51 protein-coding genes (2 of these 51 running past the window's edge) are annotated in these 57,671 nt (G+C 48.9%); 37 read left to right on the forward strand and 14 right to left on the reverse strand.

The genetic code is table 11. The features are described from left to right. Positions 1-337, forward strand: partial view of an MBL fold metallo-hydrolase gene (locus tag T500_RS0107285; protein WP_028907566.1) — the 3' end only. The gene continues 425 nt to the left of window position 1, outside the view; 337 of the gene's 762 nt are visible here — the last part of the coding sequence; its start codon lies beyond the left edge, outside the window; the stop codon is at positions 335-337. Between the two features lie 166 nt (positions 338-503). Here the strand turns inward: T500_RS0107285 and T500_RS15430 are convergent, their stop codons facing one another. From T500_RS15430 to T500_RS0107300, 3 genes are read right to left on the reverse strand one after another with little or no spacing between them, the layout of a single operon-like run. Further along, positions 504-788 (reverse strand): hypothetical protein, encoded by a 285-nt coding sequence (locus tag T500_RS15430; RefSeq protein WP_051611943.1) that lies wholly within the window; start codon positions 786-788, stop codon positions 504-506. A gap of 5 nt (positions 789-793) precedes the next feature. After that, on the reverse strand, positions 794-1,144 hold the full coding sequence (locus T500_RS0107295; protein WP_028907567.1) for a phage holin family protein: 351 nt from the start codon (positions 1,142-1,144) through the stop codon (positions 794-796). Between the two features lie 3 nt (positions 1,145-1,147). Then, entirely contained in the window at positions 1,148-1,363 is a 216-nt protein-coding gene (locus tag T500_RS0107300) for a YtxH domain-containing protein (RefSeq protein WP_028907568.1), read from the reverse strand. A gap of 231 nt (positions 1,364-1,594) precedes the next feature. Here T500_RS0107300 and T500_RS0107305 point away from each other — a divergent pair, with 231 nt between their 5' ends. The 8 genes from T500_RS0107305 to rplT all read left to right on the forward strand — a co-directional run bounded on the left by T500_RS0107305 (position 1,595) and on the right by rplT (position 8,540). After that, positions 1,595-2,089 (forward strand): SPOR domain-containing protein, encoded by a 495-nt coding sequence (locus T500_RS0107305; RefSeq protein WP_028907569.1) that lies wholly within the window; start codon positions 1,595-1,597, stop codon positions 2,087-2,089. A 9-nt stretch (positions 2,090-2,098) separates the two neighbouring features. Further along, positions 2,099-2,512 carry a Holliday junction resolvase RuvX gene (ruvX, locus tag T500_RS0107310; RefSeq protein ID WP_028907570.1) on the forward strand — a complete coding sequence of 138 codons (414 nt, stop codon included), beginning with the start codon at positions 2,099-2,101 and terminating at the stop codon, positions 2,510-2,512. 26 nt (positions 2,513-2,538) lie between these two features. Beyond that, positions 2,539-3,099, forward strand: a complete 561-nt coding sequence (def, locus tag T500_RS0107315; RefSeq protein WP_028907571.1) for a peptide deformylase — start codon at positions 2,539-2,541, stop codon at positions 3,097-3,099. Position 3,100: 1 nt separating this feature from the next. Continuing rightward, positions 3,101-5,050 (forward strand): tetratricopeptide repeat protein, encoded by a 1,950-nt coding sequence (locus T500_RS0107320; protein WP_028907572.1) that lies wholly within the window; start codon positions 3,101-3,103, stop codon positions 5,048-5,050. Between the two features lie 85 nt (positions 5,051-5,135). Beyond that, the gene (gene thrS / locus T500_RS0107325) at positions 5,136-7,079 is read left to right on the forward strand and encodes a threonine--tRNA ligase (RefSeq protein WP_028907573.1); all 1,944 of its coding nucleotides are present in this window, start codon (positions 5,136-5,138) and stop codon (positions 7,077-7,079) included. A 99-nt stretch (positions 7,080-7,178) separates the two neighbouring features. After that, complete coding sequence (gene infC, locus T500_RS0107330; protein ID WP_028907574.1) at positions 7,179-7,886, forward strand: translation initiation factor IF-3; 708 nt, start codon at positions 7,179-7,181, stop codon at positions 7,884-7,886. 77 nt (positions 7,887-7,963) lie between these two features. Beyond that, complete coding sequence (rpmI, locus tag T500_RS0107335; protein WP_013064185.1) at positions 7,964-8,161, forward strand: 50S ribosomal protein L35; 198 nt, start codon at positions 7,964-7,966, stop codon at positions 8,159-8,161. 34 nt (positions 8,162-8,195) lie between these two features. After that, complete coding sequence (gene rplT, locus T500_RS0107340) at positions 8,196-8,540, forward strand: 50S ribosomal protein L20 (protein ID WP_013064385.1); 345 nt, start codon at positions 8,196-8,198, stop codon at positions 8,538-8,540. A 61-nt stretch (positions 8,541-8,601) separates the two neighbouring features. Here rplT and T500_RS16375 read toward each other — a convergent pair whose 3' ends face one another. The 3 genes from T500_RS16375 to T500_RS0107355 form a co-directional block, all read right to left on the reverse strand. Then, positions 8,602-8,910 (reverse strand): STAS domain-containing protein, encoded by a 309-nt coding sequence (locus T500_RS16375; RefSeq protein ID WP_051611944.1) that lies wholly within the window; start codon positions 8,908-8,910, stop codon positions 8,602-8,604. 20 nt (positions 8,911-8,930) lie between these two features. Beyond that, positions 8,931-11,108: a SpoIIE family protein phosphatase gene (locus T500_RS0107350; RefSeq protein ID WP_196243483.1), complete on the reverse strand. Its 2,178-nt coding sequence runs from the start codon at positions 11,106-11,108 to the stop codon at positions 8,931-8,933. Between the two features lie 178 nt (positions 11,109-11,286). Continuing rightward, on the reverse strand, positions 11,287-13,482 hold the full coding sequence (locus tag T500_RS0107355) for a Tex family protein (protein ID WP_028907576.1): 2,196 nt from the start codon (positions 13,480-13,482) through the stop codon (positions 11,287-11,289). A gap of 92 nt (positions 13,483-13,574) precedes the next feature. On the opposite strand from T500_RS0107355, the gene T500_RS0107360 reads away from it, so the two are divergent. From T500_RS0107360 to T500_RS15455, 11 genes are all read left to right on the forward strand, one after another. Continuing rightward, the gene (locus tag T500_RS0107360) at positions 13,575-14,192 is read left to right on the forward strand and encodes a LolA-like putative outer membrane lipoprotein chaperone (protein WP_196243484.1); all 618 of its coding nucleotides are present in this window, start codon (positions 13,575-13,577) and stop codon (positions 14,190-14,192) included. Beyond that, positions 14,189-16,180, forward strand: coding sequence for a ribosomal protection-like ABC-F family protein (gene abc-f, locus T500_RS0107365; protein WP_028907578.1), 1,992 nt, complete (start codon positions 14,189-14,191; stop codon positions 16,178-16,180). Before T500_RS0107360 ends, abc-f begins: the two co-directional genes overlap by 4 nt. A gap of 13 nt (positions 16,181-16,193) precedes the next feature. After that, positions 16,194-18,227: a M13 family metallopeptidase gene (locus T500_RS0107370; RefSeq protein ID WP_028907579.1), complete on the forward strand. Its 2,034-nt coding sequence runs from the start codon at positions 16,194-16,196 to the stop codon at positions 18,225-18,227. Between the two features lie 117 nt (positions 18,228-18,344). Further along, positions 18,345-19,268 (forward strand): zinc ribbon domain-containing protein, encoded by a 924-nt coding sequence (locus T500_RS15440; RefSeq protein WP_036908760.1) that lies wholly within the window; start codon positions 18,345-18,347, stop codon positions 19,266-19,268. Further along, on the forward strand, positions 19,268-22,684 hold the full coding sequence (locus T500_RS0107380) for a serine/threonine protein kinase (protein WP_028907580.1): 3,417 nt from the start codon (positions 19,268-19,270) through the stop codon (positions 22,682-22,684). Before T500_RS15440 ends, T500_RS0107380 begins: the two co-directional genes overlap by 1 nt. Positions 22,685-22,690: 6 nt before the next feature. Continuing rightward, positions 22,691-25,996: an AAA family ATPase gene (locus T500_RS0107385; protein WP_028907581.1), complete on the forward strand. Its 3,306-nt coding sequence runs from the start codon at positions 22,691-22,693 to the stop codon at positions 25,994-25,996. Positions 25,997-26,002: 6 nt separating this feature from the next. Beyond that, a complete protein-coding gene (locus T500_RS16380) occupies positions 26,003-26,740 on the forward strand; it encodes an FHA domain-containing protein (protein ID WP_080694822.1) in 738 nt (245 codons plus the stop codon). A 16-nt stretch (positions 26,741-26,756) separates the two neighbouring features. Further along, complete coding sequence (locus tag T500_RS0107395) at positions 26,757-27,500, forward strand: PP2C family protein-serine/threonine phosphatase (protein ID WP_028907583.1); 744 nt, start codon at positions 26,757-26,759, stop codon at positions 27,498-27,500. Positions 27,501-27,522: 22 nt separating this feature from the next. After that, entirely contained in the window at positions 27,523-28,440 is a 918-nt protein-coding gene (gene metA, locus T500_RS0107400) for a homoserine O-succinyltransferase (protein ID WP_028907584.1), read from the forward strand. A 5-nt stretch (positions 28,441-28,445) separates the two neighbouring features. Continuing rightward, complete coding sequence (locus T500_RS0107405) at positions 28,446-30,230, forward strand: peptidase U32 family protein (RefSeq protein WP_028907585.1); 1,785 nt, start codon at positions 28,446-28,448, stop codon at positions 30,228-30,230. Further along, on the forward strand, positions 30,214-31,146 hold the full coding sequence (locus T500_RS15455) for a hypothetical protein (RefSeq protein ID WP_051611946.1): 933 nt from the start codon (positions 30,214-30,216) through the stop codon (positions 31,144-31,146). Before T500_RS0107405 ends, T500_RS15455 begins: the two co-directional genes overlap by 17 nt. Here the strand turns inward: T500_RS15455 and hemW are convergent. Then, the gene (gene hemW / locus T500_RS0107415) at positions 31,143-32,255 is read right to left on the reverse strand and encodes a radical SAM family heme chaperone HemW (protein ID WP_028907586.1); all 1,113 of its coding nucleotides are present in this window, start codon (positions 32,253-32,255) and stop codon (positions 31,143-31,145) included. The genes T500_RS15455 and hemW overlap by 4 nt on opposite strands. Positions 32,256-32,380: 125 nt before the next feature. Here hemW and T500_RS0107420 point away from each other — a divergent pair, with 125 nt between their 5' ends. The 12 genes from T500_RS0107420 to T500_RS15465 all read left to right on the forward strand — a co-directional run bounded on the left by T500_RS0107420 (position 32,381) and on the right by T500_RS15465 (position 44,686). Beyond that, on the forward strand, positions 32,381-34,540 hold the full coding sequence (locus tag T500_RS0107420; protein ID WP_028907587.1) for an elongation factor G: 2,160 nt from the start codon (positions 32,381-32,383) through the stop codon (positions 34,538-34,540). Positions 34,541-34,725: 185 nt separating this feature from the next. Then, positions 34,726-36,288, forward strand: coding sequence for a sensor histidine kinase (locus T500_RS0107425; RefSeq protein ID WP_028907588.1), 1,563 nt, complete (start codon positions 34,726-34,728; stop codon positions 36,286-36,288). 51 nt (positions 36,289-36,339) lie between these two features. Further along, positions 36,340-37,044 (forward strand): response regulator transcription factor, encoded by a 705-nt coding sequence (locus tag T500_RS0107430; RefSeq protein WP_013063842.1) that lies wholly within the window; start codon positions 36,340-36,342, stop codon positions 37,042-37,044. Positions 37,045-37,353: 309 nt separating this feature from the next. Beyond that, positions 37,354-37,698, forward strand: a complete 345-nt coding sequence (rpsF, locus tag T500_RS0107440; protein WP_013063574.1) for a 30S ribosomal protein S6 — start codon at positions 37,354-37,356, stop codon at positions 37,696-37,698. 3 nt (positions 37,699-37,701) lie between these two features. Continuing rightward, positions 37,702-37,968 (forward strand): 30S ribosomal protein S18, encoded by a 267-nt coding sequence (rpsR, locus tag T500_RS0107445; RefSeq protein ID WP_013064765.1) that lies wholly within the window; start codon positions 37,702-37,704, stop codon positions 37,966-37,968. Positions 37,969-37,990: 22 nt separating this feature from the next. After that, the gene (gene rplI, locus T500_RS0107450) at positions 37,991-38,581 is read left to right on the forward strand and encodes a 50S ribosomal protein L9 (RefSeq protein WP_028907590.1); all 591 of its coding nucleotides are present in this window, start codon (positions 37,991-37,993) and stop codon (positions 38,579-38,581) included. A gap of 175 nt (positions 38,582-38,756) precedes the next feature. Then, positions 38,757-39,425, forward strand: a complete 669-nt coding sequence (locus tag T500_RS0107455) for a helix-turn-helix domain-containing protein (RefSeq protein WP_028907591.1) — start codon at positions 38,757-38,759, stop codon at positions 39,423-39,425. A 120-nt stretch (positions 39,426-39,545) separates the two neighbouring features. Further along, a complete protein-coding gene (locus T500_RS0107460) occupies positions 39,546-40,040 on the forward strand; it encodes an RNA polymerase sigma factor (protein WP_028907592.1) in 495 nt (164 codons plus the stop codon). Continuing rightward, a complete protein-coding gene (locus T500_RS0107465) occupies positions 40,037-40,705 on the forward strand; it encodes a hypothetical protein (RefSeq protein WP_028907593.1) in 669 nt (222 codons plus the stop codon). Before T500_RS0107460 ends, T500_RS0107465 begins: the two co-directional genes overlap by 4 nt. Beyond that, complete coding sequence (locus T500_RS0107470; protein ID WP_028907594.1) at positions 40,695-41,657, forward strand: hypothetical protein; 963 nt, start codon at positions 40,695-40,697, stop codon at positions 41,655-41,657. Before T500_RS0107465 ends, T500_RS0107470 begins: the two co-directional genes overlap by 11 nt. Positions 41,658-41,780: 123 nt before the next feature. Continuing rightward, positions 41,781-42,323, forward strand: coding sequence for a hypothetical protein (locus tag T500_RS15460; RefSeq protein WP_036908809.1), 543 nt, complete (start codon positions 41,781-41,783; stop codon positions 42,321-42,323). Positions 42,324-42,469: 146 nt separating this feature from the next. Then, positions 42,470-44,686, forward strand: coding sequence for a TonB-dependent receptor domain-containing protein (locus T500_RS15465; protein WP_410543882.1), 2,217 nt, complete (start codon positions 42,470-42,472; stop codon positions 44,684-44,686). 17 nt (positions 44,687-44,703) lie between these two features. Here the strand turns inward: T500_RS15465 and T500_RS0107485 are convergent, their stop codons facing one another. Further along, the gene (locus T500_RS0107485; RefSeq protein WP_036908770.1) at positions 44,704-45,204 is read right to left on the reverse strand and encodes an STM3941 family protein; all 501 of its coding nucleotides are present in this window, start codon (positions 45,202-45,204) and stop codon (positions 44,704-44,706) included. Between the two features lie 79 nt (positions 45,205-45,283). Then, a complete protein-coding gene (locus T500_RS17145) occupies positions 45,284-45,454 on the reverse strand; it encodes a hypothetical protein (RefSeq protein WP_013064048.1) in 171 nt (56 codons plus the stop codon). A 267-nt stretch (positions 45,455-45,721) separates the two neighbouring features. Between T500_RS17145 and mtaB the strand changes: the two genes are divergently transcribed. Further along, positions 45,722-47,086: a tRNA (N(6)-L-threonylcarbamoyladenosine(37)-C(2))-methylthiotransferase MtaB gene (gene mtaB, locus T500_RS0107495; protein ID WP_028907596.1), complete on the forward strand. Its 1,365-nt coding sequence runs from the start codon at positions 45,722-45,724 to the stop codon at positions 47,084-47,086. Between the two features lie 16 nt (positions 47,087-47,102). Continuing rightward, the gene (locus tag T500_RS0107500) at positions 47,103-48,125 is read left to right on the forward strand and encodes a glycosyltransferase family 2 protein (protein ID WP_028907597.1); all 1,023 of its coding nucleotides are present in this window, start codon (positions 47,103-47,105) and stop codon (positions 48,123-48,125) included. On the opposite strand, the gene T500_RS0107505 is transcribed toward T500_RS0107500, so the two are convergent. Then, positions 48,126-49,367, reverse strand: coding sequence for a DUF4861 domain-containing protein (locus T500_RS0107505; protein WP_028907598.1), 1,242 nt, complete (start codon positions 49,365-49,367; stop codon positions 48,126-48,128). Between the two features lie 203 nt (positions 49,368-49,570). Between T500_RS0107505 and T500_RS0107510 the strand changes: the two genes are divergently transcribed. Beyond that, complete coding sequence (locus tag T500_RS0107510; protein WP_028907599.1) at positions 49,571-50,374, forward strand: hypothetical protein; 804 nt, start codon at positions 49,571-49,573, stop codon at positions 50,372-50,374. Here the strand turns inward: T500_RS0107510 and T500_RS0107515 are convergent. Continuing rightward, on the reverse strand, positions 50,347-51,288 hold the full coding sequence (locus tag T500_RS0107515; protein WP_028907600.1) for a TIGR01212 family radical SAM protein: 942 nt from the start codon (positions 51,286-51,288) through the stop codon (positions 50,347-50,349). The two genes, T500_RS0107510 and T500_RS0107515, sit on opposite strands and share 28 nt — an antisense overlap. A gap of 65 nt (positions 51,289-51,353) precedes the next feature. On the opposite strand from T500_RS0107515, the gene T500_RS0107520 reads away from it, so the two are divergent. Then, positions 51,354-53,564: a S9 family peptidase gene (locus T500_RS0107520; RefSeq protein ID WP_036908772.1), complete on the forward strand. Its 2,211-nt coding sequence runs from the start codon at positions 51,354-51,356 to the stop codon at positions 53,562-53,564. 42 nt (positions 53,565-53,606) lie between these two features. On the opposite strand, the gene glyA is transcribed toward T500_RS0107520, so the two are convergent. The 3 genes from glyA to pyrB are packed head-to-tail and all read right to left on the reverse strand — an operon-like array spanning position 53,607 to position 56,310. After that, complete coding sequence (gene glyA, locus T500_RS0107525; protein WP_028907602.1) at positions 53,607-54,887, reverse strand: serine hydroxymethyltransferase; 1,281 nt, start codon at positions 54,885-54,887, stop codon at positions 53,607-53,609. Positions 54,888-54,919: 32 nt separating this feature from the next. After that, positions 54,920-55,366, reverse strand: coding sequence for an aspartate carbamoyltransferase regulatory subunit (locus T500_RS0107530; protein ID WP_013065436.1), 447 nt, complete (start codon positions 55,364-55,366; stop codon positions 54,920-54,922). Continuing rightward, a complete protein-coding gene (gene pyrB, locus T500_RS0107535; RefSeq protein WP_028907603.1) occupies positions 55,363-56,310 on the reverse strand; it encodes an aspartate carbamoyltransferase in 948 nt (315 codons plus the stop codon). Before pyrB ends, T500_RS0107530 begins: the two co-directional genes overlap by 4 nt. Positions 56,311-56,417: 107 nt before the next feature. On the opposite strand from pyrB, the gene T500_RS0107540 reads away from it, so the two are divergent. Beyond that, positions 56,418-57,671, forward strand: partial view of a transglycosylase domain-containing protein gene (locus tag T500_RS0107540; protein ID WP_028907604.1) — the 5' portion only. 1,071 nt of this gene lie beyond the right edge of the window; the window shows 1,254 of its 2,325 coding nt (coding positions 1-1,254); it begins with the start codon at positions 56,418-56,420; the stop codon falls past the right edge of the window.

Below are 57,671 nucleotides of genomic sequence, written 5' to 3' on the forward strand. Positions count from 1 at the left end.
GGAGGTGATGCCCATCCAAGTGATGCATGGCAAACTGCCTATTCTGGGATATAGAATTGGAAAGCTGACATATATCACCGACATGAAGACCATCGATGATGGTGAATTGTCTTATCTAGAAGGTACCGAGTTGTTGGTGGTCAATGCTTTGCGATTTGATAAGCCGCACCACTCGCATCAACTCATGGACGATGCCATAGCCTTTGCGCGTAGGGTGGGGGCCAAGCAAACGCTGATTATCCATGTGTGTCATGATGTGGGATTGCATGACGAGGTGAACAGACTATTGCCTGAAGGCATAAATCTAGCCTACGACGGACAAGAAATATATCTGTAATTATGTAAAATACGTTGTTTGTTTCTTTAAAATTAGTTAATTATCGACGATATTTTAAGGGAATTTTTTGCAGGTGTCGAAAATAGTCGTATCTTTGCACCGTGTGTTTTTCATAGTATTAGATTTAAGGTTAACAAAGGTTTGGGTCACAGCGGTGACCCTTTTTTTATATCCATCTTCTGCGTTTGCCCTTATCTTTGCCAAACAGCGAACTGTAGCCTTTCATAAGTTTACGTACCAGCAGAATAGCATCTACAGCCATAAAACCATTGCTTACCAGGCTGGCAATATAGTCGCCCTTCGATACTTCGTCGCGCTTCAGGAATGTCTGGTTCCAAAGCGATGAAACCTTGTCCTTATCTTTCTGGATCTCGTCAAGCAAAGCATCCTTGCGCTCGCGAATCTCTTCGAGCGTGCAGAAATCGTTGGTTGTTTTTTTATTGTACGGCATAGTGCTTATTTACTGAGTAGCAAACCTGCCAAGAACCTAACCAGAGGTTTCTCGATCCAAGGTTTGCGGAAGATGATAAATAGAATAAACAGCAGCAGATAGAGTAGCGATATGATGAGGAAAGCCAGAGCCGTACCAGTAAACGTTGCCAACCAGAAGGCTAAGGCAAACGACAAGTAGGTAAGGCATGCTGCAATCACCAAGATGAACACGATAGCCAAGGCGGCAGCCGTTACCAGGCGTACCACCTTGTCTATCATATCGAGCTTAACGTACTCCGTTTGTAGCCCGAGATAGTGTTTCAGCACCTCTATCAGCTGTGCTATATTCTCAACGTTCTTATCGCTCGACAGCATGGGTTACTCCTCCTCGGTTGCTGCGTCCTGAATGTCGTCAACGAGATCAACTACCTCTTTACGGCTCAGTTTGATGTTGTGCTTCTTCAGGAAGTCCTCTACAGCATCAGTGATACGAACGCGAGTGTCCTGTCCCTTTTCGGGGGCTACCAGAATACCAAGAGCTGCGCCAGCAATGGCACCGCCAAGAAATGCGCTAATGTAACCTAAACTTTTCATAATCTTACTGCTTTTAAAATTAATACTTAATACTTAGACTATTTGTCTGCAAATATACGAAAGTTTTCGGTTGTTATGCAAAAATCAGCCAATTTTTTAATAAAAAAGTTGTGTTTTGCCCGATTTAACAAACTTTATGTGGTGTTTTGGCTCGCTTTTGCGCAATAATTAGTAATTTCGCACACAAAATTAAGAATCAAATAAGTAATTAAAAAATAAAAATTAGGAAAAATGAAGAAGTACACTGTATTATGCGCAGGTTTGTGCATGGCATTGGCAATGACAAGTTGTAAGACTAACGAGAGTGCCTATAAGAAGGCTTACGAGAAGGCTAAGCAGTACGATACAGCTCAGCAGCAGGCTGCTCCTGTTGTTGAAACAGCCCCCGTTGTAGCTCCTGTAGAGGCTAAGCCAGCTACTGAGACTCAGGTAGTAGACAATCTCGACAACGTATCAGTACGCCAGGAGAGTGTATCGCTGGTTAGTGGTAGTGGTTTGAAGGCATTCAGCGTAGTTGTTGGCTCGTTTGGTGTTCGCGCCAATGCCGAGGGCTTGATGCAGCGCCTGAAGAATGCTGGTTACGATGCCCAGATTGTTAAGAACGACGATAAGAATATGTATCGCGTCATCGCCTCTACCTTCTCTGACAAGGCTGCAGCAGCTGCAAGCCGCGATCAGATTCGTGCGTCATATCCCGATGCTTGGTTGCTGTATAACGCTCGTTAATTAGCAACATTGGCTCGTATTTTATCAATAGATTACGGTAAGAAACGTACCGGACTGGCAGTCACCGATCCCCTGCAGATTATAGCTGGAGGATTGGCGACTGTTGCTACGTCAGAACTCTTCGACTACCTGAAGGCTTATATTGCCCGTGAACAGGTTGAGATGATAGTGATTGGCGAACCACGCCAGCCTAATGGCGAACCCAGTGAGAACCTGGCACGTGTGCAGCAGTTTGTGAACCGTTGGCGCAAGGCTGTGCCCGAAGTTCCTATCCAGTATTACGACGAGCGTTTTACCTCGGTACTGGCCCATCAGGCCATGCTGGATGGTGGATTGAAGAAGAAGGCTCGACAGAACAAAGGATTGGTAGATGAAATCTCGGCTACCATCATTCTCGAAGATTTTATGCGTTCAAAAAAATAATTATCAATTATTAATTTTCAATTAGAATGGTATTACCTATTTATATATTTGGTCAGCCTGTGCTTCGTAAGGTGGCCGAAGATATTACACCCGATTATCCTCAGTTGAAGGATTTGATTGGTGATATGTGGGAGACACTCGCTGAGTCGGAAGGTATCGGACTGGCTGCTCCTCAGATTGGTAAGCCCATCCGCTTGGTTGTGATCGACCTGGATGTGCTTTCGGATGATCTGCCTGAGTACAAAGGCTTTAAGCAGGTGTTTATCAATGCTCATATCGTAGAGTACGATGAGAGTAATACCGATGTGTCGGAAGAGGGGTGTTTGTCAATCCCTGCTATCCATGAGAAGGTTACACGTCCTACCCGTATCCACGTAGAGTGGGATGACGAGAACTTTGAGCACCACGACGAGTGGGTTGAGGGTTATCTGGCTCGTGTTATGCAGCATGAGTTCGACCACCTCGACGGTAAGATGTTTGTCGACCGTATCTCGCCACTCCGCAAGCAGCTCATCAAGAGCAAGTTGCGCGCTTTGACACAGGGCCGTTTCCGTTGTGGTTACAAGACCAAAGTGGCCAGAAAATAAAATGCGTCGCATTTTCCTGTTTCTGGCATTCCTGCCGTTATTGGTCCAAGCTCAGTTTAATACCGATCGCTTGGTGATGATAGGGCGCTCGGCACTCTATTACGAAGATTATGTGCTGTCGATCCAGTATTTTAATCAGGCCATCAGCATGAAACCTTGGCTCTATGAGCCTTGGTTTTTTCGTGGGGTGGCCAAATTTTATTTGGACGACTATCGTGGAGCCGAGAGCGACTGTACCGAGGCAATCGAGCGCAACCCTTATGTGGTAAGCGCTTACGAGCTGCGCGGGTTGTGTCGCATTAACCAGAAGAAATATAGCGCAGCGGTGAGCGATTACGATCGTGCCCTGCGTTACGATCCTGACAATCAGGGACTTTGGCATAATCGTGTGCTCTGTTTGATTCAGGATAAGAAATACGATTTAGCTTTGGCGCAGATTGATACGATTTCGGCCCGCTGGTCGAAATATGCTCGTGCCTACTCGATGCAGGCTGAGATTTATCTGCTGCAGCAGGATACTACCAAGGCTGTGAAATCGCTTGATAAGAGTTTGGAACTTGATCCTTACGATGGTGGCATCTGGGCTGAGAGAGCCGTGATTAGTCTGGCTCGCCAGAAGTGGAAGGAGGGTGAGGAGTTCCTGACCAAGAGTATCCACTTGTTGCCCAAACACTCGGGCAACTATATTAACCGTGCATTGGCCCGATTTAATCAGAATAACCTGCGTGGTGCAATGGCCGATTATGATACAGCGCTCGATTTAGATCCAAACAACTTCTTAGGTCACTATAACCGCGGACTGTTGCGTGCCCAGGTGGGCGACGATAACCGTGGTATTGAGGACTTTGACTTTGTGCTGAAGTTGGAACCCGACAACCTGATGGCGCTATTTAACCGTGCTCTATTGTTGGAGCAGACGGGAAACCTGCGTGCGGCTATTCGCGACTATTCGAAGGTAATCGAGGAGTATCCTAACTTCTGGTTCGGATTGCAGCATCGCGCTTCGTGTTATCGCCGATTGGGTAATACCAAACAGGCCGAGCTTGATGAGTTCCGTATTCTGAAAGCCCAGATGGATAAACGATATGGTAAGCAGCCACGACTCTCGAAAAAGCAGATGCGTAAGCGTAGCGATATCGATCCTGATAAGTATAACCAGCTGGTTGTAGCTGACGAGCAGGAAGTGGAACACGAATACAAGAGCGACTACCGCGGACGTGTACAGAACCGTAAGACTGCGATAAGCTTACAGCCCATGTACGGACTTACTTTTGTGCAGCCACAGAACGACGTGAAGGTTGAGAATGCATACGAAAACAGTGTGGATGCCTTTAACCAGACATCGGGTTCGCATACTGTTTATCTCTCGTGCGAGCAGCGTAACCTGAGCGAAGACCATATGAAGCGTACCTTTGCGTATATCGATTCGTTAAGCAATGTCATCGATCAGGCGAAAGTTACGTCGAAGGTGGCACCGTTGCTGTTGCTGCGTGCCATCGCATACGCTACCATCCAGAACTTTGATAATGCAATCGACGACCTGAGTATCTGCTTGCAGATCGACTCTACCTCATCGTTGGCCTATTGGCAGCGCGCCGTTTGCCAGGCTAAGATTAATGAGTTTAATGCCTCTGAGGGTACCAATGTGGATCTTAAGTCGGCTAATGTGCTTGGCGATTTGTCGGATGCCATCGCTTTGGCTCCCCATAACGCGTACCTATATTATAATAGAGGTAACCTTTACGCTATGCGTCGCGACTATCAGCGTGCTATCGCCGATTACTCACAGGCACTCAAGCTGAATCAGGATCTGGCCGAGGCTTGGTTCAATCGCGGACTGGCAAAAATCTACGCCAAACACGTGGATGAAGGTATCGAGGATCTTTCGAAAGCTGGCGAATTAGGACTCTATCAGGCATATAGTGTCATCAAAAAGTATCGCGAAAAGTAAATTTTTCGATTAATTTGCATTAATTTGGAATAAAAGCACTATCTTTGCACGCAATTTCAAAATTCAAACATATATTGTAGATATGATGATTAACATTACATTCCCAGACGGATCTGTTCGCTCGTATGAGCAGGGCGTAACTGGTATCCAGATTGCAGAGAGCATCTCTCCGGCTCTCGCACGCAGCGTTGTAAGCTGTGGAGTAAACGGTGAGACAGTAGAGCTGAACCGTCCTATCAATGAGGACGCTACCATCGAGCTCTACAAGTTCGACGATGAGCAGGGTAAGCATACCTTCTGGCACACATCGGCCCACTTGCTGGCCGAGGCACTGCAGGAGTTGTATCCTGGCATACAGTTCGGTTTCGGACCTGCTGTCGAGAATGGTTTCTTCTATGATGTACTGCTGAAAGACGGCGAGAGCATCAAGGAGAGCGATTTCCCAAAGATTGAGGCTAAGATGAAGGAACTGGCTGGTAAGAAAGAGCCTGTAGTTCGTCGTGAGGTACCTAAGGCCGAGGCCCTGAAGCAGTTTGCTGAGTGGGGACAGACCTATAAGTGCGAGCACATCGAGCAGGATCTTGAAGACGGTTCAATCACCACCTATACCCAGGGTAATTTCACCGATCTGTGCCGTGGTCCACACCTCGTGGATACTGGCGAGATCAAGGCCGTTAAGCTCACCTCAGTAGCAGGTGCTTTCTGGCGTGGCGATGCTAACCGCGAGCAGATGCAGCGCTTGTACGGTATCTCATTCCCAAAGAAGAAGATGCTCGACGAGTATCTTGAGATGCTGGAGGAGGCTAAGAAGCGTGACCACCGTAAGATTGGTAAGGAGATGGAACTCTTTATGTTCTCAGAGAAGGTAGGTAAGGGTCTGCCTATCTGGTTGCCAAAGGGTACTGAGCTCCGTCTGCGTCTGCAGGATCACCTGCGTAAGGTGCAGAAGCGTTTCGGCTATCAGGAGGTTATCACTCCACATATTGGTTCTAAGAACCTTTACGTTACCTCTGGTCACTATGCACACTATGGCAAGGATTCGTTCCAGCCAATCCATACCCCTGAGGAGGACGAGGAGTACATGCTGAAGCCAATGAACTGTCCTCACCACTGCGAAATCTTCGCTTGGAAGCCACGTTCATACCGCGATCTGCCTCTGCGTATCGCTGAGTTCGGTACTGTATACCGCTATGAGCAGAGTGGTGAGCTGCACGGACTGACTCGTGTACGTTCGTTCACACAGGACGATGCCCACCTGTTCTGTCGTCCCGACCAGGTTAAGCAGGAGTTCCTGAATGTTATGGATATTATCGGTATCGTGCTTACAGCTTTCGGATTCAACTTCGAGGCTCAGATTTCTCTGCGCGATCCTAACGACCACGAGAAGTATGTAGGTACTGACGAGGACTGGGCTCTGGCCGAGAAGGCTATTGTTGAGGCTTGTCAGGAGAAGGGGCTGCCCGCTAAGGTTGAATATGGCGAGGCTGCTTTCTATGGTCCTAAGCTCGACTTTATGATTAAGGACGCTATCGGTCGTCGTTGGCAGCTGGGTACTATCCAGGTTGACTATAACTTGCCTAAGCGTTTCAACCTTGAGTATACCGATGAGGACAACCAGAAGAAGACTCCTGTTATGATTCACCGTGCACCATTCGGATCAATGGAGCGTTTCTGCGCTGTGCTGATTGAGCACACCAGCGGTCACTTCCCCTTGTGGTTGACTCCTGACCAGGTTGCTATCCTGCCTCTGTCGGAGAAGTATAACGACTATGCACAGGAGGTTGCCAAGAAGTTTGACATGGGTGGTGTTCGTGCTACCGTTGATATGCGTAACGAGAAACTGGGTCGTAAGATTCGTGACAACGAGTTGAAGCGTATTCCTTACATGGTTATCGTAGGTGAGAAGGAGGCTGCTGAGGGTACTGTAGCTGTACGTCCACAGGGTGGTGGCGAGCAGAGCGTTAAGACCATTCAGGAGTTCATTGACGAGGTAAATGCCCGCGTTGCTGAGATGACCAAAGACTTCTAAAGTTAAATATTTATAAAATTATTCAGATAATTAATATTCCAGAGCTCAAAGTTCAAAGAAAATTAGTAATTTTGCAGCCGATTTCTTAAAAAGTAGTTAATGAAGAATGACAAATTGAAGAATCAGTACCGTATCAACGAACAGATCCGAGTACGTGAAGTCCGCATCGTAGGCGACGAGGGATCGTCGGTTATGTCTACGCGTGATGCACTCAACCAGGCCCGTGACATGGGAGTAGACCTCGTGGAGATTTCTCCTAATGCCAACCCGCCAGTATGTCGTCTCATCGACTACTCTAAGTTCCTCTACCAGCAGAAGAAGCGCCAGAAGGAAATGAAGGCCAAGCAGGTAAAGGTGGAGGTGAAGGAAATCCGATTCGGACCTCAGACTGATGAGCACGACTATCAGTTTAAACTGAAGCATGCTCGTGAGTTCCTCGAAGAGGGCAACAAGGTACGTGCATACGTATTCTTCCGTGGCCGCTCTATCCTGTTCAAAGAGCAGGGCGAGGTATTGTTGCTCCGTTTTGCTAACGACCTTGAAGAGGTTGGAAAGGTTGAGGGCATGCCATCACTCGAAGGCAAGAAGATGTTCCTCTACCTGGCTCCTAAGAAGGCTGGATCAGCCAAGAAGAGTCAGCAGGCTCGCGACCGTGAGGCCGCTCAGCTCGAAGCTAAGGAGGCTGCAAAACAGCAGAAAGAGGCTCAGGCTGAAGAAACAGCAGAGATTCCAGCAAATGGTGGACTCTTAGGTAATGCTAAGATTAGTGCCGATGCGCTGAAGAAGCTGACTGAGAGTGAGGATTAATTTGAGAAAAAAGAAGGTGGCGCGCCCGGTATATGCGTGGCCGCTGGATATTAATAACAATTTAAATTTTTAAAACAATGCCAAAAGTAAAGACAAACTCTGGTGCAAAGAAGAGATTCTCTTTCACTGGAACAGGTAAGGTAAAGAGACGTCATGCCTTCCACAGTCACATTCTGACAAAGAAGACCAAGAAGCAGAAGCGCAACTTGGTAGGTACAACTATCGTTGATCCTAGCAACATGAAGCAGGTTCGTGATCTGTTGTGTCTCCGTTAAACCTATTGTCTAACATTTAAAAGAAGTAAGAATTATGCCAAGATCAGTAAATCACGTTGCATCAAGAGCAAAGCGTAAGAGAATTTTGAAGCTTACCCGCGGTTACTTCGGTGCCCGCAAGAATGTTTGGACAGTAGCAAAGAACACATGGGAGAAGGGTTTGACCTACGCCTATCGTGATCGTCGCAACAAGAAGCGCAACTTCCGCAGCCTGTGGATTCAGCGTATCAACGCTGCCGCTCGCCAGGAGGGTATGAGCTACTCAGTTCTGATGGGTAACCTCGCTAAGGCAGGTATCGAGATTAACCGTAAGGTTCTCGCTGACCTCGCTATGAACAATCCCGAGGCTTTCAAGGCCATCGTAGAGAAGGTAAAGTAAATTAAACGACTTACCAAGTCTTAAAATAAAACCCCTGCCAATCGGCGGGGGTTTTACTTTGTTAATCCTTAAACTTAAACAGGTGTACAAAGCCGGTGGTTTTGAACACGTCGTACACATTAGGCTGCAGGCCTTGGATGTAGATTTCGCAGTGGTTGATCCAGCCCTGCTGGGCGATGTGCATCAGTATACGCAGACCGCTCGACGAAATGTATTCGAGCTGGGTGCAGTCAATTACAATTTCTTGCTCAAAGTAATCGTACAGCGGTCTAACTTCTCTTTCGGCGGCTGTTGATACCGATGTGTCCAAGCGTCCTATCAGTATCAGTGTTACCTGGCGCTCGCCTGTTTTCTCGATTTTAATTTCCATCTCTATCTCTTCTCTTTATTTTATTTCTCAATTATTTTCTGCATGGTGAGTATATTCTCATCATTCTTTCGCTCGTAGCTGATGTGATCCATATAATGGCGCATCAGATGTATGCCCAAGCCGCCCTCAATGCGTTGCTCGGCCTGATGCTCAACATCCACTTCTGCTGCCTTGGTAGCATCAAAGGGCATACCTTTGTCGTGGAGTATAAATGTAAGCATCAAGTCGTTAGCCTCGGCCTCCAGAATAATATGACTTGGTTCACGGTCGGGGTAGGCGTATTTCATCACGTTCACCACTGCCTCTTCAACAGCCAGGGTTGTGTAGGTTGTTGCCGTCTCGTTCATCTGGAGGTCTTGGCAGATGCTATTCACGAATGCTGTCAGCTCAACTACCTCTTCTACATCGTTGCCTAATGTGAGACAGCGGTGATAGAGACTGCCGTAGGTAGGTTGGGGGAGATATCTGATAGCCATCAGCGAGATGTCGTCGTTTTGTGGGGTGTCGCCCACAAAGCTCTGAGCTGTTTCAAAGTGCTGATGTGCGTATTGACGTGCGTCCAAATGCAGATCGGCCAGTCGGTTGGCTCTGTTGCTGATACGGTCGCGACCAAACTGCTCGTGGTTGGCTGTCTCGGCCTCGGTATAACCGTCGGTATACAGGAACAGTATCTCGTTGCGATCCATAAGTATGGTCTGATTGGTGTACTCCCATTCGGGTCGCAAACCCAATGGGATGTTATTATCTACATAAATAAAGCGTGCCAGCGTGCCTACCAGCATAGGGGGCTCATGACCTGCATTGCTGTAGTTCAGTTGGCCTGTCTTTAAGTCGAGTACACCTAAGAAGAGGGTTACGAACATGTATGAGTCGTTGGTGTCGCATAAAGTCTTGTTCATGCGACTGATAATGTTACTGGGATCTGTATCCAGCATGGCCTCGCAACGGAACAGCGATATGGTCTCGGCCATCATCAATGCTGCTGGCACGCCCTTACCGCTTACGTCGCCAATGCAGAAGAACAGCTTGTCGTCGTGCATCAGGTAGTCGTATAGGTCGCCGCCCACCTCCTTGGCCGTTACTATCTCGCCGTAGATGTCAACATCGGGACGTTCGGGGTAGGGAGGATATTTTTTGGGTAGCATCGACTGCTGAATGTGGCTGGCAATCTTCAGTTCCTGCTCTATACCTGCTTTCTGAGCAGTGGTTTTTCTTAGTTGGTCGATATTGCGTATCAGAGCGCGACTCAGGAAGAAGATAACTATCAGACCAAAGAGCATAACAGCCAGAATGATGGCACCAAGCACGTTGCCCTGATGGTTAATGATGGCCTCGGGCACTACAATCACTACTGTCCACTCAGCGTATTTTACAAACGAGTAGAATAATACTGAGCTCACCCCATCTTTGGTAATCTTGCAACTACCGCTCTCATGGTTTCTCATGTGGTTGGCCACTTCGTCATCTGCAGTGTCGGCTGTCTGGGATGCAACCTCCTGGAAAGTGGTTTTTAGAATAAGATCCTCGTTGGGATGAATGAGATAGGTACCATCGTTATCGAGTACAAAACTATACGACTTTTCCTTAAATCCCTTTTCAAAACGTTCGTGATTTTGGGCATCTATGCGTTTGTGGCGCAGTCGGAGCCACTCCAGCGATACATCGGCACCCAGCATGGCTACCTTATTACCATTCTTATCGCGAATGTGCGTCATATAAGTGGTGGTAAGCTGTTGAGATGCAGCCTGATCGAAGTAAGGCGGTGTCCAATCGCCTTCATCGCGTTTATAAGCCGTTTGGTACCAGGGGTGCGTCAGGAAATCGGGATGGTCCTCGTTCATCTGCTTACCCTTGATAACGCCATCTGAATCGCGCCAGGCGTATATCTCGAAGTAGTGTCCACGTTGTGGATAAAAGTCGGGCTCGAATATCAGACGGCAACTCGACATGTAGTTGTTTAGCTTTACCATTTGTTCCAAATGTGCCTGCAACTTGTCGGGGTTGTCGAGATTGTTCTCAATTACACTGGTGTTGTTGATGGCTGCCACATACACGTCGGACAGCACACCACGAATTTTCTCGTTGGCGTGCAGCATAATACCCTCGTAACGCGATTCAACCTCGCGTGCGGTAGAGTTGCGTGTAATGACAAACACAAAGCTCATAATGGTGGCCCACATGATCAAAAGAACCGCCATAATGATTAAGCTTAGTTTGTATGCTGATGCTTTATTCATTATTGTTACTCTTCCCCTTTTAGTTCAAATTTTGTTTTAGGATCAATGTTGGCAACAAAGGTACGGTTTTTCGGTAAAATAACCAAACTTTTTTGTTTATTTCTTGATTATGTTACCGAAAAACTTGTATATTTGCTGATCAAAGATTCTTCATTGATAGCGAGATTCGCTGACGGCGATGGTCAACCTCGGTTACACGTACTTGTACGTGCTGGTGAAGTTTGACTACGTCGAGTGGGTGAGCAATACGGCGGTTGGCCATTTGTGAGATGTGTACCAAACCGTCGTGATGCACACCAATATCCACAAATGCTCCAAAGTTGGTGATGTTGGTAACGATGCCGGGTAGCACCATGCCCTCAACCAAATCGTCGATGGTACTTACGTTCTTATCAAATTCGAAGGCTTCAAGCTGTTGACGTGGGTCGCGGCCGGGCTTTTCTAGTTCGGCCATAATATCAGTAAGGGTAGGCATACCCACATCGGCTGTTACATAGCGGGGCAGCTCCAGAGCTTCACGTTTTTCTTTGTTTTGAATAAGGTCGGCTACGGTGCAGCCCTGGTCTTTGGCCATCTGCTGTACGATAGGATAACTCTCAGGGTGTACAGCAGTGCCATCAAGTGGGTTCTTAGCATTGTGAATGCGCAGGAATCCGGCACACTGCTGATATGCCGATGGGCCCAATCTAGGAACCTTAAGAAGCTGGGCACGTGAGGTAAAGGCGCCATGTTCGCGACGATAGTCTATAATATTTTTGGCCAGCGTAGCACCCAGTCCACTCACGTACATCAGCAGGTGTTGCGAAGCGGTGTTCAAATCTACACCTACCAGGTTTACGCAACTTTCTACGGTTTGGTCGAGTGAATGCTTCAGTTTGGTCTGGTCTACATCGTGCTGGTACTGGCCCACACCAATGCTTTTAGGGTCGATTTTTACCAGTTCGGCCAAAGGGTCCATCAGGCGGCGACCAATTGAAACAGCACCACGTACGGTTACATCCTCATCGGGGAATTCGTCACGTGCCACTTTCGAAGCAGAATAAACTGAGGCACCAGCTTCGGAAACAACAAAGACCTGTGGGGTGAAAGTCTTTTTGTCATCAGATTTCGCCTTGGAAGATTTTGAATCTGCTACAACGTTGTATTTGCCAGCGAGTACATCTTTTACAAAACTATCAGTTTCGCGACTGGCGGTACCATTACCGATAGAGATGGCCTCTATTTGAAATTTCTGTATAAGGCGCTGCAGGGTGATGGCGGCCTCAGTTCGCTTGTTTACAGGTGGGTGGGGCATAATTACATCGTGGTGTACCAGGTTGCCTTGGGCATCTAGGCATACCACCTTGCAACCTGTACGAAAACCTGGGTCGATACCAAGCACGCGTTTCTGACCTAATGGGGCACCCAATAGTAGTTGACGTAGGTTTTCGGCAAATACGCGGATAGCTTCTTCGTCAGCCTTATTCTTGCTTTGTGCGGCAAATTCAGTCTCGATGGCGGGTTTGAGCAGTCGCTTGTAACCATCATCGATGGCCTCGGCTACCAAGCGGCCACATGGGGTGTTGCCATATACGTAATGGTGCTTCAGTCGCTCAAGGGCTTCATCATCGTTGGGTGAAATGCTGATGCGTAAGATACCTTCTGATTCGCCTCGGCGCATGGCCAGCAGACGGTGGGATGAACAACGTTTTAGTGGCTCGCTCCAGTCAAAATAGTCACTATATTTGGCTGCTTCGTCAGTATCGGCCTTGACTTTTATCACTTTTGAGGTGATAACAGCCTGACGGGTAAAGGCGTTACGCAGCTGTTGGCGTGATTTCTCGTTTTCACTAACAACTTCGGCAATGATGTCCTGAGCCCCTTTGATAGCACTTTCTACACTATCCACATCGCCTTTTGCATACTTAGCTGCAGCTGCTTCTGGATCGCGCTCGCGTTGTTTCATCAGCAGCAGAGCCAGTGGCTCCAGTCCTTGTTCACGGGCCACTTGTGCGCGGGTGCGCCGTTTAGGTTTGTAAGGTAAGTATATGTCCTCGAGTTCGGTAGCATCCCAGCATTGGTTTATGCGCTCTTGGAGTTCGGGTGTCATCTTATCAAGGTCGGTGATGGTTTTGATAACCGTTTCCTTGCGTTTCTGTATATCGAGCAGTTTATCGTAGCGGTCGCTAATAGCTGCTATCTGTACCTCGTCCAGTCCGCCTGTACGCTCCTTGCGGTATCGGGCAATAAAGGGTATGGTGCAGCCCTCGTCGAGCAAAGCTAACGTGGCTTCAACGAACTTCTGACTGATGCCTAATTGTGTAGCAATTTGACAGGAAAAAACGTTCTTTTGCATAAATATAAGTAGTAATTACGTTAATTTGTGTGCAAATATAGTGATAAATCGTGAGAAATGTGTATTTTTGCAGTTCGAAAATGAAAAGATTAATGAGAAAAGGGATAATTTTAGCGGTAATCATGCTGATTGGTACCGTTTGCAGTGTGCAAGCACAAGATAACGCCAACAGCCGACAGGCACGCCGCATTTTTAACAATGCCTACCAGCAGGTATTTGGCGAACAGGGTGCTACGTTGCACTACGACGTGAATATTACTGGCATATATAAGACTCGAGGCACCATTTGGTACAAAGGCAAGAAGAGTAAGTTCGATGAAGCGAGGATGACCTCGTGGAATGATGGCAAATACGTGTACACCTTTAAGAAAAAAAAACGCGAGGTGGAGCTGCACACAGCCAAGAACAATAAGAGTGATAAGTACTCGCAGAAGTTTAAGTTTGAGCCCGAAAACTATAACTACAGTATAGCTGAGGCCGACGATGGACTGCTGGTTACACTAAAGCTTATAAAGGGACGCAAAGGTATGAAGGAGATACACGCCTTGCTAGAGCGTAAAACCTATCACCCGATAAGCGTACGCATTAAAATCGCTTTCATATGGACTACCATTAAGATTAGCGACTTTCAGAGTGGAGGCATTACCGACGAGATGCTGCGTTTCCCCAAAGAGCAGTTTAAGGATTATAAAATTGTAGACAAGCGATGATATCAGTAGAAGGACTGAAAGTTGAATTTGGCATAAAACCCTTGTTTGATGGTGCTAGTTTCGTCATTAACGACAAGGACCGCATAGCCCTTGTGGGTAAAAATGGAGCTGGTAAATCTACCATGCTCAAGATATTGTGTGGACAGCAGAAACCTACCGCAGGCACTGTTAGTGTACCTAATGATACAAAGGTGGGCTACCTGCCACAGGTAATGATTCTGCAGGATGATACCACCGTTCGCGAAGAAGCACAGAAAGCTTTTGCTGATAATACTCGCATGAAGGAGCGTCTGGATAAGATGAATCAGGAGCTTGCTGAGCGTACCGATTACGAGAGCGAGAGCTACATGCAACTGATTGAGAAATATACTACAGAGCACGAGCGCTATATGATGATGGGGGCCGAGAACTACGAAGCCGAGATTGAGCGTACGCTTACTGGTCTTGGCTTTGAGCGTAGTGATTTTGAACGCCCCACATCAGAGTTCTCTGGTGGTTGGCGTATGCGTATCGAGTTGGCTAAGATTCTCTTGCAGAAACCCGATGTGCTGCTCCTTGACGAGCCTACTAACCATCTGGATATTGAATCAATCCAGTGGCTGGAGCAGTTCTTGGCGCAGAGCCCAAGTGCTGTAGTGCTGGTAAGTCACGACCGTGCCTTTATTAATAATGTGTCGAACCGTACGCTCGAGATATCGTGTGGTAAGGTAATCGACTATAAAGTAAAGTATGACGAGTACGTGGTGTTGCGTAAGGAACGTCGCGAACAGCAGTTAAGGGCTTACGAGAATCAGCAGAAGGAAGTGGCTGAGATGAAGGCGTTTATAGAGCGTTTCCGTTATCAGGCTACTAAGGCAGTACAGGTGCAGCAAAAGGTAAAACAGCTGGAGAAGATTGTGCCCATCGAGATTGATGAGGTAGATAATTCAGCCATGCATCTGAAGTTCCCTCCTTGTTTGCGCAGTGGCGATTATCCTGTGATTTGCGACGAGGTTCGCAAGGATTACGGTGCTCATACAGTGTTCGATCATGTGTCGCTTACTATCAAACGCGGCGAGAAAGTGGCTTTTGTAGGTAAGAACGGTGAGGGTAAATCAACACTTGTGAAATGTATTATGGGCGAAATTCCCTTTGCAGGTAACCTGAAGGTTGGTCATAATATCCAGATAGGCTATTTTGCTCAGAATCAGGCGCAATTGCTTGATGAGAACTTGACTGTATTCCAGACCATCGACTATGTGGCCAAGGGCGAGGTACGTTTGAAGATTAACGATATCTTAGGGGCCTTTATGTTTGGCGGCGAGGAGAGTGATAAGAAAGTGAAGGTGCTGAGTGGTGGTGAGCGTAGCCGATTGGCGATGATCCGCTTGCTGCTGGAGCCTGTAAACCTGTTGATTCTCGACGAGCCAACCAACCACTTGGATATGCCTTCGAAGGATGTACTGAAAGAGGCCATCAAAGCTTTCGACGGTACTGCGATCATTGTGAGTCACGACCGTGAGTTCCTGGATGGACTGGTAACCAAGGTATATGAGTTTGGAGGCGGAAAGGTACGCGAACATTTGGGTGGTATCTATGACTTCCTCAGAACCAAAAAAATTAACGACCTGAATCAGTTGGGTTCGCAGTCGTCGATGATGGATGCTCCTAAAACTGCTGCTAAAGTCGCTGTTACAACTACAACATCGAGTGCATCACCATCAGCCGCACCCGAGGGTGAAGCTGTACTTCAGAAAACTCTGAGCTATGCCGAGCATAAGGAGCTTCAGAAGCGTAAGAACCGTTTGGAAAAAGCCGTCAAACAGCACGAAGCCAAGATTGAACAGCTGGAACAGCGCCTGAAGGAACTGGACGAGCTGCTGATGCAGCCCGAAAACGCTTCGGATATGACGATGGTAACCGAGTACACCGACATTAAGCGTGACTTGGATGAAGAGGTGGAGCGTTGGGAGAAAGCAAGCGAAGAATTAGAATCATTAACACAATAAACTCTAAAAAACAATGAAAAGATTTTTAACAATGATGACAATGGCATCTGTCTCAATGATGATGATGGCTCAGACTGAGCTGGGATCAGGCTTGAACGAGGCCGACTTTAACAAGAATGTGCGTCCGGGTGACGACTTCTATGAGTATGCCTGTGGTGGTTGGATGAAGAACAACCCACTGCCAGCAGCTTATTCGCGCTATGGTAGTTTCGACCGTTTGCAGGAAGACAACGACAAGCGCATTAACGGTATCCTGAAGGAGCTGCAGAGCAACACTTATGCTAAGGGTACTATCGAGCAGAAGCTGAGCGATCTTTATAAGTTGGCTATGGACTCTACACGTCGTAATAAGGAAGGTGTGGCTCCTGTTATGCCACTTATTAAGAAACTTGAGGCTGCCAAAACCGTTAAGCAGTTGCTGGCTATCCAGCTTGAGCTGGCTCCTTACGGCGAGCAGGAGTTCTTCTATGCAGGCTTCGGTGCCGACGAGAAGAACGCTACACAGAACATTCTGAGCATTTATCAGAGTGGACTTACACTCGGTCAGAAGGAGTATTACCTGGATAACGATAAGGCTACAGCCGGCATTCGCGAGGCTTTCAAGAAGCACGTGGTAAAAATGTTCCAGCTGTTTGGTTTTAGCAAGAGTGCTGCTACCAAGAAGATGCAGAACGTTATGAAGGTTGAGACTGCACTTGCTAAGGTTAGTAAGAGTCGTACAGAACTGCGCGATCCTGAGGCCAACTACAACAAGATGACTCTGAAGGAGTTCGAGGCTAAGTATCCAAATCTGCCTCTGGTTAAGGTGATGAACGCCAAGGGTATCGACACTAAATACCTGCAGGAGATGGTTGTTGGTCAGCCCGACTTCCTGGAAGGTGCTAACAAGGTGGTAGGCGCCTTGAAGCCTGCTGAGTATCGCGATGTTTTGGAGTGGAGTCTTGTTGAGGGTTCGGCTAACTATCTGAACGATGCAGCCGCAGCCGAGAGCTTCGATTTTTATGGTAAGATTAAGGCTGGTCGCAAGGAGAATCACCCTTTGTGGAAGCGTAGTACTGGTCAGGTAGAGCGCGTGATGGGCGAGGCTCTTGGTAAGATTTATGCTGAGAAGTACTTCCCCGAGGCTGCTAAGCAGCGCATGCTTACCCTGATTAAGAATTTGCAGATTGCCCTTGGAGAGCGTATCGCAGCTCAGGACTGGATGGACGATAGTACTAAGGTTAACGCCCTGTTGAAGTTGAATACCTTCTATGTAAAGGTTGGATATCCTGATAAGTGGACCGACCTCTCTAAGTTGGAGATTGATCCTGCTAAATCTTTTTACGATAACATGCAGGCTTGTGCTAAGTTCTGGAACGCTCATAACATCGAGCATACAGTTGGTAAGCCCGTGGATCGCGACGATTGGCATATGACACCACAGACTGTGAATGCCTACTATAATCCAACTACCAACGAGATCTGTTTCCCTGCAGGTATCCTGCAGTATCCTTTCTTTGATATGACTGCTGATGATGCCTTTAACTATGGTGCTATCGGTGTGGTTATCGGTCATGAGATGACTCATGGATTTGATGATCAGGGTCGTCAGTTTGATAAGGATGGAAATATGCACGATTGGTGGAAAGAAGCTGACGGAAAGAACTTTACAGAGCGTACTGATAAGTATGCCGATTTCTTCAGCGCTATCAAGGTGCTGCCTGACTTGAATGGTAATGGTCGTCTGACACTTGGCGAGAACCTTGCCGATCACGGTGGTCTGCAGGTTGCATGGGCTGCCTATAAGAACGCTACCAAGCGCAATCCTCTTGGCGAGAAGAACGGACTGACAGCCGATCAGCGTTTCTTCCACGCTTATGCAGGTGTATGGGCTGGTAACATTACTGAGGCCGAAATCCGCAACCGTACTAAGAGCGATCCTCACTCACTGGGTCGTTGGCGCGTAAACGGCGCTCTGCCTCACATTGATGCTTGGTACGAGGCATTTGGCGTGAAAGAGGGCGACAAGATGTTTATTCCCAAGCAGGAACGCCTCGAATTGTGGTAAAATACATCAAAAAAATAGATTTTTGCCGTCGTAAATGTAAATTTACGGCGGTTTTTTTTGTTTGATTCATTTTTTTATTTAACTTTGCACCTAACTTAAGTTAAAATTCCAACAACGATGAACGATATTACACAAAACCCAGATCGAATAAGCCGAGGTGCCGAGCCGCTTTATCGCGAGCACTCAGCACAGCAACCTCAGTATCAGCAAGCCATGCAAGCCAATACGGCCAATGGTGTCCAATGTCCTCATTGTGGCGCATTAAACGAGCCCGAAGCACTCTTCTGTGCCTCGTGCGGCGAACCTATCGGTATGGCCACCTGTCCCTATTGCGGAGCAGCTGTCGATGCCGACGCCGATTTCTGTGAGAGTTGTCGCCATTATATCCGTAAGGACGTGTGCTCATTCTGCGGCGCCTATCTGCATGGTGCCGAGGCCTACTGCCCTGAGTGTGGTAATCCGGTGGGTGGTATCGATTGTCCTGTTTGTGGAACCCACAATGATTTTTCGTTCTGCAAGCAGTGCGGTACAGCCCTTACCGAAGAGGCCCATCTGATGAAGGAAAAGGTGATGGAAATGCCCGAGTACCAGCAGATGCAGAAACTGGCCGAAGAGCTGCAGAAGTTGGATTTGCAGATGCCTTATGTAACCGAGCAGGATAAGGAACGCGACCGTAAAAGTCAGGAGTTACGCCAGCGTGTACTCATGCTGTTGGCTCAGGATCGTGGTCTGGATCGTGTAGATGCCAACCTGACCGACCATAAGGTGATGAGTAAAGACGAATACGACAAGAAAAAGCAGGAACGTATGGATATGCTGTCGCGATTGTTAGATCAGATGGCTCAGTTACCTCAGGAAAAACCTGCTCAGGTGCGTAACTATGCTATGGCCTGCAAACCTCAGGGTGTACGTCTGGCTTGGCAGTGCAACTTTAAGCATGCCCTCCACTCAAGTCCATGCGGATGTGCCAAGCCGCAGATGGGCGGAAAATGGATTATACTTGGTAAGGGAACAAGAAAAGAAATTAAAGACGATATCTAATGAGTACGGATCGAACTCCACAAAATAAAGTTAACGGGAACGAAGAGGTGAACGTAGATAAGACCGTACGTGCAACCAACTTTGATTTCCCACGGAAAACTCCTTCAAAAGGTGAGGAGCCGGATAAGCCTCTTGATGGCACCATCCGCATTGATATGCCGAAGATGGAAGCCCCTAAACCAGCAGCTCCCAAGCCTCTTGATGGTACTGTACGTGCACCTGGTCTCAATCAGCCGATTGCCCCCCGACCTGCAGCTCCCCGTTCTGCTGCCCCTAAAGCATTGGATGGTACGGTGCGTGCACCTGGTATCAACCAGCCGATTACACCACGCTCCACAGCTCCACGTCCTGCAGCCCCTAAAGCGTTGGACGGTACCGTGCGTGCCCCTGGTGTCAACCAGCCGATTGCGCCAAAGCAAACTGCACCTAAACCAGCAGAACCGTCTATGGGAAGTACCGTACGCGGTGCCCAGCCTAAGCCTCAAGTGCAGGCTCAGGTTCGTCCCAATGTCAATATCTCAATTATCTCATCGGCCAGCAATACCGACCGAGCCAAGAAACAACGCCTGCAGCGTAGTCAGGTTGATGAGAATATCTATACGTTGAAAGGACAGGAGTATCGACGTGTATCGGTACTGAGCGAGAATACGGGCGAGGCCGAGGTGTTCCTGGTTGAGAAAGACAACAAGGAGTATGTACTGAAAGTGTATTATCCCAATTTCGACGTTAACCGTAAGATTCTGCAGACGGTACTGAACTTCGATTTTGAGATGGTAGTAAAGGTGTACGACTTTGGTAAGACTTATGTGGATGGTAAACACCGCTACTACGAGTTGATGGAGTACCTGCAGGGTGGCTCGATGGCCGAATATAATCTGGGGGGGGATATGAACAAGTTCCGTCGTATAGCTCTTCAGAGTGCCGCAGCCTTGGCTTATTGTCATCAGCTCCGAATCCTGCATAAAGATATCAAACCTGGAAACTTCTTCTTCCGTGATAAGGACCACAATGAACTGGTTCTGGGCGACTTCGGTATTTCGAGTATGCTGGAGGAAGATGGTAAGTCGCATAAAACCACACAGGCCCGCACACCAATCTATGCGGCACCCGAAATGTATGCCGACGTAATTGATGGTGTGGTAGAGATTTCGCCAAAGGCCGATTACTACTCTTTGGGTATCAGTTTGATGACGCTGTGGTTAGGCGAGAGTCCAATGAGTACCAACGAGCGTGTGATGATGCGTCAGAAGAACGAGGGCCGCATACCACGCATGAACGAGTTGCCAGAGCGAATCAAGCTGCTGGTTATGGGGCTTACGGTTGTAAACCCCATCAACCGTTGGGGCTATGAGCAGGTAGAGCAGTGGTTCTTAGGCGAGAGTCCTAAGGTCGACCTGTCGTCACCATTCCTGAAGTATCAGAGTTTCGTCGTCGATCCTGAGCGTAACCTGGTGGCCGAGAACGTGCAGGAGCTGGTGCCCATGCTGCTTGCCAACGAGCGCTTGGCTATCGGCTATCTGTATAACGGACGTATCACCCAATGGTTGGATGCTTGTGGAAACAACAAACTGAGTACCATTGTCAAAGATATCATTTCTAAGAAATATCCTATCGACCAGCGTGCCGGACTGATGGCATCGCTGTACGCTATGGACCCAGCCTATCCTTATAAGGATGTGCGTGGTACTAACTGTGAGGATATCCATGCGGTATGTATCTCGCTGCTGAGTAATCAGGACGAGTATGCCATATCGTTGGCTGCACCGAACGATAACTTCTACCTTTATGTTGAAACACACACCAGTTGTGATGTCGACCGTTTGCGTTCTTACTTTAAGGATGTAGACCATAATAATAAGGAACAGGTACGTGTAGCTATCATGAAGATAGTGCTCGAGGTGGATCCTGAGATTCCATTTATGGTAAAGCATCCATCGGCTGGCATTAATGATATTGTGACTGCTTTCGGTCATGATGATATTACCGAAGACGAGTGGCATAGTCTGACTGACGGACGACTCCTGGCTTGGATGTACAGTCATGAGGACCAGATGGCGTGCGAGAGTCTGCGTATTATGACACTGGATCAGTCATACTCGCGGAACTTAGCTTATAAGGTTCTTTATAATTTGAATCGCGATTCTGCCTATGATTTGGCCGGTGCATTTACTCCCATTCAGGTGGGTGAACTGCTTAACGAGCGTTTGCATAAGGCTCAGAACCTGCCTGAGAAGGAGTTCGAGGAGGAAATGAAGGACTTTGTAGAGCTTGACGGGCGCTTTGCTTACTATGCCCAGCTGCATGGTTGGACCGAGATGTACAACGAACATAAGCGCTGTTTTGACTTTAAGAGCGATGAGAATACCGAACGTATGGGCGCCTACGATGTGAAAACAGCTGTTTACCGCTTCTGTCGTATCTTGGGCGTTACACCTACCTATATGATGGGTGACGGTATTGAGTATGCCGACGGACGTAACCTGCAGGCAAAGAAGATGCAGGTGTTCCGCAATGAAATCCGCAATGGCTCAATGGGGCAGTGGATGTCGGTGTTCTATCACGAAGACCCCAATGCCGACTTTACGGTAGAGTACTCGTACGAGCACGCTGTAGAGGACTGGCTGATGGCGATGGGAAAAATCGATTCCTCGCAGCGTTACTACAAGCGTTTTATCGATGCCCGCGACGAAACCCAGCGCCGTGTGGCATTTGTGAAGGACAGTTGGAAGCGCGCCAAGACCAAGGAGAAAATATGGCGTACGGCCTTCTATACCCTGAGCGGTATCTGGTTGGTATTCGTACTGATATTCGGCGTTACCAATCCTGAGTATATTCTTACGCATACCTTTATCAGCATAGGTCTGCCTTTGGGCGGTATGACAGGTATGATTGTGGCCACCCGCTCGTTCTTCAAGGGCTACGACTTTATGTTCTCTTTCTTGTGGGGACTAGTGGGCGCGTTTACGTGCTTTATACCTATTATTATATTAAAGTATATAGGTGCATCGCATCCCATGCTGTTTAATATCGCCATTATTGTTATTACGCTTATCTACATGCTGGTTTGTCACCTCACAGATTTCCGTGGTAATGAGAAGGCCGACAGTCGATTGATATCCGAAGTGCTCGAAAACGATATGAAATCGAACTTGATAGAACCGTTGTACTACACCTTTAAGGCCCGTTCGTATAAGTTTAAGGGCTCTAAGTTCGGTTTGCTTAACGATGTAACCGATCAGGTTCGTTCTATCACCGGCGAGAGTGTGCTGCACTACGTGCTGTGGAGCTTGCTGATGCTGGTATTCGTGGTATCGTTTGTGGTATTCAGCCCATCGATGCTGAACATTGCCAATCCTAACAGTCACATGAAGGAGGCCCCTAAAAGTATTATTAAGAAAATAGATAGAGACGCATAATATAAAATGGTTTGTCAGAATTGTCATAAAGAAAACAGAAGCAAAGCAAAGTTCTGCAAGTGGTGCGGACAGCAGCTTGTTACTACTGACTTGCTTGATAAGCTGGTTGGCCTCGACGAGGTGAAGAACCAGCTGAAAACCATTGTCGATACCTATACGTTTCTGCGCTCTCGCAAGGATATCTCTAAAGCCCGCATTTCGCTTAACGCCATCGTGATTGGTGATACAGGTACGGGTAAAACGGCGCTGGCTGAGATTCTGCGCGATTACTTCTATCAGCACAAAATCATCGAAAAACCCCAGCTGATGATGGTAGATGCCGTAGATTACCAGCGATTCGTCGACAAATGGGATGAAAATATCAAGAAAGCTAAGAATGGTATATTGTTCTTCGACAATGTGCAGAAGCTGTTGCCCGATAAATACTCTAACCAGGTGAACCCGCTCGACAAGCTGTTTGTAGAGATGGACAAATGGGAGGATAACCCCATTGTGATTATTTCCGGACTCTCGAAGGGTTTGGAGGATTTCTTGGAGAGCAACCCAGCCGTAGCCAACCGTTTTAAGTATACCTTCCGTATGACCACTCCTAACTTCCAGGAGCTTACAGAGATATGTAAGCTGAACCTGCAGCTCAAATATGGCATACAGGAGTTCTCGCCCGAAGCTGATAAACAGTTATTGCGTTTCTTTAAATATCGGGTTAAGATTAAGGACGAGACCTTTGGTAACGGACACTTGGCTAACAAAACAGCCGAGAATATTTTTACCCAGTACATCAGTCGTGGCGCCAATGCTACAAGGGTAGAGTTGAGTGACATCACGGGTTATGTACCCGAGGAGCGCTCGATGGAGGATATCCTGCGCGATCTGGACAGCTACATTGGTATGGACGAGGTAAAGGCCGCTGTAAAAGAGATGGCCTACTCGGTACAGAATGCCATGCAGCGCGCCGAGCGAGGATTGGGCGAGCAGGAGAAAATGTCGATGCACATTATTCTTACTGGTAACCCAGGTACAGGTAAAACCACCATTGCCCGTAAGTTGGGCGAAATTCTGGCTGCCATCGGCTATCTGGATAGCGGCCACGTAGTAGAGGTGGATCGTGCCAAGATGGTAAGTCAGTATCAGGGCGAAACACCTAAGGTGGTTGATGCCCTTTGCGATAAGGCCAAGGGCGGTATCCTGTTTGTGGATGAGGCCTACACCTTGGCTCCTGTGAGTGCGTCGGGTGATCGTGATGCCCAGGGCGCACAGGCATTGGAGAAACTGATGAAACGTATGGAGGACGATCGCGGACAGTTTATCGTGATTGCCGCTGGTTATCGCACGGAGATGGAGAACCTGTTCCGTGTGAACCCAGGTTTCCGCAGCCGTTTCAATTACTTCCTTGATATCAAGGACTACTCGCCAGCCGAGCTGTTCGAGATTATGCAGGTATTTGCCAAGCAGAAGAAGTACATCTTCTCGCCGGATGCACAGGCACTTACTCAGAAGATGATCAAGGAGATGTACGACTCGCGCGACAAGGACTTTGCCAACGGTCGTACCATGCGTACGCTCTTCGACCAGATTTGCAAGAAACAGGCCCAGCGCCTGCAGGGTGCAAACATATCGATGATGAGCAACGAGGAGCTCATGACCATCGTACGCGACGATATCCCATACGATGCACCACAGACCGTAAGCGTCGACGACTGTCTGAAGAAACTCGACGGTCTGGTTGGACTTTCGGGTGTGAAGAAGGAAATTGCCAACCTGGCAGCTTTCCTGAACCTGCAGATTGCACGTGGCGAAACCAACACCTTCCAAGGCAAACACTATGTGTTTACCGGTAATCCAGGTACGGGTAAAACCACAGTAGCCCGTATCATGGCCGATATCTTTAAGACGCTGGGCGTTGTGGCTCGCGGACAACTGGTTGAGGCTGACCGCTCTAAACTGGTGGCTGGTTTCTCGGGTCAGACGGCCATCAAGACCAACCAACTGGTTGATCAGGCTATGGGTGGTGTACTGTTTATCGACGAGGCTTACACGCTGAAGTCGAACGATGCTGACAGCTTTGGCGCTGAGGCTATCGACACGCTGCTGAAACGCTTGGAAGATGATCGTGGCAAGTTTATTTGTATCGTGGCTGGTTATACCGACCAGATGCACGACTTTATCGATACAAACCCAGGCTTGAAGAGTCGCTTTACACAAACCATCCACTTCGACGACTATACGCCCGACGAGCTTACGGAGATTTTCCTGCATCTCGCATCTGGCAAGAATTTCACCGTCGACGAGGAGACCAAGGCTGCTATTCACCGTATGTTCGAGCAGCTCTATTTGCGTCGCGATAAAAACTTTGGTAATGCCCGCGAGGCACGCCGCATCTTCAACGAGGCTGTAGAGCGCCAGAGTCAGCGTCTGGTAAAACAGATGACCAGTCCCGACTTCAAGGAGAGCGACATGTTCGCGCTCACCACCGCCGATCTTCCCCTGTCTCAGGGCGAGACCGCACGTCCGCTCGACGTGGTGCTCAACGAGCTCGAAGAGTTTATTGGTATGCGCTCTGTCAAGGATTCTATCCGTCGTCTGGCCGTACAGAGCATGTTCATGAAGCAGCGTGCTGCTATGGGTGCTGGCAGCGTTCAGCAGATGTCGATGAACTTTGTGCTTACGGGTAATCCGGGTACAGGTAAAACATCGATTGCCCGTAAAATGGGTGAGATACTCCAGGCGATGGACATCCTGCCTACATCGCGTGTTATCGAGGCCAGTCGTGCTACGTTGGTTGGTAAGTACATGGGCGAAACGCCTAAGATAGTAAACAGTATGTGCGATAAGGCTATGGGCGGTATCCTGTTTATCGACGAGGCTTATACTCTGAGCGATGGTGGCGACATGTACGGCAAGGAGGCTATCGACACACTCATGAAACGTATGGAGGACGATCGCGGTAAGTTTGTGGTTATCGCCGCAGGCTATAAAGATAAGATGGAGGAGTTCATGATGATGAACGCCGGACTGGCCAGCCGATTTACCCACAAGTTACACATCGACGACTACGATCCTGATGAGCTGCTGGCTATTTACAAGCACATGGCTCAGAAAGAGCAGTACCAGTTTACGCCCGATGCTGAGCTTAAGGCACTCGACAAGATCTATAAGATGGTACTTGCTAAGACCGATTCGTGGGGTAATGCTCGTGAAATGCGCAATCTGCTCGATTCTACTATCCAGCACCTGTCGGAGCGCGTATCAGCGTTGCCGGCCGATCAGGTTACAAAGGAAACATATCAGATAATACTACCAGAAGATATTTAACGTAATATGATTATTTGTCCAGCTTGTAAAGAAGAAATAGAAGACGATTCACATTACTGCGACCAATGTGGACAGCAGTTGCTGTTCTGTAAGCAGTGCGGTCATGTGGGGCTTGGACGTCGTTGCACACGTTGCGGCGGCATGATGGCTTTGCCTGCAGGTAGCATGGCAGCAGCCAATGCCGGAGCAAATCCTATGGGCACTCCGATAGGTAATCCAATGGGAAATCCTACCGGTAATCCTGTGGTAGGGGCAGCTGTACGATCTGGTGTTAATATCAGTGTTACACCAAGTGCCTCAGTATCGCGCGCCGCAAATGTACCACCAGCACAACAACAGCAGCAGCCTGTATCACCTCGCACATCCAATGCGCAGAATATTGCTGCCAGCATATCTGTAGGTCCTGCTATCTCTATAGCCCAGGCTGGTGCAGGGCGTTCTAGTATGCCTATGATGACGTTGGTTAACGAAAGTCTCAATATACGTATCACAGCTATGAACGGTGCCATTATCGGTCGCCGTAAGGGACCGTACGTTCAGTTCTTCGAGCAGAATTCATACGTATCGGGTATTCATGCCCAGTTGAAGTACAAATCAGGCGCAGGTTGGTTCGTTATCGATATGAACTCATCAAACGGTACCAGGATTAATCAGAATCCAATTCAGCCAGAAACAGAGAATCTGTTGAAGAATGGCGACGTGCTGTCGATTGCCAACGTCAACCTTCAAGTAGTAATTAGATAGTAATATTTTAAAAACAATGATAACAATACACATGACAGCAGCCAGTAAAGTAGGCTGCGTGCGTAGTCAGAACGAAGACATGGTGCTGCTTGGCAGTCATTTCGTGAGGAATGATGCTTTTAGCACACGCGTAGACCTAACCAATAGCGACCGTTATATCATGGCTGTGGCCGATGGTATGGGTGGACATAATCGTGGCGATGTGGCCAGTAGCGATGCGCTGCATAACCTGGAGTTCTATTTTCACGATCTTCCCACAGGTCTTAGCTCCGAATCTGTAAAAGGTAAGTTTGAGGATTGGTTAGATTCCATCAACAACATCATCGATTCAAAGGGTCGCTCCGACGAGCAATATAGAGGTATGGGTACCACTTTGGTAGGCTTGGCCTTCTATGAGGGCAAGTTCTTTACACTGAATTGTGGCGATAGTCGCTTGTATCGTTTCCGCGATGGCGATCTTGTCCAGCTTACATCCGATCACTCGCTCAGTAACATGCTTGGCTCTTCGCAGCACTCTAACGTCATCACTAACTGTATCGGTGGCGGTGCTACAAGCTCGTTTATCGATATTGTGAACATAACCGATGATATCAAGGAGGGCGACGTTTACATGCTGTGCAGCGACGGACTGTCCGATATGTTGCCCGATTCCATTATCTACACACTTCTTGCCGAAGGTTCTGACGCCAATAACCTCTGTGATGCCGCTGTGGCTGCTGGAGGCTTGGACAACGTGTCGTGCTGTGTGTTGCAATTCTAAAAAAAGAGAGGAAAAATAAGAAATGCCACTAAGATTACCAGACAGACTGCCCGCTATTGATATTCTGAAGAACGAGAATATCTTTGTGATGGATAACTCGCGGGCAACAACACAGGATATCCGTCCGCTGAAGATTGTAATTCTGAACCTGATGCCTCTAAAGATTACCACAGAGACCGATTTGGTTAGATTGCTTTCAAACACACCATTGCAGATGGAGATTAACTTTATGAAGTTAAAGAGTCATACCCCAAAGAACACGCCGATTGAGCATATGATGATGTTCTATCGCGATTTTGAATCAATGCGCAATGAGAAGTTCGATGGTATGATTATTACAGGTGCGCCTGTAGAGACGATGGACTTTGAAGATGTAACCTACTGGGACGAGATTACCGATATTTTTGCATGGGCCAAAACCCACGTCACAAGTACCTTATATATATGTTGGGCAGCTCAGGCTGGCCTTTATTACCATTATGGTGTGCCCAAGTACCCCTTGGAAAAGAAGATGTTCGGCATCTTCCCACAAACACCAGTGGATACCAAACTGCCCATCTTCCGTGGGTTCGACGATGTGTTTATGATGCCTCATAGTCGTCATACCGAGATACATCGCGAGGATATTCTGGCCAACCACGAGCTTACGCTGTTGGCCGAATCACCAGAGAGTGGTGTCAGCATGGTGATGGCGCGTGGCGGTCGTGAGTTCTTCATTACCGGTCATCTGGAGTATGCGCCAAACACACTCGACAATGAGTATAAGCGTGACCGTGATATCCGCGACGATGTGGATATGCCAAAGAATTACTATCGTGATGATAATCCTGATAACGCACCAGTAGTGACCTGGCGTGCACATGCCAACCTGCTGTACAACAACTGGATAAACTACTACGTTTATCAGGAAACACCATATAATATCGACGAAATTAAATAAGCTTAGTGACTGCATTAGAACTTTTAGCTCCAGCCAAGAATTTGGCTTGCGGCATAGCTGCCATCGATCATGGTGCTGATGCCGTTTATATCGGTGCGCCCAAGTTTGGCGCCCGTGCAGCCGTTGGCAACAGTATCGACGATATTCGCGAACTTTGTGATTATGCCCATCAGTTTGGTGCCAAAATCTATGTTACGCTCAACACCATTGTTTACGATCATGAGCTCGACGAGGCGCAGAAACTGATTAACCAACTGGCTGGGATAGGCGTTGATGCCATCCTGGTGCAGGATATGGGCTTGCTGCAGTTTATGCAGGATAAGCCTTTCGAGATCCATGCCTCTACGCAGACCGATAACCGGACAGTCGACAAGGTACGCTGGCTCAAGCAGGTAGGTTTTTCGCGTGCCGTTCTGGCGCGTGAGCTTTCGGCCGAGGAGATTGCCGAGATTCATTGCGAGGTGCCCGATATCGAACTTGAGGTGTTTGTGCACGGTGCTTTGTGCGTCAGCTATTCGGGTATCTGCTATGCCTCGCAGCATTGTTTCCAGCGTAGTGCCAACCGTGGGGAGTGCGCCCAGTTCTGTCGCATGCGTTTCTCGTTGGTCGATGCCGATGGGGTAGAGATAGAACACGAGCGTTACCTGCTTTCGCTCAAGGATATGAACCAGAGCGATAATCTGGATAAACTCATCGAGGCTGGTGCCGTATCGTTTAAGATCGAGGGCCGTCTGAAGGATGTTACTTACGTTAAGAATGTTACCGCTGCCTATAGCGAGCGCCTTAACGCCTATATCCGTAAGCATGCCGATCAGTATTGTCGTGCGTCGAAGGGCCGTTGCGAATATACGTTTACGCCCAATCTTAATCGCACGTTTAACCGCGGCTATACCACTTACTTTATGAATGGCCGGCAGCCCAATATCGCCTCGTTCGATACACCTAAGGCTGTGGGCGAATTTGTGGGTAAGGTTAAGGAGATTCGGCACGATAGCTTTAACGTGGCCGGTACCGCCAGCTTTGCTAACGGCGACGGCTTGTGCTTTCTGAATCAGGACCGTCAGTTCGAAGGTTTCCGTGCTAACCGTGTGGTGGGTAATCGCATCTATCCTTTTAAGATGCCTGCTGGTTTGCGCCCGGGTATGTCGCTCTATCGTAACAACGATCAGGAGTTCGAGCGTATTCTCTCTAAGCCCAGTGCTACACGTAAGATTCCTGTAAACATAGCCTTGTGTGCTGTGGATGATGGCTTTGAGTTAAGTACCGAAGGTGTAACGGTACATTTTGCGGCCGAACATCAGATAGCCCAGAAGTCGCCTCGCGAGAATCTGGTTCGTCAGCTCTCTAAGTTGGGCGATACCATCTATGAGTGCCAGGAGGTAAACGTGCCTGATGATTTTAATTATTTCATCCCCAACAGTCAGCTCACCGATATGCGCCGTCAGCTGGTCGAGGCCCTTGTGCAGCCCCAGCGTCAGGTAAAGCAGGCCAAGGTGGGTGTTAATCCCGGCGTGGATAAGCTCAGCTATCAGAATAACATCTCCAACCGTCAGTCGGCAGCCTTCTATGGTACCGATGAGCTTTCTGCCTATGAGCTGAAAGGTGGCGACGGACCTATCATGCAGTGCCGTCATTGCATCCGGTATTCGTTGGGCTACTGCGTAAAGCGTGGCGGCAAGCGCCCCACGTGGCACGAACCACTTTCTCTTGTATTAGGCGATGGACGCCGGTTCCGTCTTGAGTTTGATTGTCAACATTGTCAGATGAATGTCTATGCGTCGACTCGTTAGTTTCCTGTTCGTCTCCATCCTGTTATGTGGCTGCTATAACCGTGGCCCCATCACGCCCGATGCCTGGGATCTGACCGAGCAGCAGCTCGACTCTATCTCGTTCTACACCACCCATCACTACACCCAGAACTATAACTTTGTGGTAACGGGCGACTCGCTGGTGGTTGTAGAGCAGCAGCCCGAGGATATGTCGGTGCCCGATGTGGTAACGTTTGAGCTGCAGTCGATAGGCGAGGAGTTGAAGAAGGATTCTATCACCCTGCGTCGAAACGAGCATGTGGTGGTGGCTGATATTAAGACGGTACCCACCGATACCATTGATTCTGTTTGGGTAAAGGTGGCGCGCGATCAGCTTACTTTTGGCTGGGTACACGAAAACGAGCTACTCTCAAAGGTGTCGCCCGATGATCCTATCAGTCAGTTCATCGATTATTTCTCCGATAAGCACCTGCTGGTGTTTATGGCCTTCTGCGTACTCACGGGTGCCGCTTATGGTTTGCGCCGCCTGATGCGTAAGGGTTGTAAGATTGTGCATTTTAATGATATCGCCTCGTTCTATCCCACAGCGCTCTGTCTGCTCATAGCCTCGTCGGCTGTGCTGTATAGTAGCATCCAGCTGTTTGCCCCCGAAACCTGGCGACATTTCTATTATCATCCTTCGCTCAATCCGTTTGCGCTGCCTTTCTGGCTGGGCGTATTTATCTCGTCGGTATGGGCGCTCATCATCTGGTCGCTTGCAACGGTCGATGATGTGTACCACCGTCTGCCCTTGGGCGAGGCCATCATGTATCTGGTTGGATTGGCTGCTGTGTGTGCTGTTATCTATGTGGTGTTCAGCATCACCACCTTATATTATGTAGGCTATCCGCTGCTTATAGCATACTTCTACTTCGCTATCAAACGCCTGAAGCTTTAAACCAGCATCAGGTCGCTCATAATCATATCGCTTACAAAGAGTCCTTCTTTTGTGAGCGATATTTTTTGATTGGTGAGCTTCAGTAATCCCGCCTCCAGATGGCGCTGGGCGTTTTTCAGGCAGTAGGTGAGCTGCTTGTCTGTCAGCGTGCTCAGATCCAAGCCCTCGCAGGTACGCAGGGCCACGGTCACGGCATCGTTATAGCGTGTATCCTCGTCGAGCGTCTCGACCTCAAAGCTTCGTTCACCTTGTTCTATTGCTGCGATGTACTGTTGGATGTCGGCTACGTTCCAGCTGCGCGTCTGGATATCGAACGAGTGGGCGGCTGCACCGATACCGATATAAGGTATGCCCTTCCAGTAGCTGCTGTTATGGCGCGAACGATAGCCTTTTCGGGCAAAGTTCGATATTTCATAATGCTCATAACCTGCTGATTCCAAGTTGTTTATTAATGAAAAGTACATCCTTCGCTCTAACTCTTCGTCAATCTCGGCTACCTTGCCTTGCTCTAACAATCGGTAGAGTGGGGTGCCCTCTTCGTACATCAGACAGTAGGTAGAAATGTGCTCCACATTCAGCTGCAGCGCCTCGCTGATATCTGCCTGCCATTCTTCAAGCGTCTGATTGGGGAAGCCGTACATCAGGTCGATGCTGATGTTTTGGAAGCCCGCCTGACGTAAGATTTCTACAGCCTGATGCACCTGGACCGACGAATGACGGCGACGCAGAAAATGCAGACGCTCATCGTTAAATGTCTGTGCCCCCATGCTCACACGGTTGATGGGTAGCTGCTGTAACGCGGCTGCCAATTCGGGTGTTACGTCATCAGGATTCATCTCGATGGTCACTTCGGCATCGTCGGCTATCGTATACACCTTATATATATATAGGAAGATTTTCTGCAGTTGCGCGATCGACAGTTGACTGGGTGTGCCGCCGCCAAGATAGATGGTGCCGATACGTTCTCCCTCGGTCAGTGGGCGGGTGCTCATCTCTTGGCAAAGGGCATCAACATACCGCCCGCGAAGCGTCAGCCCCGTGGTAGAATAGAAGCCGCAGTACACGCATCGGCTGCTACAAAACGGAATATGAACGTATAAACCTGCCATTTTGCAGTAATTTGCCTGCAAAATTACAAATTTAGTTTAAAATTTGGAAGAAAGTTTTGGTGTTTTCTCAAAAAATAAGTAATTTAGTCCCCGATAAATAAGTATTCACCTAAAACTGAAACGATATGAAAGTATATCAAACTAACGAAATCAAAAACATTGCACTCATTGGCAGTGCGGGTAGCGGCAAGACAACTCTTGCCGAAAGTATGGTCTACGAAGCTGGCATCATCAAGCGCCGCGGTTCTGTAGAGAGTAAGAACACCATGAGCGATTACTTCCCCGTTGAGCAGGAATATGGCTACTCGGTGTTCTCAACTGTTTTTCATGTAGAATGGAATAACAAGAAGCTTAACATCATCGACTGCCCAGGTTCTGATGACTTCGTAGGTGGTTCTATTACTGCTATGAACGTAACCGATCAGGCTGTTATTCTTATCAACGGTCAGTATGGCCCCGAGGTAGGAACGATGAATGCCTTCCGCAATACCGATAAACTCAAGAAGCCCGTTATCTTCCTGGTTAACCAGCTGGATCGTGAGAACTGCGACTTCGATCAGATTCTCAATCAGCTCAAGGAAATCTACGGTCCTAACTGTGTTCCCGTTCAGTATCCTATCGCCACAGGTCCTGGCTTCAATGCTGTTATCGACGTGCTCCTGATGAAGAAGTACTCTTGGAAACCCGAGGGTGGTGCTCCTATCATCGAGGATATCCCTGCCGATCAGCTGGAGAAGGCTAAGGAGATGAAGGCAAAGCTGGTTGAGGCTGCTGCCGCTGGTGATGATACACTGATGGAGAAGTTCTTTGAGAGCGAGGACCTGAGCGAGGACGAGATGCGTGAGGGTATCCGTAAGGGTATGGTAACACGCAGCATATTCCCTGTATTCTGCGTTTGTGCAGGTAAGGACATGGGTGTTCGTCGCTTGATGGAGTTCTTGGGTAACGTTGTTCCTTTTGTAAGCGATATGCCTGTTATCCAGAATGCTGCCGGTCAGGATGTTCCTGCCGATGCCAGCGCACCAACATCACTCTATTTCTTCAAGACAGGTGTCGAGCCCCATATCGGCGAGGTATCTTACTTCAAGGTAATGAGCGGTATCGTTAAGAGCGGCGACGACTTTACCAATGCCGATCGTGGTTCAAAGGAGCGTATGGGTACTATCTACGCTTGTGCTGGTGCCAATCGTATTCAGGTTGATCAGCTGGTAGCTGGAGATATCGGTTGTACCGTTAAGCTTAAGGATGTAAAGACTGGTAACACCCTGAATGGTAAGGATGTCGAGAATAAGTTCAACTTCATTAAGTATCCTAACTCTAAGTTCTCTCGTGCCATCAAGGCCGTTAACGAGAGCGAGACCGAGAAGATGATGACCGCTCTGCAGAAGATGCGTCAGGAGGATCCTACATGGGTAGTTGAGCAGTCAAAGGAGTTACGCCAGATTATTGTTCATGGTCAGGGTGAGTTCCACCTGCGTACCTTGAAGTGGCGTATGGAGAATAACGAGAAGATACAGATCGAGTATATCGAGCCAAAGATTCCTTATCGTGAGACTATCACTAAGATGGCTCGTGCCGACTATCGTCATAAGAAACAGTCGGGTGGTGCCGGTCAGTTTGGTGAGGTTCACCTGATTGTAGAGCCTTATACCGAGGGCATGCCTGATCCTACATCGTTCAAGATCAACGGTCAGGAGTTCAAGATGAACATCAAGGGTAAGGAAGAGGTTACCCTCGACTGGGGCGGTAAGCTGGTATTCATCAACTCGGTTGTCGGTGGTGCTATCGATATGCGTTTCATGCCTGCTATCCTTAAGGGTATTATGGAGCGTATGGAGCAGGGCCCACTCACCGGTTCTTATGCCCGCGACGTTCGCGTGATTGTTTACGATGGTAAGATGCACCCAGTTGACTCTAACGAGCTTTCGTTCATGCTGGCTGCCCGTAACGCCTTCTCGGCTGCCTTTAAGGAGGCCGGTCCAAAGGTGCTCGAGCCTATCTACGATCTCGAGGTGCTCGTACCTGGCGACTACATGGGTGATGTCATGAGCGACCTGCAGGGCCGTCGTGCTATCATCATGGGTATGGATTCTGAGGCCGGCTATCAGAAGCTGAGTGCTAAGATTCCTCTCAAGGAACTCTCTAGTTACTCTATCGCCCTCAGTTCTATCACTGGTGGTCGTGCATCGTTCACAACCAGCTTCTCAAGCTACGAGCTTGTGCCAAACGATATCCAGCAGGCACTGATCAAGCAGCATGAGGAGGAAATGAAGGACGAGGATTAAACATCTGACTTATATTTCGCACACTAATGTGCTTGGAATCCCTGCTATTTGGTTAGCGGGGATTCTTTCTTAATTGCATATTTGCAACTAAAATGTTATAATCTTGTTAAATATGCGAAATTAGCCCGAAATAATTAACAAATTAGGTGCGTCGTTTTAAGAAATAGCTTATCTTTGCAAACGATATGAAGAAAAGTACGATTTGGATCATAGCAATAGTCATGGGCCTCTCATTTGTAGGGCTTCTGTACCTTCAGATCTCGTACATCGAAGAGATGGCGAAGATGAAGAAGGAACAGCTCGACGAGTCGGTTAAGCGTAGTCTCTATCAGGCATCGCGTAACCTGGAGATGAACGAGACCCTGCGTTATCTCGAGAAGGATGTGAAGGAAACCGAGCGCAAGGCCTATAAGCAGGACTCTGTGATGGTAGATGGTCTCGACGGCACCATCAAGCACTCGCACCAGTTTGCTGTAGCTGCCGACGATGGTACCGTTTACTCAAGCTTCGAGCTCAAAACGTTTGCCATCCGTCCCGCCAACGTGCCCAAGGCCATGATTCTGCGTACCGATAAGAACAGTATCTCCGAGGCCTCTAAGTCGCTGCAGGAGATTGTGCGCAACCGTTATGTATATCAGAAGGCGCTGCTCGACGAGGTCGTTTACAACATCCTTTATACCGCCAGCGACAAACCTCTGAAGGAGCGCATCAACTTTAAGCTGCTCGATCAGGATATCCGTACCGAACTGCTCAACAACGGTATCAACATCCCTTACCACTTCCGTGTGGAGACCGCCGATGGTCGCGAGGTGTACCGTTGTCCTGAATACTCATCCGAGGGCGAGGAGGGCGTTTATTCACAAACGCTGTTCAGTCACGACCCCTCATCAAAGATGGGCGTGGTAAAAATCCACTTCCCCGACATGAGCTCGTACATCTTCTCAAGTGTGCGTTTCATGATCCCGGCTGTTATCTTCACCGTGGTACTGCTGCTCACGTTCCTTTTCACCATCGTGGTCATCTTCCGTCAGAAGCGACTCACCGAGATTAAGAACGACTTCATCAACAACATGACCCACGAGCTCAAGACGCCTATCGCCTCAATCTCGTTGGCTGCCCAGATGATGAACGACCCCAGCGTTGCCAAGTCGGAGCAGATGGCCAAGCATCTGGGAGGAGTGATTTCCGACGAGTCGAAACGCCTGCGTTTCCTGGTTGAAAAGGTACTCCAGATGTCGATGTTCGATAAGAAGAGCATTGTATTCAAGAAGAAGGAGCTCGACCTGAACGAGATGGTTGAGAATATCGCCCAGTCGTTCTCGCTTCGTGTAGAGCATACCGGCGGTAAGATCTATACCGATATCGAGGCTGTTGATTCAGCTATCTTCGTGGACGAGGTTCACTTCCAGAATGCTATCACCAACCTGATGGACAACGCTGTGAAGTACCGCAAGCCCGATGAGCCTATCGATATCTATATCAAGACCTGGAACGAGAAGGATCGTCTGTGCTTCTCCATCCGCGATACCGGTCTGGGCATCAAGAAGGAGAACGTGAAGAAAATCTTCGAAAAGTTCTACCGCGTTCATACAGGAAATGTGCACGATGTGAAAGGTTTCGGTCTTGGCTTGGCCTACGTGAAGAAGATTATCAACTTGCACGAGGGCGAGATCAAGTGCGAGAGCGAGCTGGGCAAGGGTACCACCTTTACTATCTCGCTGCCTATTCTGAAGGAGGATGAACAATAAACGTGATAATACAAATAAATTTATTCAATAACAATTTAAAATTTAACGATGATGGACGACAAAATTAAGATTTTGCTTTGCGAGGACGACGAGAACCTCGGAATGCTGCTCCGTGAGTATTTGCAGGCCAAAGGCTTTGTTGCAGAACTCTGTGCTGATGGTGAGGCAGGCTTCAAGGCTTTCCTCAAGACAAAATTCGACATCTGTGTGCTCGATGTGATGATGCCTAAGAAGGATGGCTTCACACTCGCTCAGGAGATTCGTTCTGCCAACACAGACGTGCCCATTATCTTCCTCACAGCTAAGACCCTGAAGGAGGATATCCTCGAAGGTTTCAAGCTGGGTGCCGACGATTACATCACCAAGCCTTTCTCAATGGAGGAGCTCGTGTTCCGTATTGAGGCTATTCTGCGCCGTACTAAGGGTAAGAAGAGCCGCGAATCTACTGTTTACCGCCTGGGGCAGTTCACTTTCGATACCCAGAAGCAGTTGCTGCAGATTGGTGAGAAGCAGACCAAGCTTACCACTAAGGAGAACGAGCTGCTGGCTCTGCTCTGCAGTCACTCAAACGAGATTCTGCAGCGCGATTTCGCTCTGAAAACTATCTGGATTGATGATAACTACTTCAATGCCCGCTCTATGGATGTTTACATCACCAAGCTGCGCAAGCATCTGAAGGACGATCCTCAGATCGAGATTATCAATATTCATGGTAAGGGCTACAAGCTCATTACTCCTGAGGTAGATGATGAGTAAACCGGGCATGGTGAAAAGAGGAATTATAAAAGCATATTTTGGAGTAGCACTGGTTTTCGCCGGTGCTCTCCTTTTATTGGTTAGTTATCTTACCGGTCTCACCCGTTATAACCTAGTGCTGCTTACCGGTCTGATTTTCATTGTTTTAGGCGCAGTTTTGCATGTTCGACAACAGAAAAGAGGTGAAAAGTATTAAATATTCTTAAATCATAGGAATGTTCAATGTTCAATGGTCAATGTTCAATAAAAATTTTGTACCTTTGCACCCGCTTTAAGCAATAACATTATTAATTTATTTTATTAAGTAGTATGAATCAATACGAAACCGTTTTCATTTTAACTCCCGTTTTGTCTGATGAACAGATGAAGGAAACGGCCGCAAAATTCAAGAAGGTTCTCACCGATAAGGGTGCAGAGATCATCAACGAAGAGGCCTGGGGATTGAAGAAGATGGCTTATGCTATTCAGAAGAAGTCTACAGGTTTCTACTGCCTGGTAGAGTTCAAGGCTGAGCCAGAAGTGATTAAGACATTGGAGACTGCTTTCCGTCGTGACGAGAAGGTAATTCGTTTCCAGACTGTTAAACTTGACAAGTATGCAGTTGAGTACGCCGAGAAGCGTCGTGCAAAGCTTGGTAAAAAAGAGGAGGCTTAAACTATGGCAGAACAGAGTGAAATCCGTTATTTGACAGCTCCTTCTATCGATACAAAGAAGAAGAAGTATTGCCGTTTCAAGAAGAGCGGTATCAAGTACATCGACTACAAGGATCCCGAGTTCCTGAAGAAGTTCCTCAACGAGCAGGGTAAGATTCTTCCCCGCCGCATCACTGGAACATCTCTGAAGTATCAGCGTCGTGTGGCTCAGGCCGTTAAGCGTGCCCGCCAGATCGCACTGCTGCCTTACGTAACCGATTTGATGAAATAATTAAAGAGGAGGACGCAAGATTATGGAAATTATACTGAAAGAAGATATTATCGGTCTGGGATTCAAGAACGATATCGTGAATGTAAAGTCTGGCTATGGCCGTAACTACCTCATCCCTCAGGGTAAGGGTGTTATCGCTAGCCCTTCAGCTAAGAAGATTCTCGCAGAGAACCTGAAGCAGCAGGCTCACAAGCTGGCTGCCCTCAAGGCTGCTGCCGAGGAGAAGGCTGCTCAGCTCAATGGTGTAGTTGTAGAGGTTGCCGCTAAGGTAAGCGTAACTGGCCAGCTCTATGGTTCAGTTGGTGCTGCTCAGGTTGCCGAGGAGCTCGCTAAGCTGGGTAAGGAGGTTGATCGCAAGATTATCACCATGAAGGATGCCAAGAAGGTTGGCGACTATGTAGCTCTGGTACACTTCCACAAGGAGGTTATCGTTGAGCTCCCTGTAAAGGTAGTTGCTGAGAATGCTGCTGAGCTGCAGGCTGCTGCTGACGCTGAGGCTGCCATCAAGGCTGCTGCTGATGCAAAGAAGGCTGCTGCTAACGAGGCAGAGGCTGCTGAGGCTGCCGACGAGGCTGAGGCTCTTGAGGCAATCGATGCTCCTGCTGAGGCATAACTCAAAAAGAGTAAATCATAACAATTAATAACATGCTGTAAGGCATCATTATTTATTATGACACAGTGTCCCGAGGGTTCTCCCTCGGGATTTTTTGTGCCAAATAATGTAAAAGCCTTGCTTAACTGCCTGAAAGTGATTATCTTTGCAACCAGAATAATAAACCTTGATGAAGATGAAACAGAAATACGCCGTATTGGTGTTCCTGATGTTGATTGCCGCATCGGCAGTTACAAGTTTTAGCAGTTATCGTGCTACCGAGAGCCTGGTCCAGAAAGATATGAGACAGGCTTTGGCTTTTGCCCTCGACGAGCAGCAGAATGATGTGATTACTGCCGATACCATTAAAGTTTTTAATCGCCATCTGCAGTTAGATGCCCTGCGCGGTCAGGCTCTGCTGGCTGTCGATACCCGTCAGCATTCGTTCCGTTGTGAGGCCCAGTGCTCAGCTGCTACTATTTTCTCGATGTCGGAGCAGCGCCCGGCCTTGGCTTTGTGCACGTTGGCCATGCTGTGGGGTATGTTCTGTTTGTATCAGCACCATCGACAGATGATCGAGGGCCTTTATGGCGGGTTAGCTTTGCAGGATGGTCATATTGTTGATGCCAAAGGCAGCGTGGTAAAACTCACGCCCATGCAGCTGCAGCTGATGGAGATGTTTTTCCGTTCGCCTAATCACACCCTGTCGAAAACCGAAATCTGCGACACTTTATGGCCAAAGAAGGATGATGCCAGCGAAACGCTTTATACGCTTATCCGTCGCCTGAAGCCTATCATCGAGGCCCATTCAGAATTAAAGATTGAGGCCGACCGCGGCAAAGCTTACGAATTGAAAATCAAATAGTTATCATATAATAACCTCATCTCTTCATACCATGTATGGGGAGATTTTTTTGTTAAATACAGTTAATGCTTGTTTGGTTTTGGGCTGTTTATGTGTCTGATTAGTGTAAAGCAAAAGTAAATGGAAAAAAGTGCATTCGAACAGATAGCCCGCACGTGGCGCGAAAAAGCCATCAGCGTGAGTCTCCACTATGGTGCGGGTAGGGAAGAGGCCGAAGACATCGCACAGGATGTGATGCTTCGTCTGTGGCAGATGCACCATGAGCTGGAGCAATACCAATCGGTAGAGGCCATCGTGTCGCTGATGTCGAAACATCTGCTGCGAAACCACCAGAGGCGAAAACCTACCGAGGCGCTCAACGAGGCCACCGTGATTTGTCTCGCAACCAGTCCGCACGAAGAGCTGGAGAGCAAAGAGAACGAGCAATGGCTACAATCTCGACTTGCCAAGCTGCCCACCACGCAGCGCACCTTACTTTACATGCGACAAGTAGAGCGGCGCAGTCACGAAGAGATAGCCCAACTGTTAGGCATCGAGCCCACATCGGTAAGTACCCTGCTGGCCAGAGCCCGACGAACATTATTACAAGAAATCAAACAGCGAAACGAGTTATGATACAGTACACCAAGGAATACATTCAGAAGTTGCTTACCAAATATATGGACGGCACTTCTACGCTCGATGAGGAGGAAATCCTGAGCAGCTACTTCAAGGGCGACAACATCCCCGAGGAATGGATCTGCTATCAGCAGATGTTCCAGGAGATTGAGGCTATGCAGCCTGCCAATGAGCAGTTCGCCATCGAGCAGCCCGTTGCCCAGACAGAGCAGAAACCCGTGGCCCACCGCCGTTGGATGGTTTGGAGCCTGGCTGCTGCAGCTGTTGTTGCCGGTGTGGTGTATCTGGCCGTCCCCGCTCATCAGTCCGAGTTGATGCCCGCAGCACCACTCACTGCCCAGACAGATACCACAAAGGTACAGTCGGAAACCGAGATGGCGCAGCCCAAGAACGAGACGGTTCATGCCGATACGCTGTCGGCGCCCAAGGCGGCAGCCAATCCTGTCCCCGCCAAGAAGCGCAGCAAGCGCAAGATAGTACCCACTATCCACGATATCGATAAGGCATACGCCCTGATGGCGCAGGTTAAAGCCCAGGCACAGGCCGAAGACGAGATGATCGAGGCCAAGATGGCCGCTTACGGCTACATTCCCGTGATGCAAGAAGATGGTACCATAGTATATATTAACGAACAAACAAATTTTATTGCATATGAAGAGTAAAAACTTAATTCTGTCAGCCATGCTGATGGCGCTGCCCTCAACCCTGATGGCACAGCAGAACATCCAGAAGGCATTTGATGCCCTGCTGAAGGATAAGATAGTAGAAACCAAGACGCAGCACACCTTGGAGCGCGACCCCGAAACGGGACAGAAAACTGCTCAGGCCGATGTGTACGACTTTACCTTAGCTTCGGCCCAGGCACGTAAGCACATCAAGAACATCCAGGAGGCTTTCGTGAAGGATAAGGATGCTGCTTACACCTATCGTACGGGTACTCATCGCGAGGATGAAGTTAATGAAAGGGTTGATAAGAAAAGGCACGAAATGATGCGTAGCGTTATTCACTATAGTCGCATACAGATTGCCGTAGGCGATGGCAAGCAGTCGGTAGCTATCGGCACTAAGGAAGGAGCAAATTATGTCTACGCCTGCTTTGCCGACAAGGATGATGCTACCAAGAAATATCGTTATTGCTATGCGATGGATTGGGTGGAGCAGAATGGCGAGACTATAGTTCGCCTGGCCGTCACCTATGCCTTGAAGCCTGAAGCACGCAAATCCTATGGCAAGGGGCGCATAACAAGTATTACTATGAATGGAAAACCGCTGAAGATCGACGAGATTATGGAGTCAGTAGGCGATCAGCTCGAAAACCTTAAAGGCTTTGGCAACCGCTTTGAGTTCGACCTTGATTCTATCGATGTACCCAAGTCGTCGTATATATGGCTCAGCGAGTTCAACTCTTACAAGAAGTTCTTCCTGAAGAATCCCGATGGCAACACCGCAACCCATCACGCCACCTCAATCTATAATCTCTGCAAGAACGCAGATGGACTTGAGCCCGACGAAAAAACGTTGGTTGCCAAGGAAATCGCGAAGCTGAAGAAAGCCACCAAGGATGATTTTATCCAGAATCTGTTCGATATGTGCATCGAACGACTTGGAAAATAACCAGCTGAAATTCAGATAGTTCGCTCGTTGTCAGCGAATTGTCAGACAAATGTCAGCCTAATTTTTCTCTCTCTTTATAAACTCTTCATACCTTTGCACCAACATTTCAAAATGCGTGCAAGTATGAAGAGATTTTTGTTTTTTGCCTTTGGCGCGTTTGTCGTCTTGATGATCTATATGTCGAACTGTGACGGCTGCAATGACCGACCGTTGGCCGAAAAGTTGGAACGGGCGATGCTGCAGACACGGCTAGTGACATATCACGATGATGATTACGATTATACCATTAAGTACCCGATGTTTTTCGAACCGACCGACGATTCGCTGATGGAGAAAGGTAGCTGCAGGTTCAGCTTTTGGCAGGATCGCATCGAGATTGTGCAGTCGGCTTTCGTTCTGCCCAATGCCGATTCGCTCAGCGTTAATCAGGCTGCCGGCAAATACGCCGCCGAGCTCCACGCCACACACCAACGCACGGGTAAGAATTACTTTATTTTATCAGGCTCATTACATTCCGACACGGGGCAGATAACCGGGCGCCGCTTTTATGCCAAGTTTGTGCGCCATCGCAAACTCTGGTTTGTACAGAACCTTACGTATCCCGAGGATTGTGAGCGCTCTCTGGGCCGATTACTTAAAGAGATTGAGGCCTGGCAGGTTTGGTAAGCACAAAAAATATTAAATACGTGCAAGTAAAAAGAGTTTTCTCGGAAAGAATGCTTACATTTGCACCGCTAAATTACATAAACATTAAATTAATGAAGAAACTGACATTTCTAACTCTCATGGCATTAGCTTCGGCACATGGAGCTATGGCTCAGACTCAGGCCGACTCGCTTAGAGCCGACAGCATTTTTAAATCGCTCGAACTACAGGGCGTTGAGGTTGTTAAACAGAAGGCATTGGTCAAGTCGGACATCGACAAGATTACCTATAATATCGAAGATGACCCTGACTCCAAGTCGAACACCGTTCTCGAAATGTTGCGTAAGGTGCCCATGGTAACCGTCGATGGCGAGGATAACATTCAGGTTAACGGTTCGAGTTCGTTCAAGGTGTATGTAAACAGTAAACCAAACCAGATGATGTCGAACAACCCGAAGGAAGTACTGAAAAGCATGCCCGCCAGCAGCATCAAGCGTATCGAGGTAATCACCAATCCCGGTCCCAAGTACGATGCCGAAGGTGTAGGTGGTATTCTCAATATCATCACTCATGGCAAAAATATCGAGGGATATACCGCTACCTTTAGAGCAAATGTGCATAATCAGGGCTTGGGTGCAGGCGCCTATACCACAGTCAAGAGCGGCAAACTCACTATGAGCGCCAACGTTAACTACAACTACAACGATCGTCCACGTGGCTATTCGGGCAGTACCCGTAAGACCGTCGGCAACGTCAGCGAGTCATCGTCCGACATCGAGAGTTTCAGTTGGTCCGATTATCACGGCAACTCTAAGTACGGCTCACTCGAGGCCAGTTATGAGATCGACACCCTTCGGTTGCTCACAGCCTCGTTCGATCTCTATGGTGGAGGCAGCAATGGCGAAGGTGAAAGTTCGCTCTTGGCCACATCGCCGCTCACGGGCAATCATCTGTACAGCTACAACATGTTTCAGCATTCAAAGAGCAGCTATGCCTATATCGATGGCGGTATCGACTATCAGCGCACCTTCCCTGTCGAGGATCGCTTGTTCACGCTGTCGTATAAGATAGGCTCTGAACCTGACAACAGCGACTCGTACATAGATTATGCCGATCTGCAGGCGGCCGATGGTTGGGAATCATTCCTGCAGCGATTTAAGAATCAGCGCAACGATGGCAGTCATAACACCACGGAGCATACGTTCCAGGTTGATTATACCACGCCCTTTGCTAAGTATCATACCATCGAGATGGGATTGAAGTATATCCTGCGCAACAATACCTCCGAGGACGACCGCTACGAGGGTGATGTCTTCGACCAGGATTATTCGTCGCACTATAAGCATCGTAACGATATCATGGCTGCCTATTTGGGCTATGGACTGAAAATCAAGAAGTTATCTGGACGTTTGGGATTACGTTACGAACATACCTTGCAGGATGTGGAGTATAAACTCGGACGTGGCGATGATTTTACCAAACACTTCAATGATTTCGTGCCATCGGTCAGCCTTGGCTATAAACTCGGGCAGACCACCAATCTGCGTTTGGGCTACGATATGCGTATCTACCGTCCGGGCATCTGGTATCTCAATCCCTATCTCGACGATTCTACACCCACCAACATCAATCAGGGAAATCCAAACCTCGACAGCGAGAAAAGTCATTCGTTCAGTCTCACCTTCAGCAATTTCACTCCCAAGTTCAATATCAATCTCGCCCTGCGCTACGGCTTTATCCGTAATAGTATCGAGGATGTGGTAAAGATGATGCGCGATACCGAGATTGCCGGACTTAAGAATCCCACTGGCAAGGATGTACTCTACACCAGCTACGAGAATATCGGTCATCGCGAGGGCGTTAACCTGAATGCGTATATTAACTGGAATGCCAGCAAGAATACCCGTATCTATATAAACAGCCGCCTTTCGTATACCGATATAAACGATGGTGGTATGCTGTCGAACTCTGGATGGGAGCTCTTTGCCTATGGTGGTGCCCAGCAGACTCTGCCTAAGGATTGGAACATCTCGTTCAATCTCTTTGCCCTCACGCCAAATGTGCGCCTGCAGGGACGTGGTAGCAGCTACAGCAACTATTCGCTCAGCATCCAGAAGTCGTGGCTCAAAAAACGCCTTAATCTTACGTTGAGTGCCACAAATTTCCTGAGGAAATATAAGTATTTCAACTATAGTACTACCGATAGTTTCTTCGAGGCTGCTAACTGGTCGAAGAATGTGAGTCATACGTTCTCGCTCAGCATCAGCTATCGCATCGGTGAGCTGAAGGCCAGCGTCAAGAAAGCCGAGCGCTCTATCACTAACGATGATGTGAAGGGTGGCGGCGGCGGTTCTAATGGCGGAAGTAATTCTGGTTCAAATTGATCATAAAACAAGCCGCACTATTCTGTGCGGCTTGTTATTTTCTGGAGATGTAATCTCTCGTTTAGTTGTTTAAGTAACTCCTGGGGCTTGATGTCCAGGTAGCGTGTGGGGATTTCGTAGGGAGCACCGGGACTGAGTTTATAGTCCATGCGGGTTGCGCGGGTGTCGTCCAGATATTCGTCGGTACGATAGTTCTCGTGATCCTGCTTGTAGTGTATGCCTATCAGGTACTGGCCCTTGTAGGTAATGGGGTAGAAATCCTCTACATCGCAGAAGCATACCGTCCACTGATACTTGCTTTTTACCACCACGCACTCGTCGTTGATAACGAGGCGACGCCAACCTCTGATCAGTTCAAACGCTAAATTAATGAACATGACACCAGCGAATGCACAAACGAACCTGAAGGCGTCTTCGTTGCGCATAGAAAAATATGTCACAACGCTAACCAATGGAACAAGAATCAGTAGGCCTATTGCAGGCACCTTTTTAGAGTAGTTGATCTTTAGTACTTTCATACATTTATGGTTTTTAAGTTTAAAAATAAAGCCCGCAGAACTGAGTTCTACGGGCTCTTTCTCTCAATCGTTCGTTCAATTACTGAGCAACTGAATCAGCAGCAACTGTGTCAACAGCGAGGCTGTCAGCTACAGTGTCAACTACCTCGGCGATAGAGTCAGTGTCCTGTACAGGAGCCTGAGCCTTGTTACCACATGATGCGAATGAGATAGCAGCAACTGCTACGAACATGAATACCAATTTCTTCATTTTTTCTAAGCTTTTAAAATCTGTAAAACAATCATTTGTTTATTAAAACGATGCAAAGGTAAGCATTATTTTAATACAACGTATCATTTTTTTCGATTTTTTTTTAGGTGTTTTTGTAACTTTTTCGCAAAACGCTGTAAATCAACAACTTATGAAATGTTAAATTTAGTGTATTTTTCGCACATAACTTAAAAATGGCTCAAAATGCGTGTTTTTTGCAAAAAATGTCGTACCTTTGTGCCCGCAAACAATACACCTATTTTATATATGATAGATACCTCAGCATTTCAAGGCAAAAAGGCTGCCTATTTTACACTCGGATGTAAGTTGAACTTCTCTGAAACATCTACTTTTGGTAAGATGCTTCAGGACCTGGGCGTACGTACGGCCCAGAAAGGCGAACAGGCCGACATCTGTTTGATCAATACCTGTTCGGTAACCGAGGTGGCTGATAAGAAATGTCGTCAGGCCATTCACCGTCTGGTGCGCGAGAATCCCGGTGCCTTTGTGGTGGTAACGGGTTGCTATGCCCAGCTCGAGGCCGACGAGGTGGCAAAGATCGAGGGTGTAAGTCTGGTGTTAGGCTCTAACGAGAAGGCCAACCTGGTTCAGTTCCTCTCAGAGGCCTGGGGCGAAATCGCCCCAGAAACGAGTGAATCTAGAGAGGCTAGCCCTACTAGATCTGCTAGATTCTTTAGAGAGAAAACCAAGGATATCAAATCCTTTGCGCCCAGCTGCTCAAAGGGTAACCGCACGCGCTATTTCCTGAAGGTGCAGGATGGCTGCGATTACTTCTGCACCTACTGTACCATTCCCTACGCCCGTGGTTTTTCGCGCAACCCAACGATCGCCTCGCTGGTAGCGCAGGCCCAGGAGGCTGCTGCCGAGGGCGGTAAGGAGATTGTGCTCACCGGTGTGAATATCGGCGATTTTGGTAAGACTACCGGCGAGAAGTTTATCGACCTGGTTAAGGCGCTCGATGGGGTAGAGGGCATTCAGCGTTACCGCATCAGCTCGCTCGAGCCCGATCTGATTTCGGATGAGCTCATCGAGTACTGCGCCAAGAGCCGTGCCTTCATGCCGCACTTCCATATCCCCCTGCAGAGCGGTAGTAACACGGTTCTCAAGCTCATGCATCGTCATTACGATCGCGAGCTGTTTGCCGAGAAGATTCACCGTATCAAGGAGTTGATGCCCGATGCCTTTATCGGCGTAGATGTGATGGTGGGCTGCCGTGGCGAAACACCCGAGTGCTTCGACGAGACCTACACGTTCCTGGATAGCCTGGATGTTACCCAGCTGCACGTGTTCCCATACTCCGAGCGCCCAGGCACATCGGCCCTCAGCATCCCATACGTGGTTCCCGAGAAGGAGAAGAAGCTGCGTGTAAAGCGCCTGTTGGAACTCTCTGATCAGAAAACCCATGCTTTCTACGAGCGTTATATCGGCCAGCAGGCCGAGGTGCTGTTCGAGAAGGCTACCCGCGGTCGCGCCATGCACGGTTTTACTAAGAACTATATCCGTGTAGAGCTGCCCGCCAAGGATGCCAACCCCGATTTCGACAATCAGCTCATCAGCGTGAAGTTGGGCGAGATGTCCCGCGATAAGGAATCGTTAATGTGTATTATATAATGTACGCGCGCGTAAGATGGAAAAAGTAGCAATAGTCATACTCAATTGGAACGGTCGTCAGATGCTCGAGCAGTATCTTCCCTCCGTGCTGAATTACTCAAAGGACGAGGCCACGGTTTATGTAGCCGATAACGCATCAACCGACGATTCGTTGGCGTTTCTGCAGCAGCATTACCCCGAGGTAAAGTTGGTTGTGCTGGATAAGAACTGGGGCTTTGCCGAGGGTTACAACCGAGCTTTGGCACAGATCCAGGCCGAGTACTACCTGCTGCTCAATTCCGATATCGAGGTTACCCACCATTGGCTCACCCCGATGATCGAGTACCTGGATGCCCACGCCGATGTGGCTGCCTGTCAGCCCAAGCTGCTCTCCATCTTCGATAAGGACCGCTTTGAGTATGCCGGCGCCAGCGGTGGTTATCTCGACCGCTTTGGCTATCCCTTCTGTCGCGGTCGTATCTTCGATACCGTCGAGGGCGATAACGGTCAGTACGACGATGTGGCCGATATCCTGTGGGCCACAGGTGCCGCGCTCCTCATCCGCAGCACCGATTACTGGGCTGTAAACGGACTCGATGCCCGCTTCTTTGCCCATAACGAGGAGATAGATATGTGCTGGCGATTGCGCATTCGTGGTCGCCGTATCGTCTGCATTCCAGATAGTTACGTGTACCATGTTGGTGGCGGCACGCTGCCAAAGGGTAACCCGATGAAGACCTTCCTGAACTTCCGCAACAACCTCACGATGCTTTATAAGTGCCTGCCCGACGACGAGCTGCAGCACGTGATGCGTTGGCGCTGGTTCCTGGATTACCTGGCCGCCTGGGAAACCCTGATTCTGGGTCGTAACTGGGGCGACTTCAAGGCCATCTATCGTGCCCGTCGTGCTTTTAAACGTTGGAAGAAGGATTTTGAAGCCGACCGTCAGACCATTCAGGCTTCGCGACAGATACAAAAAATACCAGAGCAAAAATCGTTTTCTTTGCTCTGGCAGTATTACGCTAAAGGTCGCAAGCTGTTTAGTGCTTTGCCCCTTTAGTTATGGTTTGGTAATCACCACCTTTACGGGCTGCTCAACCTCCTTGCGCCACAGCTTCAGGAAGTTGAACCAATCCTTAGCGGTATGGTAGCCAAATGTCTCGTTATCAGAGGTATACACTATCTTGTACTTTAGTATATTCTGGTTGGCTTTTATCACAAAAGCATAGTTGTCTTTGTTGGCTGGCTCCTCGCTGGCCATGTACTGCTGGGGTATCAGAATACCCAAGCCCACCGTTTCGCGCTTAAAGTTGATGGTGTCGCCGGTGGGGAAGTCGCTGCCCCAACAGCCGCGCAAACCCTTGTGGTCGGTAAACTCCTCCGAACCCTTCACGTTAATCACACCGGTCGAGAATCGGTAGTTGCTCACGTCGGTATGCTTCTTGGTGAAATACACCTCCACATCGGTATCGCGATGCCCGGCGTACTGGATGTAGCGGATGGTCATGTTGATGGCGGGACGATAGGCTTCGGCCTGCCAGCCTTTATCTACTAACTCTACGATGGTGCGCAGCGGACCGTACGAGATAATCCTCTGTGTGCGCGAGGCCACGGGATCGATCATCGTGGGCTGCTGGCCGTCCCAACCGCGAAAAGCTCCCAGTCCAAAGGTGTTTCCTACCCACAGCACATCGTCGCCGTAACCCTGGGCTTTCTGCTCAGGCTGGGTGTAGAACTGGGTTTCCTCCAGCTCCAGACGCTTCTGGAACTTACCGTACAGGTCCAGCGTCTGACGTTTGTCAAAGTAGATACGGATACCGTTCAGCTCGCTCTCAAAGTCCACACCGTGATGGTGCTGCAGATTATACGAGTTAGCGCAGTCGCCGCGCGCGGTGATGGCCTCGATAAAGTTGTTGTGTTTGTTTTTCTCCTTCACCTTGTCGTTGCGAATCAGCATTTCGGCAAACACGCGGGCAGGGTATTTGGCGGGCTCGTCGCACAGGTCGTTAAACAGCTGTACCTCGTACTTCAGCTGCTGCTTGCCCTTCAGGTCAGCCAGGAAACACAGCTCGTCGAACACCTCGTCCTGGTCCAGATCGTCCAGCTGACAGGGTATCTCCTTGCCCTCGCAGGTAACCAGCGCGCGGCGCACTTCGCCGTAGCTGTTAAGGGGGATTATCACCGCCTGATCGGTGCGTGCGGCAGCCGATGGGTTAGTAACGCTCACGGTCAGCTGCTGCTGAGCCTGGGCGGTCATCACACTGATGGCAGCAAGTGCCAACGTTATCATTTTCTTTTTCATCTTTTTTATTTGTCTTAGCAGAGGGCAAAAGTACACAAAAACCATCAAATGGCCCTCGATTTTTACACAAATAAACAAAAATGTGCAGTATTTTATACTTTTATTTAAATATTTTAGGTTAAAATTTGGTTTTTAAAATACTTTTTAGTATATTTGCAACGAATTTTTTAACATAAGTATATTATTTCCCACAAAAATAGCCCGTGCGCAAGGTATATTATTTTCTATTGATAGTGCTCTTTGGGTGCATTAGCTGTGAATGGCAATTTACAGCGGGCGACGACCGTATTGTGAAGGTCGATCGCTACGACCGTATCCAGAGTCTGTACCTTACCACCGGCGATTTCTCGGCTTTGCAGCAGATGAACACCGTTTATCCCATGCAAACCCGCACGCTCATCGAGGATGTGTTGCGTATCGGTAAGGTAGACGATCAGCAGATCAACACCAAGTTCCTGCGTTTCTATCAGGATTCTACCTTGCAGGCGCTCATTTCCGAGGCCGAGCAGCAGTACGCCAACATGGATGATATCAATGCCGATTTTACCAAGGTGTTCAAGTATCTGCGCGAGCATATTCCTGGCATCGAGGTGCCCGAGGTTTATGCCCAGATAGGTTCGCTCGATCAGAGTGTGATTGTGGGTAACGGCTCTATCGGTATCTGTCTGGATAAGTATCTGGGTAGCGATTATGCCCTTTACAAGAATCCGCTCTACGGCTATTCCAAGAGTCAGCTGGCCACGATGACCCGCAGCTACATTGTGCCCGATTGCGCTGGGTTTTACCTGCTCAGTCTGTACCCCATGCCGCAGGACCGCGCCCTCAGTCAGCAGGAGCGCGACATGCATATCGGCAAAATCCACTGGGTCATCAATCAGGCTTACGGCAAGCACGTGTTCAACACCGTCTATACCCGTATGGTGGACCGTTACATGAAGAGCCACAACCTGACCATCGACCAGATGCTGCGAAACAACAACTATTCTGAGTTCCGCAAAACCAACTGACCTTGATGTATATTCTTCGCTTTCAGGTAGTTTACCAGTTTGTTGGTAAACTCGTAGTTCTTTAGTCCCCAGTGCGGCGCTATCAGCAGTTCCTTAGGCGATTGCGACACAAACCGCTCCAGCACCATATCCGGTCGCAGGCGCTGTATGTATTGGGCAATCAGTTCGATGTACTCGTCCACGCTGTAGATGTGGAACGACTCACGCTCGTACATCTCGGCCAGCTTGGTGCCTCGGATAATCTGCATCTGATGAATCTTCAGAATGTCGATGGGCAGCTGCGATAGGATAGGGGCCTGACGCAGACTCTCGGCCGCATCCTCGCCTGGCAGTCCCAGGATAATGTGTGCGCCGGTGAGCAACCCGCGCTGATGCGTGCGCTCCAAGGCCGATACCGACTGCTCGAAACTGTGTCCGCGGTTGATGCGCTGCAGCGTTGCGTTGTTCGCGCTCTCCAGTCCGTATTCCACCAGCACAAACGTGCGCTCGTTCAGCTCGGCCAGGTAATCCAGCAACTCGTCCGATACGCAGTCGGGACGTGTGCCAATCACAATACCCACGATATCCTCTACCTGCAGCGCCTTCTCGTACAGCGCCTTCAGCTGCGCGATAGGGGCGTAGGTATTGGTAAAGGCTTGGAAATAAGCCAGGTACTTCATGTCGGGATACTTATGCGCAAAAAACTGCTTACCCTCGTCCAACTGCGCGCTCACCTTCAGGCGTCGCTGACAGTACGAAGGGTTGAACGTGCGGTTGTCGCAGTAGATGCAGCCGCCCGTCGATATCCGGCCGTCGCGGTTGGGACAGGTAAAACCGGCATCTATCGATATCTTCTGCACACGGTACGGAAACTGGCGCCGTATCCACGTGCCGTAGTTGTTATAATAGGGTGTATTCACTTTATTTAAATCCATCAGTGTGCAAAGTTAACGAAAAAAACGCTATCTTTGCAGTCTGAAACAGTAAAAACTCTAAAAATATGAAGAAATTAAGATTATTCTCGCTTGGCGTGTCGCTAGCGCTGGCTGTGAGTGCTACGGCCGGCAAGCAGATTACGCTCACCGACATCACCAAAGGCGAGTTCCGCAGTAAGTCCATCAGCGCCGTTTACCCCTTGGCCGATGGCGAGACTTACGCGCAGATTAGCAGCGATGGTAAGCAGATTGTTACTTACTCGTTTAAAACCGGCAAACAGGTAGGCGTGCTGTTCGATGCAGCTACCGCCCGTGGCGCTAAACTCGACGGTATTGATGGTTACATCATGAGTCCCGACGGCACCCGTCTGCTCATCCAGACTGGCACCAAGGCCATCTATCGTCGCTCGTTCACCGCTACCTATTATATATATAGCATCCGCAACAACAAGCTCGAGCCCCTGTCGGATGGCGGTCCTCAGCAAACACCCGTGTTCTCGCCCGATGGCAACCAGATTGCCTTCGTACGCGATAACAACATCTTCCTGGTAAAGCTGCTCTACGATAATGCCGAGAGTCAGGTTACCAAGGATGGAAAGCGCAACGAGGTGATCAACGGTATCCCCGACTGGGTTTACGAGGAGGAGTTCTCAACCAACTCGTCGATGGTGTTCACCGCCGACTCTAAGCAGATTCTGTGGATCCGTTACGACGAGAGCGCCGTTAAGCAGTACTCTATGCAGCTGTTCAAGGGCCTGAGGCCCACCCGCACCGAGTTTGCCGAGTACCCTGGCGATTACACCTATAAGTACCCCGTGCCCGGACAGGACAACTCGAAGGTAAGCGTGTGGAGCTATGATATCAAGAGTCATCAGACCCGTAAGATCGACCTGCCTCTGGGTGCCGAGGATTATATCCCTCGCATAAAAGCGACCAGCGATCCTACTAAGGTGGCCATCATGACCATGAACCGCCACCAGGACGTGCTGCGCATCTATATGGCCAACCCGCTCTCAACCGTTTGCAAGCTGGCTATCGAGGATAAGGTAGACAAGTACATCAAGGAAGAGGTGCTCGATGATATCCAGCTCACCGACCAGCATATCCTGCTGCCCAGCGAGCGCGATGGCTACAACCATCTGTACCTCTACAACCTGAACGGACAGCTGCTGCGCCAGATTATCCACGAGAACTTTGTGGTGAAGGCCGTTTACGGTTACGACGAGAAGACCGGCGATACCTATTTTGCCGCTAACCCCACCGGTGCTACCGAGCAGCAGGTGATGGTGGCCCACCAGAATGGAAAGGTCGAGGCACTCACTCCCAAGACGGGTGTCAGCAACGCCATTTTCAGCAAGAACTTCAAGTACTTTATCAATATCTGGAGCGACATCAACAATCCCGCCCAGTACACCATCTGTCAGAACAACGGCAAAAAGCTCACCACACTCATCGACAACCACGAGCTCAAGGCTAAGTTGGCCGATTACGAGCTGGGCCAGAAGCAGATGTTTACTTTTACCACCAGCGAGGGCGTGCAGCTGAACGGTTATATGGTGAAGCCCGCTAACTTCGATGCCAACAAGCAGTATCCCGTTATCATGTATCAGTACGGCGGTCCTGGCTCACAGCAGGTACTCAACCAGTGGGGCCTGGGCATGGCCGGCAACGGTGCCATCCTCGAGCAGTATCTGTGTCAGCAGGGGTATATCTGCGTGTGCGTTGATAACCGTGGTACCGGCGGTCGTGGCGCCGAATTCGAGAAGTGCACCTACCTGCGCCTGGGCGAACTCGAGGCTCGCGACCAGGTGGAGACAGCCCTTTGGCTGGGTCAGCAGAGTTATGTAGATAAGGATCGTATCGGCATCTGGGGCTGGAGCTATGGTGGCTGGAACACCCTCATGTCGATGTCGGAGGGTCGTCCCGTGTTCCGTGCCGGTGTGGCCATCGCGCCTCCAACCTGCTGGCGCTATTACGACTCGATCTACACCGAGCGTTACATGCGTACGCCTAAGGAGAATGCCAGCGGCTACGACGAGGTGAACCCCATCGCCCGTGCCAACAACCTGCATGGTGCGCTGCTCATCTGTCATGGTTTGGCTGATGATAACGTGCACTACCAGAACACCGCCGAATACGTCGAGGCTTTGGTGCAGGCCGATAAGGATTTCCGTCAGTTAGTCTATACCAACCGCAATCACGGCATCTCGGGTGGTAACACCAGGAACCACCTGTACCGTCAGGCCATCAATCATTTTAATGATAATTTGAAATAAAACAAATAAAAACCCCAGCCAATCGGCTGGGGCTTTTATTTATTAGTAAGCGAACAAAGGATAATCCTTCATCTTCTCGTTAACGCGGGCGCGAACGCTTGCGATAACCTCTGGGTTCTCAGGATCGTTCAGAACCTCCTCAATCCAGGCAGCAATCTGTACCATCAGATCCTCCTTAGCACCACGTGTGGTGATGGCAGGTGTACCCAGACGGATACCAGAAGTCTGGAAAGCAGAACGGCTGTCGAATGGAACCATGTTCTTGTTTACGGTAATGTCGGCAGCAACCAGTGCGTTCTCAGCTACCTTACCAGTCAGCTCGGGATACTTAGAGCGCAGGTCAACCAGCATTGAGTGGTTGTCGGTACCACCGCTAACGATACCGAATCCACGCTTAACCAACTCGTCGGCCAGTACCTTAGCGTTCTTCTGTACCTGCTTAGCCCACTCCTTGAACTCAGGCTGCAGAGCCTCGCCGAAAGCCACAGCCTTGGCAGCGATCACGTGCTCCAGAGGACCACCCTGCTGTCCGGGGAATACGGCTGAGTTCAGCAGCTGACTCATCATCTTGGTTACACCCTTTGGTGTCTTCAGACCCCAAGGATTCTCAAAGTCCTTACCCATCAGGATGATACCACCACGAGGACCACGCAGAGTCTTGTGGGTTGTTGATGTTACGATGTGAGCGTACTTAACAGGGTTCTCCAGCAATCCGGCAGCAATCAGACCTGCAGGGTGAGCCATGTCGATCATCAGCAGTGCGCCAACCTTGTCGGCAATCTCACGCATGCGCTTGTAGTCCCACTCGCGGCTGTAGGCGCTACCACCACCGATAATCAGCTTTGGCTTGTGCTCCAGTGCCAGCTGCTCCATCTCGTCGTAATCTACGCGACCGGTCTCCTTGTTCAGGTTGTAACCGATGGGGTTGTAGATCAAACCAGATGTGTTCACGTGCGAACCGTGTGACAGGTGACCACCGTGATCCAGGTTCAATCCCATGAATGTGTCGCCTGGCTTCAGTACTGCCAGCAGTACGGCAGCGTTAGCCTGAGCACCTGAGTGAGGCTGTACGTTAGCGTACTCAGCACCGAAAAGCTTGCAAACGCGGTCGATAGCCAACTGCTCAACCTCGTCAACTACCTGGCAACCACCATAGTAACGGTGTCCAGGATAACCCTCGGCGTACTTGTTAGTCAGGTAAGATCCCATGGCTTCCATCACCTGGTCGCTTACGAAGTTTTCACTTGCAATCAGCTCAATGCCTTTCAGCTGGCGCTGATGCTCTTTCTCAATCAACTCGAAGATTGTGTTGTCTCTGTTCATTGTTTTGTTTATTGGGGAAAAAATGTTCAATTTTAGCAAAGCTCCACTTTGTTAATGTCCTGCTCCTTCTCACAGTAGTGACAGGTCAGAATGCCGTTCTCAACATGGAAGTGGGTCTTCATCGGCTCATTGTTGGTAATACACTTGGGGTTATTACACTTCACAATGCCCTTGATTTCCGATGGTGTTACCACGCTGCGCTTCTCAACCACCTCGTAGTCGCGGATAATGCTCAGTATCACGTTAGGTGCAACTACCGAGAGGCGCGACACCTCGTCGTCGGTAAAGAACTTATCGCTCACCTTAATGATACCTTTCGAGCCTACCTTCTTTGAGGGGTAGTTAAAACCGATGGTCACAGGTGTTTTCAGTGTAAACAGTCCCAGCAAGCTGGCCACCTGGTATGTCTTGTCGGTTGGAATATGATCAATCACAGTGCCGTTTTCGATGGCGGCAACCAATCGCTCCTTCTTATTCATCGTATAATCGTTTTGTCGTTTTTAACTTCGTCGAGTGTAATTCCCAGCACATCGCAGAAGATGGCCTCGCGTGCAAACAGTCCGTTACCGGCCTGCTGGATGTAGTAAGCATGTGGGTTGTCGTCAACTTCGTAAGCAATCTCGTTTACGCGTGGCAGCGGGTGCAATATCTTCATGTTAGGTTTGGCGTTTTTCAGCAGGTCGTTGTTCAGCACATATACGTTCTTTACGCGTTCGTATTCCATCAGGTCGCTGAATCTTTCTTTTTGCACGCGCGTCATATATAATATGTCGGCATCGGCAATCACCTTCTCGTTAAACGCCGTGTGCTCCTGATACTTAATGCCGTGTTCGTCACAATAAATCTTGTATTCCTTCGGCATGGCCAGCTCCTTCGGCGCCACAAAGTGGAAGGTGGGGTTGAAGTGCCTCATAGCCATGATCAGCGAGTGTACCGTTCGTCCGTATTTCAGGTCGCCCACCAGATAGATGTTCAGATTCTCCAGCGTGCCCTGCGTCTTGTAGATCGAGTAGAGGTCGAGCATGCACTGCGAGGGGTGCTGATGTGCGCCGTCGCCAGCATTCACGATGGGCACTGGGGCTACTTCCGAAGCATACTGAGCGGCGCCTTCGATATAATGGCGCATCACAATCACGTCGGCGTAGTTCGATACCATCAGGATGGTGTCCTTCAGTGTCTCGCCCTTGGTGCCGCTGGTAATCTTCGGATCGGCAAATCCGATAACACGGGCACCCAGACGGTTAGCTGCTGTTTCAAAACTAAGTCGGGTTCGGGTTGAGGGTTCGAAGAAAAGGGTTGCCACAACTTTGCCCTTCAGCAACTCACGATTGGGGTGCTTCTCGAACTCTTGCGCCATCTCAATCATGTAGAGGATCTTCTCTCGAGTGAGATCGGCAATTGTTACAAAATTATGCTTTTTCATCAATAATTTAATTTTCTCGGCGCAAAATTACACAATATTTCTGATTTCCGTGCCGTATTTTGAAAGAAAATAGTAATTTTGCACCAAAAAGTAACTAAAAAGAGGATATGAGAAAGCTATTTGTCTATTTTCTATGGACATTATTAACATTAACCATCCTGGCCACGGCCGGTGCTTTTTATGCCATCGATAAGGGTTGGATTGGTTATATGCCACCTATCGAAGACCTTCAGAACCCCATCAGTCGCTTCGCCACCCAGATTTATTCTGCCGATGGCCAGTTGTTGGGCACCTGGAATTATAATCGCGAAAATCGTGTGATGGTCGATTACAACAAAATCGCCCCATCACTCATTCAGGCATTGGTGGCTACCGAGGATGTGCGCTTCTACGATCATTCGGGCGTTGACTTCATCGCCCTCGCGCGCGCGATAGTAAAAAGAGGTATTTTGGGTCAGAAGAGTGCCGGTGGTGGATCAACCATCACCCAGCAGCTGGCCAAGCAGTTGTATTCCGAGCAGGCTCACTCCACCGTCGAGCGCCTGCTGCAGAAACCCATCGAGTGGGTGATAGCCGTCAAGCTGGAGCGTACCTACACCAAGGACGAGATTATCACCATGTACTTGAATTATTTTGACTTTCTGCACAATGCGGTGGGCATCAAGACAGCTGCCAATACCTATTTCAGCAAGGAGCCAAAAGATCTGAGCGTAACCGAGTCGGCCACGCTCGTAGGTCTGTGTAAGAACCCTTCTTACTTCAACCCCGTACGCAATCCTGAGCGCAGTCGCGACCGTCGTAACGTGGTGCTGGGTCAGATGGTAAAGGCCGGCTATCTTACCGAGGCTGCCTATGATACCCTCAGCGCTCAGCCGCTCACTTTGAAGTTCCATGTGGCCGACCACAAGGAGGGCTTGGCCCAGTACTTCCGCGAGTATCTGCGCCAGTATATGACCGCCAAAAAGCCTATCCGCGAAAACTATCCTTCGTGGAATATGGCTAAGTTCGTTACCGACTCAATTAACTGGGAGACAGACCCTTTGTTCGGTTGGTGTAACAAAAATAAGAAGCGTGATGGTGAGCATTATAACATCTATACCGATGGCCTGAAGATTTATACCACCATCGATTCGCGCATGCAGGAATATGCCGAGAAGGCTGCCTATCAGCACGTGGTGAAATACCTTCAGCCCGCCTTCGATAAGGAGATGCAGTCGAAGAAGAATGCCCCTTATTCGGCCAACCTCACCGCTGCCCAGGTAGAGCAGATCCTGAACCGTTCTATCCGTCAGTGCGAGCGTTATCGTGTGCTCAAGGAGAGTGGGGCAACCGAGGATGAGATCTATCGTTCGTTCCGTACC

The sequence above is a fragment of the Xylanibacter ruminicola Ga6B6 genome, from assembly GCF_000687715.1.
GTDB lineage: Bacteria > Bacteroidota > Bacteroidia > Bacteroidales > Bacteroidaceae > Prevotella > Prevotella ruminicola_B.

Bases quoted from the DNA above. Each gene is read 5' to 3' on its own strand.
- T500_RS15430 (WP_051611943.1), bottom strand. From the start codon at position 788: ATGCCGTACAATAAAAAAACAACCAACGATTTCTGCACGCTCGAAGAG.
- T500_RS0107295 (WP_028907567.1), bottom strand. From the start codon at position 1,144: ATGCTGTCGAGCGATAAGAACGTTGAGAATATAGCACAGCTGATAGAG.
- T500_RS0107300 (WP_028907568.1), bottom strand. From the start codon at position 1,363: ATGAAAAGTTTAGGTTACATTAGCGCATTTCTTGGCGGTGCCATTGCT.
- T500_RS0107305 (WP_028907569.1), top strand. From the start codon at position 1,595: ATGAAGAAGTACACTGTATTATGCGCAGGTTTGTGCATGGCATTGGCA.
- def (WP_028907571.1), top strand. From the start codon at position 2,539: ATGGTATTACCTATTTATATATTTGGTCAGCCTGTGCTTCGTAAGGTG.
- T500_RS0107320 (WP_028907572.1), top strand. From the start codon at position 3,101: ATGCGTCGCATTTTCCTGTTTCTGGCATTCCTGCCGTTATTGGTCCAA.
- thrS (WP_028907573.1), top strand. From the start codon at position 5,136: ATGATTAACATTACATTCCCAGACGGATCTGTTCGCTCGTATGAGCAG.
- infC (WP_028907574.1), top strand. From the start codon at position 7,179: ATGAAGAATGACAAATTGAAGAATCAGTACCGTATCAACGAACAGATC.
- rpmI (WP_013064185.1), top strand. From the start codon at position 7,964: ATGCCAAAAGTAAAGACAAACTCTGGTGCAAAGAAGAGATTCTCTTTC.
- rplT (WP_013064385.1), top strand. From the start codon at position 8,196: ATGCCAAGATCAGTAAATCACGTTGCATCAAGAGCAAAGCGTAAGAGA.
- T500_RS16375 (WP_051611944.1), bottom strand. From the start codon at position 8,910: ATGGAAATTAAAATCGAGAAAACAGGCGAGCGCCAGGTAACACTGATA.
- T500_RS0107350 (WP_196243483.1), bottom strand. From the start codon at position 11,108: ATGGCGGTTCTTTTGATCATGTGGGCCACCATTATGAGCTTTGTGTTT.
- T500_RS0107355 (WP_028907576.1), bottom strand. From the start codon at position 13,482: ATGCAAAAGAACGTTTTTTCCTGTCAAATTGCTACACAATTAGGCATC.
- T500_RS0107360 (WP_196243484.1), top strand. From the start codon at position 13,575: ATGAGAAAAGGGATAATTTTAGCGGTAATCATGCTGATTGGTACCGTT.
- abc-f (WP_028907578.1), top strand. From the start codon at position 14,189: ATGATATCAGTAGAAGGACTGAAAGTTGAATTTGGCATAAAACCCTTG.
- T500_RS0107370 (WP_028907579.1), top strand. From the start codon at position 16,194: ATGAAAAGATTTTTAACAATGATGACAATGGCATCTGTCTCAATGATG.
- T500_RS15440 (WP_036908760.1), top strand. From the start codon at position 18,345: ATGAACGATATTACACAAAACCCAGATCGAATAAGCCGAGGTGCCGAG.
- T500_RS0107380 (WP_028907580.1), top strand. From the start codon at position 19,268: ATGAGTACGGATCGAACTCCACAAAATAAAGTTAACGGGAACGAAGAG.
- T500_RS0107385 (WP_028907581.1), top strand. From the start codon at position 22,691: ATGGTTTGTCAGAATTGTCATAAAGAAAACAGAAGCAAAGCAAAGTTC.
- T500_RS16380 (WP_080694822.1), top strand. From the start codon at position 26,003: ATGATTATTTGTCCAGCTTGTAAAGAAGAAATAGAAGACGATTCACAT.
- T500_RS0107395 (WP_028907583.1), top strand. From the start codon at position 26,757: ATGATAACAATACACATGACAGCAGCCAGTAAAGTAGGCTGCGTGCGT.
- metA (WP_028907584.1), top strand. From the start codon at position 27,523: ATGCCACTAAGATTACCAGACAGACTGCCCGCTATTGATATTCTGAAG.
- T500_RS15455 (WP_051611946.1), top strand. From the start codon at position 30,214: ATGCGTCGACTCGTTAGTTTCCTGTTCGTCTCCATCCTGTTATGTGGC.
- hemW (WP_028907586.1), bottom strand. From the start codon at position 32,255: ATGGCAGGTTTATACGTTCATATTCCGTTTTGTAGCAGCCGATGCGTG.
- T500_RS0107420 (WP_028907587.1), top strand. From the start codon at position 32,381: ATGAAAGTATATCAAACTAACGAAATCAAAAACATTGCACTCATTGGC.
- T500_RS0107425 (WP_028907588.1), top strand. From the start codon at position 34,726: ATGAAGAAAAGTACGATTTGGATCATAGCAATAGTCATGGGCCTCTCA.
- T500_RS0107430 (WP_013063842.1), top strand. From the start codon at position 36,340: ATGGACGACAAAATTAAGATTTTGCTTTGCGAGGACGACGAGAACCTC.
- rpsF (WP_013063574.1), top strand. From the start codon at position 37,354: ATGAATCAATACGAAACCGTTTTCATTTTAACTCCCGTTTTGTCTGAT.
- rpsR (WP_013064765.1), top strand. From the start codon at position 37,702: ATGGCAGAACAGAGTGAAATCCGTTATTTGACAGCTCCTTCTATCGAT.
- rplI (WP_028907590.1), top strand. From the start codon at position 37,991: ATGGAAATTATACTGAAAGAAGATATTATCGGTCTGGGATTCAAGAAC.
- T500_RS0107455 (WP_028907591.1), top strand. From the start codon at position 38,757: ATGAAACAGAAATACGCCGTATTGGTGTTCCTGATGTTGATTGCCGCA.
- T500_RS0107460 (WP_028907592.1), top strand. From the start codon at position 39,546: ATGGAAAAAAGTGCATTCGAACAGATAGCCCGCACGTGGCGCGAAAAA.
- T500_RS0107465 (WP_028907593.1), top strand. From the start codon at position 40,037: ATGATACAGTACACCAAGGAATACATTCAGAAGTTGCTTACCAAATAT.
- T500_RS0107470 (WP_028907594.1), top strand. From the start codon at position 40,695: ATGAAGAGTAAAAACTTAATTCTGTCAGCCATGCTGATGGCGCTGCCC.
- T500_RS15460 (WP_036908809.1), top strand. From the start codon at position 41,781: ATGAAGAGATTTTTGTTTTTTGCCTTTGGCGCGTTTGTCGTCTTGATG.
- T500_RS15465 (WP_410543882.1), top strand. From the start codon at position 42,470: ATGGCTCAGACTCAGGCCGACTCGCTTAGAGCCGACAGCATTTTTAAA.
- T500_RS0107485 (WP_036908770.1), bottom strand. From the start codon at position 45,204: ATGAAAGTACTAAAGATCAACTACTCTAAAAAGGTGCCTGCAATAGGC.
- T500_RS17145 (WP_013064048.1), bottom strand. From the start codon at position 45,454: ATGAAGAAATTGGTATTCATGTTCGTAGCAGTTGCTGCTATCTCATTC.
- mtaB (WP_028907596.1), top strand. From the start codon at position 45,722: ATGATAGATACCTCAGCATTTCAAGGCAAAAAGGCTGCCTATTTTACA.
- T500_RS0107500 (WP_028907597.1), top strand. From the start codon at position 47,103: ATGGAAAAAGTAGCAATAGTCATACTCAATTGGAACGGTCGTCAGATG.
- T500_RS0107505 (WP_028907598.1), bottom strand. From the start codon at position 49,367: ATGAAAAAGAAAATGATAACGTTGGCACTTGCTGCCATCAGTGTGATG.
- T500_RS0107515 (WP_028907600.1), bottom strand. From the start codon at position 51,288: ATGGATTTAAATAAAGTGAATACACCCTATTATAACAACTACGGCACG.
- T500_RS0107520 (WP_036908772.1), top strand. From the start codon at position 51,354: ATGAAGAAATTAAGATTATTCTCGCTTGGCGTGTCGCTAGCGCTGGCT.
- glyA (WP_028907602.1), bottom strand. From the start codon at position 54,887: ATGAACAGAGACAACACAATCTTCGAGTTGATTGAGAAAGAGCATCAG.
- T500_RS0107530 (WP_013065436.1), bottom strand. From the start codon at position 55,366: ATGAATAAGAAGGAGCGATTGGTTGCCGCCATCGAAAACGGCACTGTG.
- pyrB (WP_028907603.1), bottom strand. From the start codon at position 56,310: ATGAAAAAGCATAATTTTGTAACAATTGCCGATCTCACTCGAGAGAAG.